This is a genomic window from Cupriavidus sp. FW306-1B-F12B (assembly GCF_058781795.1).
Genome location: NZ_JBYSXC010000002.1, coordinates 57,526 through 112,666 on the forward strand (window position 1 = coordinate 57,526; position 55,141 = coordinate 112,666).

56 protein-coding genes and 1 tRNA gene (1 of these 57 cut by a window edge) are annotated in these 55,141 nt (G+C 63.6%); 33 read left to right on the top strand and 24 right to left on the bottom strand.

What is annotated here, in order from left to right; all coding sequences use genetic code 11:
* A protein-coding gene (gene pilB / locus AC3WLE_RS03520) for a type IV-A pilus assembly ATPase PilB (RefSeq protein ID WP_492353051.1) crosses the window boundary here: on the bottom strand, positions 1-268 show its 5' end (the start). Its footprint begins 1,457 nt before the window's first position; only the first 268 of its 1,725 coding nucleotides appear in the window; its start codon is at positions 266-268; its stop codon lies off the left edge, out of view.
* Between the two features lie 220 nt (positions 269-488).
* Between pilB and AC3WLE_RS03525 the strand changes: the two genes are divergently transcribed.
* Positions 489-647: a hypothetical protein gene (locus AC3WLE_RS03525; protein WP_492320368.1), complete on the top strand. Its 159-nt coding sequence runs from the start codon at positions 489-491 to the stop codon at positions 645-647.
* A gap of 75 nt (positions 648-722) precedes the next feature.
* Here AC3WLE_RS03525 and AC3WLE_RS03530 read toward each other — a convergent pair.
* Together AC3WLE_RS03530 and ispB are read right to left on the bottom strand one after the other, a co-directional pair.
* Positions 723-799 (bottom strand) — tRNA-Pro (locus tag AC3WLE_RS03530).
* Positions 800-929: 130 nt separating this feature from the next.
* Positions 930-1,859, bottom strand: coding sequence for an octaprenyl diphosphate synthase (gene ispB, locus AC3WLE_RS03535; RefSeq protein WP_049800579.1), 930 nt, complete (start codon positions 1,857-1,859; stop codon positions 930-932).
* A gap of 530 nt (positions 1,860-2,389) precedes the next feature.
* On the opposite strand from ispB, the gene rplU reads away from it, so the two are divergent.
* From rplU to proB, 4 genes are all read left to right on the top strand, one after another.
* On the top strand, positions 2,390-2,701 hold the full coding sequence (gene rplU / locus AC3WLE_RS03540; protein WP_006576525.1) for a 50S ribosomal protein L21: 312 nt from the start codon (positions 2,390-2,392) through the stop codon (positions 2,699-2,701).
* A 39-nt stretch (positions 2,702-2,740) separates the two neighbouring features.
* Entirely contained in the window at positions 2,741-3,001 is a 261-nt protein-coding gene (gene rpmA / locus AC3WLE_RS03545) for a 50S ribosomal protein L27 (protein ID WP_010814747.1), read from the top strand.
* Positions 3,002-3,134: 133 nt separating this feature from the next.
* Entirely contained in the window at positions 3,135-4,232 is a 1,098-nt protein-coding gene (gene obgE / locus AC3WLE_RS03550; RefSeq protein WP_492320367.1) for a GTPase ObgE, read from the top strand.
* A gap of 97 nt (positions 4,233-4,329) precedes the next feature.
* Positions 4,330-5,448, top strand: a complete 1,119-nt coding sequence (gene proB, locus AC3WLE_RS03555) for a glutamate 5-kinase (RefSeq protein WP_492320366.1) — start codon at positions 4,330-4,332, stop codon at positions 5,446-5,448.
* Between the two features lie 81 nt (positions 5,449-5,529).
* Here the strand turns inward: proB and AC3WLE_RS03560 are convergent, their stop codons facing one another.
* On the bottom strand, positions 5,530-6,111 hold the full coding sequence (locus AC3WLE_RS03560; protein ID WP_492356125.1) for a CNP1-like family protein: 582 nt from the start codon (positions 6,109-6,111) through the stop codon (positions 5,530-5,532).
* Positions 6,104-6,787 carry an RNA pyrophosphohydrolase gene (locus tag AC3WLE_RS03565; RefSeq protein WP_010814743.1) on the bottom strand — a complete coding sequence of 228 codons (684 nt, stop codon included), beginning with the start codon at positions 6,785-6,787 and terminating at the stop codon, positions 6,104-6,106. The genes AC3WLE_RS03560 and AC3WLE_RS03565 overlap by 8 nt, the downstream gene beginning before the upstream one ends.
* Positions 6,788-6,979: 192 nt before the next feature.
* Between AC3WLE_RS03565 and AC3WLE_RS03570 the strand changes: the two genes are divergently transcribed.
* The 5 genes from AC3WLE_RS03570 to AC3WLE_RS03590 all read left to right on the top strand — a co-directional run bounded on the left by AC3WLE_RS03570 (position 6,980) and on the right by AC3WLE_RS03590 (position 11,912).
* Complete coding sequence (locus tag AC3WLE_RS03570) at positions 6,980-8,701, top strand: proline--tRNA ligase (RefSeq protein ID WP_035817091.1); 1,722 nt, start codon at positions 6,980-6,982, stop codon at positions 8,699-8,701.
* Positions 8,702-8,706: 5 nt separating this feature from the next.
* A complete protein-coding gene (locus AC3WLE_RS03575; protein ID WP_492356124.1) occupies positions 8,707-9,450 on the top strand; it encodes a lytic transglycosylase domain-containing protein in 744 nt (247 codons plus the stop codon).
* Positions 9,447-10,340 (top strand): 2OG-Fe(II) oxygenase, encoded by an 894-nt coding sequence (locus tag AC3WLE_RS03580; RefSeq protein WP_492356123.1) that lies wholly within the window; start codon positions 9,447-9,449, stop codon positions 10,338-10,340. Before AC3WLE_RS03575 ends, AC3WLE_RS03580 begins: the two co-directional genes overlap by 4 nt.
* Entirely contained in the window at positions 10,337-11,167 is an 831-nt protein-coding gene (locus AC3WLE_RS03585; protein WP_492356122.1) for an AraC family transcriptional regulator, read from the top strand. The genes AC3WLE_RS03580 and AC3WLE_RS03585 overlap by 4 nt, the downstream gene beginning before the upstream one ends.
* 82 nt (positions 11,168-11,249) lie before the next feature.
* Positions 11,250-11,912: a LysE family translocator gene (locus AC3WLE_RS03590; protein ID WP_492356121.1), complete on the top strand. Its 663-nt coding sequence runs from the start codon at positions 11,250-11,252 to the stop codon at positions 11,910-11,912.
* Positions 11,913-12,010: 98 nt separating this feature from the next.
* On the opposite strand, the gene AC3WLE_RS03595 is transcribed toward AC3WLE_RS03590, so the two are convergent.
* The gene (locus AC3WLE_RS03595) at positions 12,011-12,433 is read right to left on the bottom strand and encodes a GbsR/MarR family transcriptional regulator (RefSeq protein WP_492356120.1); all 423 of its coding nucleotides are present in this window, start codon (positions 12,431-12,433) and stop codon (positions 12,011-12,013) included.
* A gap of 118 nt (positions 12,434-12,551) precedes the next feature.
* Here AC3WLE_RS03595 and AC3WLE_RS03600 point away from each other — a divergent pair, with 118 nt between their 5' ends.
* Both AC3WLE_RS03600 and AC3WLE_RS03605 read left to right on the top strand, forming a co-directional pair.
* Positions 12,552-13,058: a hypothetical protein gene (locus AC3WLE_RS03600; protein WP_492356119.1), complete on the top strand. Its 507-nt coding sequence runs from the start codon at positions 12,552-12,554 to the stop codon at positions 13,056-13,058.
* A 25-nt stretch (positions 13,059-13,083) separates the two neighbouring features.
* Entirely contained in the window at positions 13,084-13,707 is a 624-nt protein-coding gene (locus AC3WLE_RS03605; RefSeq protein ID WP_492356118.1) for a LysE family translocator, read from the top strand.
* 88 nt (positions 13,708-13,795) lie between these two features.
* Here AC3WLE_RS03605 and AC3WLE_RS03610 read toward each other — a convergent pair whose 3' ends face one another.
* Both AC3WLE_RS03610 and ffh read right to left on the bottom strand, forming a co-directional pair.
* Complete coding sequence (locus AC3WLE_RS03610; protein WP_492320357.1) at positions 13,796-14,338, bottom strand: hypoxanthine-guanine phosphoribosyltransferase; 543 nt, start codon at positions 14,336-14,338, stop codon at positions 13,796-13,798.
* A 55-nt stretch (positions 14,339-14,393) separates the two neighbouring features.
* Complete coding sequence (gene ffh / locus AC3WLE_RS03615) at positions 14,394-15,788, bottom strand: signal recognition particle protein (RefSeq protein WP_010814737.1); 1,395 nt, start codon at positions 15,786-15,788, stop codon at positions 14,394-14,396.
* A 141-nt stretch (positions 15,789-15,929) separates the two neighbouring features.
* Here ffh and AC3WLE_RS03620 point away from each other — a divergent pair, with 141 nt between their 5' ends.
* The 8 genes from AC3WLE_RS03620 (at position 15,930) to AC3WLE_RS03655 (ending at position 27,745) form a co-directional block, all read left to right on the top strand.
* Positions 15,930-16,868 (top strand): cytochrome C assembly family protein, encoded by a 939-nt coding sequence (locus AC3WLE_RS03620; RefSeq protein WP_492320356.1) that lies wholly within the window; start codon positions 15,930-15,932, stop codon positions 16,866-16,868.
* 6 nt (positions 16,869-16,874) lie between these two features.
* The gene (locus tag AC3WLE_RS03625; protein ID WP_010814735.1) at positions 16,875-17,177 is read left to right on the top strand and encodes a PP0621 family protein; all 303 of its coding nucleotides are present in this window, start codon (positions 16,875-16,877) and stop codon (positions 17,175-17,177) included.
* A complete protein-coding gene (locus AC3WLE_RS03630; protein ID WP_492320355.1) occupies positions 17,174-19,279 on the top strand; it encodes a sensor histidine kinase in 2,106 nt (701 codons plus the stop codon). Before AC3WLE_RS03625 ends, AC3WLE_RS03630 begins: the two co-directional genes overlap by 4 nt.
* Before the next feature lie 25 nt (positions 19,280-19,304).
* Complete coding sequence (locus AC3WLE_RS03635; RefSeq protein ID WP_492320354.1) at positions 19,305-20,915, top strand: sigma-54-dependent transcriptional regulator; 1,611 nt, start codon at positions 19,305-19,307, stop codon at positions 20,913-20,915.
* Complete coding sequence (gene ampD / locus AC3WLE_RS03640; protein WP_492320353.1) at positions 20,912-21,529, top strand: 1,6-anhydro-N-acetylmuramyl-L-alanine amidase AmpD; 618 nt, start codon at positions 20,912-20,914, stop codon at positions 21,527-21,529. Before AC3WLE_RS03635 ends, ampD begins: the two co-directional genes overlap by 4 nt.
* Positions 21,530-22,023: 494 nt before the next feature.
* A complete protein-coding gene (locus AC3WLE_RS03645; protein ID WP_492356117.1) occupies positions 22,024-24,957 on the top strand; it encodes a ribonucleoside-diphosphate reductase subunit alpha in 2,934 nt (977 codons plus the stop codon).
* A 160-nt stretch (positions 24,958-25,117) separates the two neighbouring features.
* A complete protein-coding gene (locus AC3WLE_RS03650) occupies positions 25,118-26,305 on the top strand; it encodes a ribonucleotide-diphosphate reductase subunit beta (protein ID WP_492356116.1) in 1,188 nt (395 codons plus the stop codon).
* 210 nt (positions 26,306-26,515) lie between these two features.
* Positions 26,516-27,745, top strand: a complete 1,230-nt coding sequence (locus AC3WLE_RS03655; RefSeq protein ID WP_492356115.1) for a hypothetical protein — start codon at positions 26,516-26,518, stop codon at positions 27,743-27,745.
* Between the two features lie 834 nt (positions 27,746-28,579).
* Here the strand turns inward: AC3WLE_RS03655 and AC3WLE_RS03660 are convergent.
* The 7 genes from AC3WLE_RS03660 to AC3WLE_RS03690 form a co-directional block, all read right to left on the bottom strand.
* Positions 28,580-28,795 (bottom strand): SymE family type I addiction module toxin, encoded by a 216-nt coding sequence (locus tag AC3WLE_RS03660; RefSeq protein WP_492356114.1) that lies wholly within the window; start codon positions 28,793-28,795, stop codon positions 28,580-28,582.
* Positions 28,796-29,095: 300 nt separating this feature from the next.
* The gene (locus AC3WLE_RS03665) at positions 29,096-29,938 is read right to left on the bottom strand and encodes a PGN_0703 family putative restriction endonuclease (protein WP_492356113.1); all 843 of its coding nucleotides are present in this window, start codon (positions 29,936-29,938) and stop codon (positions 29,096-29,098) included.
* A 185-nt stretch (positions 29,939-30,123) separates the two neighbouring features.
* Positions 30,124-31,842: an ATP-binding cassette domain-containing protein gene (locus AC3WLE_RS03670; protein WP_492356112.1), complete on the bottom strand. Its 1,719-nt coding sequence runs from the start codon at positions 31,840-31,842 to the stop codon at positions 30,124-30,126.
* Between the two features lie 84 nt (positions 31,843-31,926).
* Complete coding sequence (locus AC3WLE_RS03675; protein WP_492356111.1) at positions 31,927-32,619, bottom strand: hypothetical protein; 693 nt, start codon at positions 32,617-32,619, stop codon at positions 31,927-31,929.
* Positions 32,586-33,647: an asparagine synthase-related protein gene (locus AC3WLE_RS03680; protein WP_492363561.1), complete on the bottom strand. Its 1,062-nt coding sequence runs from the start codon at positions 33,645-33,647 to the stop codon at positions 32,586-32,588. The genes AC3WLE_RS03675 and AC3WLE_RS03680 overlap by 34 nt, the downstream gene beginning before the upstream one ends.
* A 16-nt stretch (positions 33,648-33,663) precedes the next feature.
* On the bottom strand, positions 33,664-34,314 hold the full coding sequence (locus tag AC3WLE_RS03685) for a lasso peptide biosynthesis B2 protein (protein WP_492356110.1): 651 nt from the start codon (positions 34,312-34,314) through the stop codon (positions 33,664-33,666).
* 146 nt (positions 34,315-34,460) lie between these two features.
* Positions 34,461-34,667, bottom strand: a complete 207-nt coding sequence (locus AC3WLE_RS03690; protein WP_492356109.1) for a hypothetical protein — start codon at positions 34,665-34,667, stop codon at positions 34,461-34,463.
* Between the two features lie 244 nt (positions 34,668-34,911).
* On the opposite strand from AC3WLE_RS03690, the gene AC3WLE_RS03695 reads away from it, so the two are divergent.
* A complete protein-coding gene (locus tag AC3WLE_RS03695) occupies positions 34,912-35,157 on the top strand; it encodes a DNA-binding protein (RefSeq protein ID WP_492356108.1) in 246 nt (81 codons plus the stop codon).
* Positions 35,158-35,228: 71 nt separating this feature from the next.
* Here AC3WLE_RS03695 and AC3WLE_RS03700 read toward each other — a convergent pair whose 3' ends face one another.
* The 5 genes from AC3WLE_RS03700 to AC3WLE_RS03720 form a co-directional block, all read right to left on the bottom strand.
* Positions 35,229-35,570, bottom strand: a complete 342-nt coding sequence (locus AC3WLE_RS03700) for a hypothetical protein (RefSeq protein ID WP_492356107.1) — start codon at positions 35,568-35,570, stop codon at positions 35,229-35,231.
* A gap of 53 nt (positions 35,571-35,623) precedes the next feature.
* Positions 35,624-35,935 (bottom strand): hypothetical protein, encoded by a 312-nt coding sequence (locus AC3WLE_RS03705; RefSeq protein WP_492356106.1) that lies wholly within the window; start codon positions 35,933-35,935, stop codon positions 35,624-35,626.
* 488 nt (positions 35,936-36,423) lie between these two features.
* Entirely contained in the window at positions 36,424-36,927 is a 504-nt protein-coding gene (locus AC3WLE_RS03710) for a hypothetical protein (RefSeq protein WP_492356105.1), read from the bottom strand.
* Entirely contained in the window at positions 36,924-37,619 is a 696-nt protein-coding gene (locus AC3WLE_RS03715; RefSeq protein ID WP_492356104.1) for a thioesterase domain-containing protein, read from the bottom strand. Before AC3WLE_RS03715 ends, AC3WLE_RS03710 begins: the two co-directional genes overlap by 4 nt.
* Positions 37,620-37,621: 2 nt before the next feature.
* Positions 37,622-38,176, bottom strand: a complete 555-nt coding sequence (locus AC3WLE_RS03720) for a PAAR domain-containing protein (RefSeq protein ID WP_492356103.1) — start codon at positions 38,174-38,176, stop codon at positions 37,622-37,624.
* 311 nt (positions 38,177-38,487) lie between these two features.
* On the opposite strand from AC3WLE_RS03720, the gene AC3WLE_RS03725 reads away from it, so the two are divergent.
* On the top strand, positions 38,488-38,928 hold the full coding sequence (locus AC3WLE_RS03725) for a hypothetical protein (protein ID WP_492356102.1): 441 nt from the start codon (positions 38,488-38,490) through the stop codon (positions 38,926-38,928).
* Between the two features lie 51 nt (positions 38,929-38,979).
* Entirely contained in the window at positions 38,980-39,486 is a 507-nt protein-coding gene (locus AC3WLE_RS03730) for a hypothetical protein (protein WP_492356101.1), read from the top strand.
* A 514-nt stretch (positions 39,487-40,000) separates the two neighbouring features.
* Here the strand turns inward: AC3WLE_RS03730 and AC3WLE_RS03735 are convergent.
* On the bottom strand, positions 40,001-41,554 hold the full coding sequence (locus AC3WLE_RS03735; protein ID WP_492320339.1) for an acyl-CoA synthetase: 1,554 nt from the start codon (positions 41,552-41,554) through the stop codon (positions 40,001-40,003).
* A gap of 348 nt (positions 41,555-41,902) precedes the next feature.
* Here AC3WLE_RS03735 and AC3WLE_RS03740 point away from each other — a divergent pair, with 348 nt between their 5' ends.
* Complete coding sequence (locus AC3WLE_RS03740) at positions 41,903-44,113, top strand: penicillin-binding protein 1A (RefSeq protein ID WP_492356100.1); 2,211 nt, start codon at positions 41,903-41,905, stop codon at positions 44,111-44,113.
* A 107-nt stretch (positions 44,114-44,220) separates the two neighbouring features.
* Here AC3WLE_RS03740 and AC3WLE_RS03745 read toward each other — a convergent pair whose 3' ends face one another.
* From AC3WLE_RS03745 to dapA, 3 genes are all read right to left on the bottom strand, one after another.
* Complete coding sequence (locus tag AC3WLE_RS03745) at positions 44,221-44,427, bottom strand: helix-turn-helix domain-containing protein (RefSeq protein ID WP_492320337.1); 207 nt, start codon at positions 44,425-44,427, stop codon at positions 44,221-44,223.
* Positions 44,428-44,507: 80 nt separating this feature from the next.
* The gene (locus AC3WLE_RS03750) at positions 44,508-45,692 is read right to left on the bottom strand and encodes an IQM protein middle domain-containing protein (protein WP_492356099.1); all 1,185 of its coding nucleotides are present in this window, start codon (positions 45,690-45,692) and stop codon (positions 44,508-44,510) included.
* A 472-nt stretch (positions 45,693-46,164) separates the two neighbouring features.
* Complete coding sequence (gene dapA, locus AC3WLE_RS03755; protein ID WP_492356098.1) at positions 46,165-47,061, bottom strand: 4-hydroxy-tetrahydrodipicolinate synthase; 897 nt, start codon at positions 47,059-47,061, stop codon at positions 46,165-46,167.
* Between the two features lie 482 nt (positions 47,062-47,543).
* Here dapA and AC3WLE_RS03760 point away from each other — a divergent pair, with 482 nt between their 5' ends.
* The 9 genes from AC3WLE_RS03760 to AC3WLE_RS03800 all read left to right on the top strand — a co-directional run bounded on the left by AC3WLE_RS03760 (position 47,544) and on the right by AC3WLE_RS03800 (position 54,996).
* Entirely contained in the window at positions 47,544-47,927 is a 384-nt protein-coding gene (locus tag AC3WLE_RS03760; RefSeq protein ID WP_492363562.1) for a lysozyme inhibitor LprI family protein, read from the top strand.
* Between the two features lie 4 nt (positions 47,928-47,931).
* Positions 47,932-48,717: an N-acetylmuramoyl-L-alanine amidase family protein gene (locus AC3WLE_RS03765; protein ID WP_492356096.1), complete on the top strand. Its 786-nt coding sequence runs from the start codon at positions 47,932-47,934 to the stop codon at positions 48,715-48,717.
* 232 nt (positions 48,718-48,949) lie between these two features.
* Entirely contained in the window at positions 48,950-49,888 is a 939-nt protein-coding gene (locus tag AC3WLE_RS03770; protein ID WP_492356095.1) for a LysR family transcriptional regulator, read from the top strand.
* Positions 49,889-49,950: 62 nt separating this feature from the next.
* Positions 49,951-50,916, top strand: a complete 966-nt coding sequence (locus AC3WLE_RS03775) for a Bug family tripartite tricarboxylate transporter substrate binding protein (protein WP_492351230.1) — start codon at positions 49,951-49,953, stop codon at positions 50,914-50,916.
* Between the two features lie 76 nt (positions 50,917-50,992).
* On the top strand, positions 50,993-52,228 hold the full coding sequence (locus tag AC3WLE_RS03780; RefSeq protein WP_492320331.1) for a CaiB/BaiF CoA transferase family protein: 1,236 nt from the start codon (positions 50,993-50,995) through the stop codon (positions 52,226-52,228).
* On the top strand, positions 52,225-53,040 hold the full coding sequence (locus AC3WLE_RS03785) for an enoyl-CoA hydratase/isomerase family protein (protein ID WP_492356094.1): 816 nt from the start codon (positions 52,225-52,227) through the stop codon (positions 53,038-53,040). Before AC3WLE_RS03780 ends, AC3WLE_RS03785 begins: the two co-directional genes overlap by 4 nt.
* Positions 53,041-53,354: 314 nt before the next feature.
* Positions 53,355-53,828 (top strand): cupin domain-containing protein, encoded by a 474-nt coding sequence (locus tag AC3WLE_RS03790; RefSeq protein ID WP_492351228.1) that lies wholly within the window; start codon positions 53,355-53,357, stop codon positions 53,826-53,828.
* Between the two features lie 359 nt (positions 53,829-54,187).
* A complete protein-coding gene (locus tag AC3WLE_RS03795; RefSeq protein WP_492320328.1) occupies positions 54,188-54,472 on the top strand; it encodes a hypothetical protein in 285 nt (94 codons plus the stop codon).
* A 2-nt stretch (positions 54,473-54,474) separates the two neighbouring features.
* Positions 54,475-54,996 carry a helix-turn-helix transcriptional regulator gene (locus AC3WLE_RS03800; protein ID WP_492320327.1) on the top strand — a complete coding sequence of 174 codons (522 nt, stop codon included), beginning with the start codon at positions 54,475-54,477 and terminating at the stop codon, positions 54,994-54,996.
* Positions 54,997-55,141 lie beyond the last annotated feature (145 nt).

Sequence of the window (55,141 nt, forward strand, 5' to 3'; positions counted from 1 at the left end):
GGCCCAGCGGCAGCAGCCGGTGCGCGTGGAATTCACGGTTGCCGGCCAGCAACGGCGGCACCTTGGTCAGGTTGTACTGGGCCAGGTCCAGCAGCGGCAGCTGGTACTTGTCCGCGGCAAACAGCGCCAGGTCGTGCGCGCTCATGGTGCCGCTGCCGACGATCTCGTCGATCAGCTGCGACTGCTTTTCACGCGCGGCCTGCTCCAGCTGAGCAAGCAGGGCGGGCGCGATACGCCGGCTCTGGGCCAGGGCAAGACCGAGTGTCATGGCAGGTGCGCTGTGCGGTGCGGTTAGGCGGTGGCGGATGCCACGCAGGCGGGGCGGACGGACCCACGTCCCCGGATCGGGGCAGTTTGCCGCCGGGGTCACTTTTTGTAAAGCCGACGCGGGCGCGGTGTTGGCGTTTGCGCGACACGGGCGCAACCCTACTTGCGCGGGGAAGAAGCGGCGTTTCAGGCAGCTTCCTTGCGAGCGGGGTGGTGTCCTTTTGAGAGGAATCCCTGCCCTCGCCTTTTCAATTGCCACCTTCCGGCGGCTGGTGCGCGACGGCAAGCTCGCGCCCCATGCGGAAGTGGGTCGTAGCCAGCTGTTTTCCGCGGCCGACCTGAAGGCATTCAAGCGTCAGCGCAAGGCGATCAAGGGATGAGTTGCCGGAGGATCGGGGAGGGGGGCAGAAAGACAAAAGGCCGAACCAACTGACGTTGATTCGGCCTTTTAAATCTGGTCGGGGTGAGAGGATTCGAACCTCCGGCCTCTACGTCCCGAACGTAGCGCTCTACCAGGCTAAGCTACACCCCGATTTGGTTTGCTGGCAAACGTCTGACCGTCTGCAGCAAAGAATGTAAGTTTAGCAGCGTTTTTTGGGGAATGGAAGGGGGCGAGGAAAATCGCCGTTCAGCCCGCTTCCGCTGCCTTCCCCGCGGTTGCGTCAGGACTGCCGTTGCAATGAGAACGCGCAGAGCTGGATCAGGGTTTCCTTCAGTTCCGACGGCGGGAACTGCCGTGCCGCTTGTTCGGCGGCTTCAGCCTCGCGCCGTGCGGCTTCGAAGGTGACGTCCAGCGCGCCGCTGGCGTGGATTGCGGCAAACACGGCATCGAAATGCTCGGTGCCGCCTTGCACGATGGCGTCGCGCGCGAGCTGGCGCTGTTCGGGCGTGCCGTGTTCCAGCAGGTGCAGCAGGGGCAGGGTGGGCTTGCCTTCGCGCAGGTCGTCGCCGGCGTTCTTGCCCATCTGCTCGGCGCTGGCGGTGTAGTCCAGCATGTCGTCGATCAGCTGGAAGGCGGTGCCAATGCGGCGGCCATACTCTGCCGCCGCTTCTTCCATCTGGGCGTCGGCGCCGGCCAGCACGGCGCCGAGTTGCGCTGCGGCCTCGAACAGCTTGGCGGTCTTGTAGCGGATCACCTGCAGGTAGCGTTCGACGGTGACGTCGGGGTCGTGCATGTTCAGCAGTTGCAGGACCTCGCCCTCGGCGATCACGTTGGTCGCGTTGGACAGGATCTCCATGATGCGCATGCTGCCGGCATCGACCATCATCTGGAACGCGCGCGAATAGAGGAAGTCGCCCACCAGCACGCTGGCGGCGTTTCCGAACACGGCATTGGCGGTATCGCGCCCGCGCCGCAGCTCGGACTCGTCGACCACGTCGTCGTGCAGCAGGGTGGCGGTGTGGATGAACTCCACCACGGCGGCCAGCTCATGGTGGCGGTTGCCGTCGTAGCCCATCGCGCGCGCTGTCAGCAGCAGGATCACCGGGCGCAGGCGCTTGCCGCCGGCACCGATGATGTATTCGCCGATCTGCTCGATCAGGGGGACTTCAGAAGACAGCCGCTGGCGGATAACAGCATCGACCGCGCGCATGTCTGCAGCGACCGGGGCAAGCAAGGCAGTGGCGGAAGACTGGGACAAGATGATCACCGTTACGCAAAACCGGACGATTATATGCGATGCGCGTAGCGTTCTACGTATGGCGCGTTTCTAAAGATTCGCGCTCAGGGTATGCGCTCAGGGTGTTCGCAAGGCGCGCAACTATAATGCAGCCATGAACAAGCCCGTGCCTCGCCGCCACCTGCGCCGCACCGCCCTTTGGGTGGCGTTTGCTGCACTGGCGGGATTCCTGCTCGCCGACCTGACCTGAGCCAGGGCGCGGCCCCATTGTGGCGATGCCGCCGCACACAGGCTATGTGCCTGTTTTCTTTGCCCTTTTCCCGGATCTCGTTTACAATTCCCGGTTTCCTCCGGTAGCTGCGCTCGCTTTGCGGGTTCTGACCGGCGGGAGATAACCGGGCCGCACTGAGCCCATCCAGGCGCCAGGCCGTGCGATTGACCGGCCGCGCAGGGTGCGCCAGTGCCGGCATACGGCGTTTTATTCACATCCGAGAGGTTCGACAATGTACGCGGTCGTAAAAACCGGCGGCAAGCAATACAAGGTTGCTGCTGGCGAAAAACTGAAAGTAGAACAGATACCGGCAGACATTGGCGCAGAAATCACGCTCGACCAGGTGCTCGCAGTGGGCGCCGGCGACCAAATCAAGTTTGGTACGCCGCTGGTTAGCGGGGCTTCCGTCAAGGCTACCGTTATCTCCCAAGGTCGTCACGACAAAGTGAAGATCTTCAAGATGCGCCGTCGCAAGCACTACCAGAAGCGTCAGGGCCATCGTCAGAATTACACCGAACTGCGCATCGAAGCGATCGTTGCCTGATCGATCGAGCGTAACCAGGTAAAGCGACAGGAGTAAGACATGGCACAGAAAAAAGGCGGCGGTTCCACGCGGAACGGCCGTGATTCCGAATCGAAGCGTCTGGGCGTGAAGGTGTTTGGTGGCCAGGCCATCAACGCCGGCGGCATCATCATCCGCCAACGCGGTACCCGCGTGCATGCCGGCGACAACGTCGGCGTGGGCAAGGACCACACGCTGTTTGCCCTGGTGGACGGCCACGTGCAGTTCGCCGTCAAGGGCCCTGCCAAGAAGCAGCAAGTCAGCGTCGTTCCGGCGGCCTGATAACAGCCTTTGCAGGATGAAGGCCCCGCAACGCTTGCGGGGCCTTTTCTTTTCTGGCGACAATGTCAGTTCGCCAGCCCGGTTGGAGGCTTCCAGCCGCTGATCCGCCGATCCATCACGGAAACCCATCATCATGAAGTTCATAGACGAAGCCCGAATCGAAGCCATCGCCGGCAACGGCGGCAATGGCAGCGCCTCGTTCCGGCGCGAGAAGTTTGTGCCCTTCGGCGGCCCGGATGGTGGCGATGGCGGCCGCGGCGGCAGCGTGTTCGCCGTGGCGGACCGCAACATCAATACGCTGATCGACTTCCGCTACGCCAGGAAGCACGTGGCCCGCAACGGCGAGAACGGCCGCGGCTCCGACTGCTACGGCGCGGCGGGTGAGGACATCACGCTGCGCATGCCGGTGGGCACGCTGATCACCGACATGGACACTGGCGAAGTCATCGCCGACCTGACCGAGCACGGCCAGCGCGTGTGCCTGGCCGAAGGCGGCATGGGCGGCTGGGGCAACCTGCATTTCAAGTCCAGTACCAACCGCGCGCCGCGCCAGCAGGTGGACGGCAAGCCGGGCGAGCGCCGCATGCTCAAGCTCGAGCTCAAGGTGCTGGCCGACGTCGGCCTGCTGGGCATGCCCAACGCCGGCAAGTCGACCTTTATCTCGCATATCTCCAACGCGCGCCCGAAGGTGGCGGACTATCCGTTCACCACCCTGCACCCGAACCTGGGCGTGGTGCGCGTGGACCATGAGCAATCGTTCGTGGTTGCCGACATTCCCGGCCTGATCGAAGGCGCGGCCGAAGGCGCGGGCCTGGGTCACCAGTTCCTGCGCCACCTGCAGCGCACCGGCCTGCTGCTGCATATCGTCGACCTGGCACCGTTCGACGAGGCAGTCGACCCGGTGTCCGAGGCCAAGGCCATCGTCAACGAGCTGAAGAAGTACGACGAAACCCTGTACGACAAGCCGCGCTGGCTGGTGCTGAACAAGCTCGACGTGGTTCCCGAGGACGAGCGCGCGGCCCGCGTGAAGGATTTCATCAAGCGCTACAAGTGGAAGGGGCCGGTGTTCCAGATTTCGGCGCTGACCGGCGAAGGCTGCCGCGAGCTGATCTACGCGATCAAGGACCACCTGCAGGCGATCAAGGCCGAAGAAGCCGCGGCGCTGGCCGAGCCGGACATCCGGCTGGACGAGCGCCTGCACAACGTCGACCAGGGGCCGGGCGAGGCATAAGCCGGGGCCGCCGCTGGCGCCCCACCACAGAAGAATACCCACGGACAATTCGGGCGCGGCGCCCGCCGCCGGCTGCCCGGGAGACAGGATTCCCGTCATGCAATCGGTCATCGCGCAGGCAAAGCGCATCGTCGTCAAAGTCGGCTCCAGCCTGGTCACCAACGACGGCAAGGGGCTGGACCACGACGCCATCGCCCGCTGGGCGGCCCAGATCGCCAAGCTGCGCGTGGCCGGCAAGGAAGTGGTGCTGGTCAGCTCCGGCGCCATCGCCGAAGGCATGCAGCGCCTGGGCTGGGTGCGCCGCCCGAAGGAAATCCATGAGCTCCAGGCCGCCGCCGCCGTCGGCCAGATGGGCCTGGCGCAGGTCTATGAGAGCCAGTTCGACCGCTACGGCATCCGCACCGCGCAGGTGCTGCTGACCCACGCCGACCTGGCCGACCGCGAACGCTACCTCAACGCCCGCTCGACCCTGCTCACGCTGCTGTCCCTGGGCGTGGTGCCGATCATCAACGAGAACGACACCGTGGTCACCGACGAAATCAAGTTCGGCGACAACGACACGCTGGGCGCGCTGGTGACCAACCTGATCGAAGGCGACGCGCTGGTGATCCTGACCGACCAGCGCGGCCTGTACACCGCCGACCCGCGCAAGGATCCGGCCGCGCAGTTCGTGGACGAGGCCCTGGCCGGCACCCCCGAGCTGGAAGCCATGGCCGGCGGCGCCGGCACGTCGATCGGGCGCGGCGGCATGCTGACCAAGATCCTGGCGGCCAAGCGCGCGGCCAAGTCCGGCGCCCACACCACCATCGCCTCCGGGCGCGAGGCCAATGTGCTGGAGCGCCTGGCCGCGGGCGAGGCCATCGGCACCCAGCTGCTGGCGCCGACCGGGCGGCTCACGGCGCGCAAGCAATGGATGGCCGACCACCTGCAGCTGCGCGGCCGGGTCGTGATCGACAACGGCGCGGTCGAGAAGCTCACCAGCGGCGGCAAGTCGCTGCTGCCGATCGGCGTGACGGAAGTGCAGGGCGAGTTCGCCCGCGGCGAGGTGATCGCGTGCGTCGACGCGCAGGGCAAGGAGGTGGCGCGCGGCATCACCAACTATTCCAGCGCCGAGGCGCGGCTGATCGCGCGCAAGCCCTCGTCCGAGATCGAGTCCGTGCTGGGGCACCTGAACGAGCCCGAACTGATCCATCGCGACAACCTGGTGCTGGTCTGACGGGCGTACAGGCCGGGCGCAAATAAAAACGGCGGGGCTGCCAGGCAGTCCCGCCGTTTTTTTATGTCGACGCTGCGCGCTTCAGCGCTTGCGCGGCGCGCGCGATTGCAGGTCGCGCACCATGGCGTCGGCGGTGCCGGCCACAGTACGGCCCTCGCAGAAGAAATCGATCGCCAGCGTGGCGGCATAGGCATTGCGCACGCCAGTCTCCATGCGGTGCCAGGTCTCGCCGTAGTCGCTGCTGTTGGGCACCCAATCCGTCGCGCCCCTGGGCAGCGTGGCGTAGAGCTTGCGCTCGAACGCATCGCAGCGCAGGCCTTCGAAGGTCACGTTGCGCGCGCCGCTCTGGCTGGTGGTGACGACCGTGTAGCGCACCACGTTGTCCTTGCCGACCGAGACCGACTTGCCGTCCACCGCGAACGACAGCGAGCCGGTGCCCGCCACCGAGAACGGGATCAGGTTGGCGTCCTGCGGTGGTGCCGGCAGCATCGCCTTGGCCTCTTCAAAGGTCTTGGGCGCGAACGGGTTGAGCCAGGTGCTTTCTTCCTCCGCCATCTCCTTGCCGGTGGTCTTGCAGCCGGCCAGCGCAAGGCTGGCCGCGGCAATCAGCAATCCGGCAGCGGTCAGGCCGCGGCGGCGGCCCAGGCCGGTGAAACTAGTCATCAGTGCTCCGTGAGGTGGAAACCGGCGTTGCCGGTGAATCGTGCTCGGTCGCGTGCGCGGCCTCGGCATTGCAGTCGGCGTCGGCCTGCTGTGCCTGCTGGGCACGGCTGAGCGCTTGGCTGCGCGGCCCGCCATGCCGGCCATGCATGCCGTGGGGGCCGTGCGTGCCGTGTGTGCCATAGGGACTCAGCGGCACACGCGCGTGCCGGTTCAGGAAGCGTGACAACTCCGTCAGCGCCAGCTGGTAGACATCGCGCTTGAACTCGATCACCGCCTCCAGCGGCACCCAGTAATGACTCCAACGCCAGGCGTCGAATTCAGGGTGCTCGGTGGCACGCAGATGGATGTCACAGTCCCTGCCGGCCATGCGCAGCAGGAACCAGATTTGTTTCTGGCCCTTGTAGTGGCCGCGGATCTCGCGGCGGATGAACTTGTCCGGCACCTCGTAACGCAGCCAGTCGCGCGTGCGACCGACGATCCTGACGTGCTCCGGAAGCAGGCCGATTTCCTCATGCAGTTCGCGGTACATGGCCTGTTCAGGCGTTTCGCCGTACTTGATGCCACCTTGCGGGAACTGCCAGGAGTGTTCGCCGATTCGCTTGCCCCAGAAAACCTCGTTTCGTGCGTTGAGGAGGATGATGCCGACGTTCGGGCGAAAGCCTTCACGATCGAGCATGACTGCACCTCGAATCCTTTAGAATTACGCTGATTATAAAGGAAGCGCGCAGCCGGGCCCGGACCGGGGGATGCTGGTTTTCCCCGAGCGGAAGGGCAGTTTCAGGCGCGTGCCCACAATTCAGCGCCGCCGGCCCCCGGATTTTGCCGGGACGGATTTTCCCGAACCCGGCGGCCCAGAGAGAAATTACGGATGAAAGCCTCGCAATTCTTCATTTCCACCCTCAAGGAAGCGCCCGCCGACGCGGAAATCGTTTCGCACAAGCTGATGATGCGCGCCGGCATGATCAAGAAGCTGGGCGCCGGGATCTACAACTACATGCCGATCGGGCTGCGCGTGATCCGCAAGGTGGAGAACATCGTGCGCGAGGAAATGAACCGCGCCGGCGCGGTGGAGCTGTCCATGCCGGTGATCCAGCCGGCCGAGCTGTGGCAGGAAACCGGCCGCTGGGACAAGATGGGCCCCGAGCTGCTGCGCCTGAAGGATCGCCATGAGCGCGATTTCGCGGTCCAGCCGACCTCGGAAGAGGTGGTGACCGACATCGCCCGCTCGGAAATCCGCAGCTACAAGCAGCTGCCGGTCAATTTCTACCAGATCCAGACCAAGTTCCGCGACGAGCGCCGGCCGCGCTTCGGCATCATGCGCGGGCGCGAGTTCACCATGAAGGATGCCTATTCCTTCGACCGCGACACGGACGGCCTGCGCAAGTCGTACGAGAACATGTACGATGCCTACGTGCGCATCTTCCGCCGCTTTGGCCTGGAATTCCGCGCCGTGGCGGCCGACAACGGCGCCATCGGCGGCTCGGGCTCGCATGAGTTCCATGTGATCGCCGACACCGGCGAAGACGCCATCGTCTACTGCCCGACCTCGGACTACGCCGCCAACATGGAGGCCGCCGAGGCGCTGCCCCTGCTGGCCGAGCGCGCCGCGCCCAAGGAAGACCTGGTCAAGACCTTCACCCCGGAAAAGGTCAAGTGCGAGCAGGTGGCGGAATTCCTGAACATCCCGCTGGAGCGCAACGTCAAGTCGATCGTGCTGGCCAAGGACACCGAAGCGGGCGCCGAGATCTGGCTGCTGCTGATCCGCGCCGACCACGAACTGAACGAGGTCAAGGCGTCCAAGGTGCCGGGCCTGGCCGACTTCCGCTTTGCCACCGAGAACGAGATCGTCGACGCGTTCGGCTCGCCGCCGGGCTACCTGGGCCCGATCGACATGAAGAAGCCGGTCAAGGTGGTGGCCGACCGCACCGTCGCCAACATGAGCGATTTCGTCTGCGGCGCCAACTATCGCGACTACCACTACACCGGCGTCAACTGGGGCCGCGACCTGCCCGAGCCGATCGTGGCCGACCTGCGCAACGTGGTCGCCGGCGACGCCTCGCCGGACGGCCAGGGCACGCTGGAAATCTGCCGCGGCATCGAGGTGGGCCATGTGTTCATGCTGGGCACGCGTTACTCGGAATCGATGAACGCCACCTTCCTGGACGAGAACGGCAAGACCCAGCCGATGCAGATGGGCTGCTATGGCATCGGCGTCACCCGTATCCTGGGCGCGGCGATCGAGCAGAACTTCGATGAACGCGGCATCATCTGGCCGGCCGCGATCGCGCCGTTCGCGGTGGTGATCTGCCCGGTGGGCTACGACCGCTCCGAAGCCGTCAAGGCCGAGGCCGACCGCATCCATGCCGAGCTGCTGGCCGCCGGCGTGGACGTCATCCTGGACGACCGCGGCGAGCGCCCGGGCGTGATGTTTGCCGACTGGGAGCTGATCGGCGTGCCGCACCGCGTGGTGGTGGGCGACCGCGGCCTGAAGGAAGGCAAGGTCGAGTACCAGGGCCGGCGCGACGCGCAGGCCACCGCCGTCAGCGTGGCCGACGTGGTCGGCCACGTGCGCAGCCAGCTGGCGAACTGAGCCCCATGCGCGCCGCCCGCGGCATGACCGGTGCCGCCCGCCGCTGCGCGGGCGGGCTGCTGCTGGCCGTCGCGGCCATGGCAGCCCACGCCGGCGCGCAGAAGGAAGAAGACCTCGCCGATTCCGTGCGCGGCGCGCTGGCCGCCGCCATTGCCGATGACCGGCCCACGCGGCCGGTATTTGCGTCCGGCGGCGAGCGCCTGGCCTACCTGAAATGGCTGGGCGAGATGTCCGCCCGCCTGGCCTCGCGCATCCCCGAGCCGCAGGTGCGCGTGGAACTGATCGAGGTGGCCTACTACGAGGCCAAGCGCGCCGGGCTGGAGCCCGCGCTGGTGCTGGGCCTGGTCCAGGTCGAGAGCAACTTCCGCAAGTACGCGATCAGCTCGGCCGGCGCGCGCGGGCTGATGCAGGTGATGCCGTTCTGGGTGCGCGCCATCGGCGACAGCGACCCGCGCAAGCTGTTTCACCTGCAGAGCAATCTGCGTTACGGCTGCACCATCCTGCGCTACTACCTGGACCGCGAGCAGGGCGACCTGTACCTGGCGCTGGGCCGCTACAACGGCAGCCGCGGCCGCCCCGAATACCCGAACGCGGTGCTGGCGGCGTGGAAGCGCTGGCAGTATTCCGAAGCCACGGTTACCGTTGCCGGCGACCCCGAGATCGCGCCGTCGCGCCCGCGCGCGCCGGTGTCCGAGCCGCCTGCCCGCAACCCGTTCTCGTCGCAACGCGTCGCCACCAATCCGTCATGATCCGCGAAGCCTCCGTTGCCGGCGGCAAGACCGGCTACACCGAATCCTCGCCCGAACTTGAACAATGGCTGGCCCGGCATATCGCCCAGGGCTTTGCCGCCGATGCGCTGGTGTTGTCGATGCTGCGCTCGGGCTATGACGACGCCTTTGCCCGCCAGGCCGTGGCCGCGGCCTTTGCACAAGACGCCGGTGGTGCCGCCCCGGCCCGGCCTGCGCCGGCGCGCCCTGCGGCTGCCGCCGGCACGCCCGCGGTCTACGCGGCCGATGGCGGCGACCGCCAGGTCCCGATCCTGTTCCGGCTGGCGTCGCCGCAGGTCCAGCTGTTCCAGCAACTGCTGACCGACGACGAGTGCGATGCCCTGGTGGCGCTGTCGCGCGGCCGCCTGGCGCGCTCGCCTGTGGTCAACCCCGATACCGGCGACGAGAACCTGATCGACGCCCGCACCAGCATGGGCGCGATGTTCCAGGTGGCCGAGCACGCCCTGATCGCGCGCATCGAGGCACGCATCGCCGCCGTCACCGGCGTGCCCGCCGAGCACGGCGAAGGGCTGCAGATCCTCAACTACAAGCCCGGCGGCGAATACCAGCCGCACTTCGACTACTTCAACCCGCAGCGCCCGGGCGAGGCGCGCCAGCTGTCCGTCGGCGGACAGCGCATCGCCACCCTGGTGATCTACCTGAACACGCCCGAGGCGGGCGGCGCCACCGCGTTCCCGCGCGTGGGGCTGGAGGTGGCGCCGGTCAAGGGCAACGCGGTGTACTTCAGCTACCTGCTGCCCGACGGCACGCTGGATGAACGCACGCTGCACGCCGGCCTGCCGGTGGCATCCGGCGAAAAGTGGATCGCCACCAAATGGCTGCGCGAACGCCCGTACCGCAGCGAGGGGTGAGCCACCCCATGGCCGCGCCTGCGGCCACCCGCTGGTGGGCCGATCCCGCGCTGGCGTTCGCCGAAAGCCGGCGCGCCAGCCACAGCAGCGCCGGCTACCTGCCGCATACCCATCCCACCTTGTCGGTCGGCGCCGTCGACAGCGGCACCAGCCGCTTTGCCTGCGGCGACGAAGCGGCGCTGATCGGGCCCGGCGCGGTGGTGGTGATCCCGGCGGGCCAGGTGCATGCCTGCAATCCGGTGCCGGACGGGCGCTGGAGCTACCAGATGCTGCATTTCGATCCGGCGTGGGTCGCCTCCGTGCTGGATGAGGACGGCGCGGCACGGACCGCGCTGCCGGCGTGCGTGACGGAGTCGCCTCCGGTCTACGGGCTGGTCTGCGGGCTGAACCGCGCGCTGTTCTCGGCTGCGGACAGCGTCGAGAAGGAGGCCGCGCTGGTTGCCTTCATCGGCGACCTGCATGCCGCCATCGATACCGGCGCGGCCACGCAGACAATGCCGGCGCCCGCCGCCGTCTCCGCACGGGTGTCGCAACTGTGCGAGCTGCTGCGCGCACGCCACGCCGAACGGCTGCCGCTGGCCGAACTGGCGCACGCCTGCGGCCTGAGCCGCTACCACCTGATCCGTGCCTTCCGCGCCGAGACCGGCATGACGCCGCACGCCTACCAGCTCGACCTTCGCATCCAGCACGGGCGCCGCCTGCTGCGGCAGGGCGCGGCGCTGGCCGAGGTGGCGCTGATGCTGGGCTTTGCCGACCAGAGCCACTTCCAGCGCGCCTTCAAGCAGCGCGTGGCCATGACGCCGCGCGGCTACCAGCGCGCTGCCTGACCTGGCCTGCCGCCACAGCAACTTTCTTCAAGACCGCTCGCATCCCCGCGCACGACACTGCTGGCTCTTCACGGAGGGTCGCATGGACATGTCTTTCGATCTCGGCACGCGCGCGCTGCCCTGGCAGCAGTTCGCCATGGTGGCTGGCGCGCATGCGCTGGCGCTGCTCAGCCCGGGGCCGGACTTTTTCCAGGTGGTGCGCAGCGCGCTGGTGCACGGGCCACGGCGTGCCAGCGGCGTATGCCTGGGCATCGCGCTCGGCAATGGTGTCTTTATCGGCCTGGCGCTGGCCGGGTTTGCCGCGATGCGCGACTATCCGCTGCTGTTCGCGGCGTTGCAGTGGGCGGGCTGCGCCTACCTTGCATGGCTGGGCTGGCGGCTGCTGCGCGCCAGTGGCGACGTGGCCATTCCCGCGGCGGACGGCACCGCGCGCGCCGCGCCCGCGCCGTGGCTCGCCCAGCTGGCCAGCGGGTTCCTTTCCGCCGTCCTGAATCCCAAGAACGGGCTGTTCTATGCCAGCCTGTTCTCGGTGCTGGCCGCCAGCCGCACCCCGCCCGCGGTGCAGCTCGCCTACGGCGCATGGATGTTTGCCGTGGTGCTGGGCTGGGACCTGCTGGTGGCGCATGGCATCGGGCATCCGGCGGTGGCGGCGCGCTTCGGACGCTCGGTGCGGTGGGTGGAGCGGCTGACCGGCGCCGTGCTGTGGCTGCTGGCGCTGGCCGTGGCCTGGCACGCTGCCCGCTGAGCGTCACGGCGGCTCCGGCGCGGCGCCGTGACGCAATACGCGCCGCAGGGCCTCATCGTCCAGCCGCTGCATGCCGTGCATCCAGCCGCCGAGCAGCGTCAGCAACTCCAGCAGCGCATCGATGCGCGCCAGCAGGTGGGGGCGTCCTCAGCCGCGCCGGCTTCCTGCCGCAGCGCGCGCAGGGCGCGCAGTGCCGGGTCGATCTCGCGGCGCTTGCGCTCGGCGGCCAGGGTGCGGAAGCTGACCCAGACATCGGCGGGAACGCGCAGGTATTCGCGCCGGTCGCGCGGGACATCAGCCTGGGAAGGGCGGGTCAGGTTCCAGGAGTCCAGTTCCCTTAACCCCACGCTGATATTGGAGCGCGAGCGGCTCAGCGCCTGCGCGATCTCGTCGGCATTCAGCGGCCGCGCGGCGATATAGAGCAGGCTCAGGATCTGGCTGGCGGTGCGGGACAGGCCGCACTGGCTGCCCAGGTCGCCAAGGTGCGCAATCAGAAGTTGGGCTAGCGGTGACAGGTGCATGGTGTGGGGTGGGGGTCGCTTCGCCGCCGCATCGGCGGCCATGTGTTTGGCAGGACAATGCGCGGCGGGTTTGCGCCCGCCGCGCCGGCCCGGGTTGCTACTGCGCCGGCATCCAGGCTTGCGCATCCGCCTCCTTGGGCACCTGCGGTCCGCCCGACTGACGCCGCTGGCGCCGCAGCAGCTGGAAGGCAACTGGCATTTCGACGCGCTGCCGCTGCCCGATGCGCTGGCGCGCGGGGTGCTGCCGGTGCGCGTGCACGGCACCGACTACGTGGTGCTGGCCGATGCGATCGGTGCCGCGCTGACATCAGACATGGCCCTGACCACGGTGGATATCCAGGCCGCCGAAACGCGCGGCCAGCATCGAGCTGGAGGCGCGCGACATGGCGTCGGCCTTCCGCTACCTGGAAGCATTGCAGGCCGCGCCCGGCCTGGCCGCGACGCTGACGCAGAGCGCGATCAAGGCAAACGATCCGCAGCAGCCGCTGGCGGTGAAAGCTGCGCGTTTCACTGGTGCGCAAGTCCATCAGCCCGAAGCAAGCTGACCGGCGGCCGGCGGATCCCTGTATCGGCGTATTTTCATCAAAGTGTACCGGTACTGTACCGTTGGCTGACCGTAGACTGATTCCCCGAATGCCCTGGAGTCAGTCATGGAAGTATCCCAACTCGCCGCCGGAACCGGTGTCTTCGCCGCCTTTGCCGGCTTTGCGCTGGTGTCGTCGATCACCCCTGGTCCCAACAACACGATGCTGCTCGCCTCGGGCGTGAACTTCGGCTTTGTGCGCACGGTGCCGCACCTGCTCGGTGTCAGCATTGGCTTTGCGCTGATGGTGGGGCTGGTCGGGCTGGGGCTGGGATCAATGTTTCACGCCTTCCCGTGGACCTGGCAGGTGCTGCGCGTGGTGGCGACGGTCTACCTGATATGGCTGGCGTGGAAGCTGGCCACCGCCGACGGCGTGCAGGACCAGCAGGTGGCGCGGCCGATGGGCTTCTGGGCCGCGGCGGCATTCCAGTGGGTCAATCCCAAGGCGTGGGTGATGGCGGTGGGCGCGTGCAGTACCTACGTGCTGCACGGCAACCTGTGGCTCAACGTGCTGCTGCTGGCGGGGATCTTCGGGGTGGTGAACCTGCCCAGCGTGGCGATGTGGGCACTGTGCGGCTCGGCGCTGCGGCGCTGGCTGGCGCGTCCGCGGGTGCTGCGCGCGTTCAATATCGGCATGGCCTTGCTGCTGCTGGCCTCGTTGTGGCCGATCCTGGCGCCGCACCAGGCCTGACCAATGGGGTTGCTCCCCTCCCCATGAACCGATTGTGTGCTCCCTCTCCCGCTTGCGGGAGAGGGAGCAAACCGAGAGGCGACCTAAATCACACCAGCGCGCGGATCGAGTCCAAGTTACGCCAGTAGCCCTTGGCATCCATGCCGCACCCAAACACATAGCGGTCCGGCACGGCAAAGCCGCAGAAGTCCGGATGCATGGGCTTGATCTTGGTCAGCGTCTTCTCGCACAGCACCGCGGCATGGAATTCCTTGGCGCCCATGTCCATGATGCGCTCGCGGATCGCGGCCATGGTCTCGCCTTCATCCAGGATGTCGTCCAGCACCAGCACCACGCGGTCCTTGACCGACTCGCGCGGGGCCACGCGCCACTGCATCTCGCCGCCCACGGTCTTGTTGTTGTAGCGCGAGAGATGGATGTAGTCGAACTCCAGCGGGAAGGCCAGCTTGGGCAGCAGCATGCCGGTGAAGACCACCGCGCCGCCCATCACCGACAGCACCAGCGGGAAGGCATCGCCCATCTTGGCGGTGATTTCCGTGGCCATGCGGTCCAGCGACTCCTGGACTTCCGCGGCGGAGACGATTTCTTCGGAGTTGGCCCACAGCTCGCGGGCCTGTACGGCGCTCATCATGATGTCTTTCCTGTTCTTTTGCGGGGGAGGCAAGTCGGGGTGCGACGGACGGATTCTAGCGGTTGAAGAGGCCCTTCATGCCGCCCTTCATCGCGCCCATCTGGCGCATCATCTTCATCATGCCGCCGCCCTTGAGCTTTTTCATCATGGACTGCATCTGGTCGAACTGGTTGAGCAGGCGGTTCACTTCCTGCACCGGCACGCCGGCGCCCGCGGCAATGCGGCGCTTGCGGCTGGCCTTGATCAACTCGGGCTTGGCGCGCTCGGTCGGCGTCATGCTGTTGATGATGCCTTCCATGCGGGCCACCTGCTTCTCGGCCTGGTCCATGTTGGCGCCCTGCGCCTGCTGGGCGAACTGCGCCGGCAGCTTGTCGACCAGGCTGCCCAGGCCGCCCATCTTCTTCATCTGGCCGATCTGGGCCTTGAAGTCTTCCAGGTCGAAGTCACCGGTCTTCTTGATCTTCTTGGCCAGCTTCTCGGCCGCTTCCATGTCCACGCCGCGCTGGGCTTCCTCGACCAGCGCGAGGATGTCGCCCATGCCCAGGATGCGCTGGGCCATGCGGTCGGGGTAGAAGGGCTCCAGGCCGTCCAGCTTCTCGCCGACGCCGACGAACTTGATCGGGCGGCCGGTGATATGGCGCACCGACAGCGCCGCGCCGCCGCGCGCGTCGCCGTCCAGCTTGGTCAGCACCACGCCGGTCAGCGGCAGGGTGTCGTTGAAGGCCTTGGCGGTGTTGACCGCGTCCTGGCCCAGCATGGCATCGACCACGAACAGGGTTTCGGCGGGCTTCAGCTCGGCGTGCAGGGCGGCGATTTCCTGCATCATCAGCTCGTCGATACCGAGCCGCCCGGCCGTGTCGACGATCAGCACGTCGTGGTAGTGCTTGCGCGCCCAGTCCACCGCCGCGCGGGCGATGTCCGCCGGCTTCTGGTCCGGCTGCGACGGGAAGAAGTCAGCGCCGACTTGCTCGGAAACCGTCTTCAGCTGGGCGATAGCGGCGGGGCGGTAGACGTCGCACGAGACCGTCAGCACCTTCTTCTTTTTGTTTTCCTTGAGCCACTTGGCCAGCTTGCCCACGGTGGTGGTCTTGCCGGCGCCCTGCAGGCCGGCCATCAGGATGATGGCGGGCGGCTGCACGGCCAGGTTCAGCTCGGCTTCCTTGTTGTTGCCGCTGGCCGCGTCGGCGCCGCCGATCACGGCGGTCAGCTCGCGCTGGACCACGCCGACCAGGGCCTGGCCCGGGGTGAGGCTGCTGACAACCTCCTCGCCCATGGCCTTTTCCTTCACGCGGGCAACGAATTCGCGCACGACCGGCAGCGCCACGTCGGCTTCGAGCATGGCAAGGCGCACTTCGCGCAGCATCTCGGCGGTGTTGGCCTCGGTCAGGCGCGCCTCGCCGCGCATGGTCTTGACCACACGCGCCAGGCGTTGAGTGAGATTGTCCAGCATGGCAGGAATCGGGGGAGAAGTCGGAGCAGGGCTCGGGGCTGAAATCGGAGGCAGTCTTGCACACGGGGCGGACCTGGAACACCGGTTACACCGGTTCAAGCGGGCCGCCACCGTCCGTGGGCACTAAGGTAAACTGCGTAAATGGTCATTGTACTGTATGCCCTGACGGCACTTCTCTATTGCGGCCTGGCCTTTCACGGCTGGGCCACGCGCCACCCACGCGTTGCCACCGCTGCCGGCCCGGCAGGGGGGGCGAGCTCGGCCGTGCTGGTGGCCGGCGGCGGCCCCATCCCCCCGGCGGGCGGCGCGCACGGCGAAGGGCGCCCGGCCTGGTGGCACGTGCTGATGCTGGCGGCGCTGGCCAGCCACGGCATGCTGCTGCATGAAACCATCTTCCCGGCCGAGCGCATGATGTTCGGCTTTGCCTTTGCGCTGTCGGCCATGCTGTGGCTGGGCGTGGGCATCTACTGGATAGAAAGCTTCTTCTTCTCGCTGGCGGGCCTGGGCCTGATCGTGATCCCGGTGGCGCTGGTGGCCAGCCTGATGCCGCTGGCCTTCCCCGGCTCGCAGATCCTGGGCTACGCGGCGCGGCCGCTGTTCAAGCTGCATTTCATCATCGCCAACGTGGCCTACGGGCTGTTCACGCTGGCGGCGTTCCATGCCTTCCTGATGCTGCTGGCCGAACGGCGCCTGCATGGCTTCCGGCACGCTCCGGCGCGGCCGCCGGAGCAGCAACCCAGCGAATGGCTGGGCCGCTGGCTTGACCTGCTGCCGCCGCTGCTGACGCTGGAGAAGCTGCTGTTCCGGCTGATCGGCGCCGGCTTTGTGCTGCTGACGCTGACCATCGGCTCGGGCCTGCTGTTCTCTGAAGACCTGTTCGGCCGCGCCTTCCGGCTGGACCACAAGACGGTGTTCGCGCTGATCTCGTGGGCCATGTTCGGCGGCATCCTGGCCGGGCGCATCTTCCGCGGCTGGCGCGGCAAGGTGGCGCTGCGCTGGGTCATCGCCTCGTTCGGCATCCTGCTGCTGGCCTATGTCGGCAGCCGTTTCGTGATTGAAGTCGTCCTGCATCGCCTCTGATTCCCCATGGCACGTATCCTGATCCTGCTGGCCGTGGTGCTGGGCGTCATCTGGTGGCTGCGCGCCCGCGCCGAGGCCCGGCTGGCTGAACACCGCGCACGCCAGGCCCGCGAGGCCAGCGAGCGCACTGCCGCCGCCGGCCCGGCCGACGCCACCGCCGAACCGATGGTCCAGTGCGCCCAGTGCGGCGTGCACCTGCCGCAGGGCGAGGCCATTGCCTGGCGCGGCCTGCATTACTGCCGCCGCAGCCACCTGCCGGACGAAAGCCGGGCCGAGGGCAGCGACAGCAGCAGCGGCCCCCGCCCATGACGGAGCCGGCGTCGTCGGGCTGGCAGCGGCTGAACGCCTGGCGCGGCCTGGCCCAGCTGTGGCGCCAGCCCGAACCGCCTGACTTCCACTGGCGCCTGCTGCGCTATTTCTGCTGGACCCGCGTGGCCGTGGGCCTGCTGCTGGTCGGCTTTGCGCTGATGCGGCGCGGCGAGCCGGCATCCGTCTCCGCCATCACGAATGCGATCCCGCCCGTGCCGTTCGACCTCGGGGGCCTGGGCGGCATCGAGCACGCGGCGGCCATGACCATCGCCGTGCCCTATCTTGGCATTGCCGTGGCGATGCTGGCCGGCACGCTGTGGCGCCGGCACTTCCACCTGCGCGTGCGGGTGCAGGTGCTGGCCGACCTGGCCCTGCTGGCGCTGGTCTTCAGCGTGCTGGGGCGGGGCGGGCAGGCCGAGGGCCTGGCCATGATCTTCCTGCTGCCGGCGCTGGAAGCCGGCGCACTGACTAGCCTGCTGTTCGCGTTGTTTGCCGCGTCGATCTCCGCGCTGGTGGTGATGAGCGGGCCCTTCATGCACACCATCCTGCTGCGCCAGGCCGATGCCGGGCTGCTGGGCTCGGGCCTGTTCGGCCTGGTGTTCATGATCGCGGCGCTGCTGATGTATATGCTGGCCAACCGCCAGCTCGCGCAGGAGCGCCTGGCGCTGGCGCGCGAGCAGGAGCTGCGCCTGCAGCAGCTGGTCAACCGGCTGATGGTCAACGACATGCAGGACGGCGTGATGCTGGTGCGCGCCAACGGCGCGGTGGTGGCCGCCAACCCCGCGGCGGTGGTGCTGCTGGGCGTGCAGCCGCATGAGCGCATCTACTCGCGCCGGCTGGGTGGCGCGGCAGGTCAGGGCGGAGAAGCTGTGCTGTTCGACCTGCGCCGCATCCCGCGCCTGCAGCCGCTGATGGAGATGCTGCGCGACTGGCTGCACAGCAAGGACGACGTGCCGCGCATCCTGCAGCTGCTGCCGATGGCGTCCGGCACCGCGCTGGCCGACGGCACTATGCAGCACACCCGGCTGCGGCTGCGCTTTGTGCTGCCGGGGCTGGCAGGATTGCGCTCGACCATGGCGCATGGCCGCACCGTGCCGGCCACGCTGGATACTGCCGCCTGGAGCGAACTGTCGCCCGAAGCCGCCGGCCGCCTGCGCCTGGCCATCGCCCAGAACGAGGCCATGGCCTGGTCGCAGGAGGATGAGGCCCTGTTGCGAAACGAGATGCGCGACACCGTGCTGGTCCATATCGAAAGCTGGGAACGCATCGCCGAGCAGGTGCAGCAGGAAAAGCTGGCCGCCATGGGCCGGCTGGTGGCCAGCATCGCTCACCAGATCCGCAACCCGCTGGCAGCGATCAGCCAGGCCAGCGAACTGCTGGGCGACTCTGGCCGGCGCGATCCCGGCGCGCAGGACCATGGCGGCGCCGACGTCGATATCGACGCCCGCCTGCTGCGCATCATCAACGACAACGTGCGCCGGCTGGACCAGGTGGTGTCAGACGTGCTGCAGATGTCGCGCCGCCCGCGCACCGGCCGCAGCACCGTGCACCTGGCGCAGGCGCTGCCCGAGATCGTCGAGCGCTGGCGCGCCGAAATGCGCTCGCGCCGCCCGCGCGCCGGCGAGACCCGCCCGGCGGGCCGGGCCGACATCAACGCCAATGCCATCCGGCTGACCGTGGACGTGGCCCAGCCGGTGGTGTTCGACGCCTCGCAGCTGCAGCAGGTGCTGGGCAACCTGCTGGACAACGCCTGGCGCTACTGCAGCCGGCTGCCGGGCTCGATCCGGCTGCTGGCGCATGCGCTGGACCAGCACCATGCCGAGCTGATCGTCTGGAACGACGGCGCGGAAGTGGCGCGCGAGCACCAGCGCAGCCTGTTCGAACCGTTCTTCACCAGCAACGCCCAGGGCACCGGGCTGGGCCTGTTCATGGCGCGCGAGCTGTGCGGCGCCAATGACGCCCAGGTGCGCTACGGCGCCATCGCCTTGCCGGCGCTGCTAGAGCGCACCGGCATGCTTGCCGCCGCCGCGCGCGATACACTGCCGGCCAAGGCGTTCGTGCTGACGCTGCGCATCGAGAGTGCCGATGCGGCCGCCGCCTGACCTGTCCCAACCCAGCCACCACCCCATGCCACCCCGAATGTCCCGAGCGCCCGATCCCATCCTGGTCATCGACGACGAGGCCGACCTGCGCGAGCTGCTGGACATCTCGATCCGCCGCATGGGCCATGACGTGGTGCTGGCCGGGTCGCTCGCCGAGGCGCGCGAGAAGCTGGCGCAGGGCCGCTACAGCCTGGTGTTGACCGACATGCGCCTGGGCGACGGCCTGGGCATCGAGATCGTGCGCCAGCTGTCGGCCGCGCCGGAGCGCATCCCGGTGGCGGTCATCACCGCCTACGGCAGCGCCGACAACGCTGTGGAAGCACTCAAGGCCGGCGCCTTCGACTACATCGCCAAGCCGGTCTCGCTGGAGCAGCTGCGCAGCCTGGTGCTGAACGCGCTGGGCCGCCAGCAGCGCGACAGCACCGATGCCGAAGCCGCCGCGGCCGAGCAGGCCGCAGACCGCGCCGCCGCCCTGCTTCCTGGCCATTCCGCCGCCATGCAGGAGGTGCGCCGCTCGCTGTCGCGGCTGGCGCGCAGCATGGCGCCGGTGGTGATCAGCGGCGAATCCGGCAGCGGCAAGGAGCGCGCCGCGCGCGCCATCCACGCCACCAGCGGGCGCGCCGCGCATCCGTTTATCGCCGTCAACTGCGGCGCCATCCCCGAGAACCTGATGGAGTCCGAGTTCTTCGGCCATGTCAAAGGCGCCTTCACCGGTGCCGACGGGGAGCGTGGCGGCTTCTTCCAGTCCGCCAACGGCGGCACGCTGCTGCTCGACGAGGTGGCCGACCTGCCGCTGCCGATGCAGGTCAAGCTGCTGCGCGCGCTGCAGGAGCGCCGCGTGCGCAAGATCGGCGCCAGCCGCGAAGACGCCGTCGACGTGCGCGTGATGTGCGCCAGCCACAAGGACCTGGCGGCGATGGTGGCGGCCGGCCAGTTCCGGCAGGACTTGTACTACCGCCTGAACGTGCTGGCGCTGCGCATGCCCACGCTGCGCGAGCGCGGCGAAGACATCCCGGTGCTGGCGCACGCCATCCTGGACCACCTGGCGGTGCGCTACGGCGACCCGCGCCCCAGGCGGCTGTCGCCGGCGGCGCTGCAACGGCTGGTGGCCTATCCCTTCCCCGGCAATGTGCGCGAGCTGGAGAACCTGCTGGAGCGCGCCTACGCCTTTGCCGAGAGCGAAGAGATCGAGCTGGCCGACCTGGGCCCGCTGGACGCCGGCGCCGAGCGCGCCGGGCTGATGCATGCCCCGGCGCCGGCGATGGCGCCCACCAACTATTCCGCCCCCTGGGGCGCCGCAGGCATGTGGGCGCCAGTGCCGCCGGCCGCCGCGCCCGCGCCGGCCCCGGCAGAGCCGCCCCCGGCCAGCGCGCCCGAGCCCGAGCCCGCCGGCGATCCCGCCGAACGCGCCTGCCGCGGCATCGTCTTCCCGATCGACCTGCAAGCCAGGCTGGAAGCCGTGGAGCGCGAGCTGATCCTGCAGGCGCTGGCGCAGACCAACTTCAACCGCACCGCGGCCGCGCCGCTGCTGGGCCTGAACCTGCGCCAGCTGCGCTACCGCATCCAGCAACTGGGCATCCGCGAAGCCATGGACGCCGCCGACCGTAGCACCGTGGAAGGCGAGGGCACGCCATGACCAAGCCCGCGCACCGCTACCTGCCCGATGCCGACGGCTGGGTCCCCGCCGCGCGCCGCGTGCCGTCGCCCAACTTCGACGCGCGCCCGGCCGGCATGCCGGTGGACCTGGTGGTGCTGCACAACATCAGCCTGCCGCCTGGCCAGTTCGGCAGCGGCGACATCGAGGCCTTCTTCCAGAACCGGCTCGATCCCAACAAGCACCCGTTCTTTGCCACCATCCACCAGGTGCAGGTGTCCGCGCACTTCCTGGTCACCCGCGAGGGGGAGCTGGTGCAGTTTGTCCCATGCACGCAGCGGGCCTGGCACGCCGGGCAGTCAGACTTCTTCGGCCGTGCCCGCTGCAATGATTTTTCCATCGGCATCGAGATCGAGGGCTGCGACGACCTGCCGTTCACCCTGGCCCAGTACGACACCGTGGCCGCGCTGGTGCCCGCGCTGCTGGCCGCCTACCCGGTGCGCGCGATTGCCGGCCACAGCGACATCGCCCCGGGGCGCAAGACCGATCCCGGCCCGCATTTCGACTGGGCGCGCTTTGCCAGGCAGGCGGGCGTGGCGCCGGGCATGTTGCCCTACCAGTGCCCGGGCGCGGCTGGCCAGGTGACGAATCCTTAACCTCATTCCCCATCCCCGTGCGCCCCGTTCCGGCGCACATGCCCCACCTCCGGGTGGGGCTATCGCAACGTCGCAACAATCAAAAAAATTTTTGTGAAATGTGCAGTTGCGAACGGTCTGACGAAAACCCTTGCGAGTACTAGGCTTGCGGGCATGTGGCGTTGCCGCATCGGCGCCACCGCCCCCGAAAAAGCGCTTGTCAAGACTGGTCATTCGGATTCGTTTCACTATACTTAGCCCAGTTTCACGCATCACACACTATATCTAGTAGTCAAACCGGGGAGCCGGCCCAAGGGTGAGTCAGGGATCACGAAGTTCGTGCATCGTCTCGAAACCGCCCGCTAAGGCCAGCGAATCACAAGAGTCCCTGGCGAAATGTCCACGCAAAGGCAGTCTGTCCGCCCCCGACTTCACGCCGGGAGGGACGTTCTTTTCGCCGCATTTCGCCAGGGACTCTTTTGTCTCTTATTTCCAGGGTAAAAACAGGAGTTCTCATGCAAACGGCCCAGAACGAAATCACCACGGGTGGCGCCGCCGCCGGTATCGCACCGACCGCGCAGCAGACCCCCGCCAACGCCGCCAATACGAACTACCCGGATCACAAGATCATTCGTCGCAATGGCGCCGTGGTGGCTTTCGAGCCGTCCAAGATCGCCGTTGCCATGACCAAGGCCTTCCTCGCCGTGAACGGCGGGCAGGGCGCCGCGTCCGCGCGTGTGCGCGAGATCGTCGAGCAACTGACTGACAACGTGGTGCGTGCGCTGGTGCGCAGCCGCCCCAACGGCGGCGCCATCCATATCGAAGACGTGCAGGACCACGTGGAACTGGCGCTGATGCGCTCGGGCGAGCATGAAGTGGCCCGCGCCTACGTGCTGTACCGCGAGAAGCGCAAGGCAGAACGCGCCAGCGCCAGCGCCGAGGCCGTGGCCCGCGTGCAGGAAGGCGGCATCAGCGTCAACGTGACCGACGGCGGCGTGACCAAGCCGCTGGACATCGTCGCCCTGCACGAGCTGCTCGACACCGCCTGCGCCGGCCTGGGCAAGGCCGTCAGCGCCGAGCCGATCCTCAAGGAAACGCTCAAGAACCTGTACGAAGGCGTGCCGATGACGCAGGTGTACGACTCCGCCATCCTGGCCGCGCGTACCCTGATCGAAAAGGACCCGGACTACAGCCAGGTCACCGCCCGCATCCTGCTGCACACCATCCGCAAGGAAATCCTGGGCGCCGAAGTGACGCAGGCCGAAATGACCACGCGTTACGCCGAGTACTTCCCGAAATTCATCGCGCGCGGCATCAAGGCCGAGCTGCTGGACGAGAAGCTGGCCACCTTCGACCTGGCCCGCCTGGGCGCCGCGCTGGACGCCGGCCGCGACTTCCAGTTCAACTACCTGGGCCTGCAGACGCTGTATGACCGCTACTTCCTGCACATCGACGAGACCCGCATCGAGATGCCGCAGGCATTCTTCATGCGCGTCGCCATGGGCCTGGCCCTCAACGAAACCGACCGCGAAGCGCGCGCCATCGAGTTCTACCAGCTGCTGTCGTCGTTCGACTTCATGTCGTCCACGCCGACCCTGTTCAACTCGGGCACCCAGCGCTCGCAGCTGTCGTCGTGCTACCTGACCACCGTCTCGGACGACCTGGAAGGCATCTACGAAGCGCTCAAGGAAAACGCGCTGCTGTCCAAGTTCGCCGGCGGCCTGGGCAATGACTGGACCAACGTGCGCGCGCTCGGCTCGCACATCAAGGGCACCAACGGCAAGTCGCAAGGCGTGGTCCCGTTCCTGAAGGTGGTGAACGACACCGCCGTCGCCGTGAACCAGGGCGGCAAGCGCAAGGGCGCCGTCTGCGCCTACCTGGAAACGTGGCACCTGGACATCGAAGAATTCCTGGAACTGCGCAAGAACACCGGCGACGATCGCCGCCGCACCCACGACATGAACACGGCCAACTGGATTCCGGACCTGTTCATGAAGCGCGTGATGGAAAACGGCGAATGGACGCTGTTCTCGCCGTCCACCTGCCCGGACCTGCACGACAAGGTCGGCAAGGCGTTCGAGCAGGCCTACCTCGGCTACGAAGCCAAGGCTGCAAGCGGCGAACTGAAGCTGTTCAAGAAGATCCCGGCCATGCAGCTCTGGCGCAAGATGCTGGGCATGCTGTTCGAAACCGGCCACCCGTGGATCACCTTCAAGGATCCGTGCAACATCCGCAGCCCGCAGCAGCACGTCGGCGTCGTCCACAGCTCCAACCTGTGCACGGAAATCACGCTGAACACCAATGACAGCGAAATCGCCGTCTGCAACCTAGGCTCGGTCAACCTGGTCGCCCACCTGACCAAGCAGGCCGAAGGTTCGTACGTGCTCGACCACGCCAAGCTGCAGAAGACCATCCGCACCGCCATGCGGATGCTCGACAACGTCATCGACATCAACTACTACGCCGTCGAGAAGGCCAAGAATTCCAACCTGCGCCACCGTCCGGTCGGCATGGGCATCATGGGCTTCCAGGACTGCCTGCACGTGCTGCGCACGCCGTACGCCAGCGACGCCGCGGTGAAGTTCGCCGACTCCTCGATGGAAGCCGTGTGCTACTACGCCTACCAGGCCTCCACCGAGCTGGCCGAAGAGCGTGGCCGCTACGAGACCTACACCGGCTCGCTGTGGGACCGCGGCATCCTGCCGCAGGACTCGCTCAAGCTGCTGGCCGAAGAGCGCGGCGGCTACCTGGACGTGGACCTGTCGAGCACCATGGACTGGGACAGCCTGCGCGCCCGCATCAAGCAGCACGGCATGCGCAACTCGAACTGCATCGCGATCGCACCGACCGCCACGATCTCGAACATCATCGGCGTGTCCGCGTGCATCGAGCCGACCTTCCAGAACCTGTACGTCAAGTCCAACCTGTCGGGCGAGTTCACCGTGGTCAATGACTACCTGGTGCGCGACCTGAAGGAACGCGGCCTGTGGGACGAAGTGATGGTCGCCGACCTGAAGTACTTCGACGGCTCGCTGTCGCGCATCGACCGCATTCCGCAAGACCTGCGCGACATCTACGCCACCGCGTTCGAAGTCGAGCCGACCTGGCTGGTCGAAGCCGCCAGCCGCCGCCAGAAGTGGATCGACCAGGCCCAGTCCCTGAACATCTACATGGCCGGCGCCTCGGGCAAGAAGCTGGACGACACCTACAAGCTGGCCTGGCTGCGCGGCCTGAAGACCACGTACTACCTGCGCACCATGGCTGCCACGCACGTGGAGAAGTCCACTGTGTCGCGTGGTTCGCTGAATGCGGTGTCGTCGGGCAGCGATGGTGGTTCGGCACTGGATGCCGCCGCCGCCTCGGCCCCGGCCATGCCGGAAGCGGAAGGCGCGGTCTGCACGATGCGCCCGGGCGACCCCGGCTTTGAAGAGTGCGAAGCCTGCCAGTAATCACGCAGTAGCGACATAGCGTAGTAACCAACCACCCCCGGGGTTTGCTCCCCTCTCCCGCAAGCGGGAGAGGGGCCGGGGGAGAGGGCCGGCGCCACCACAACGTGAGCCGTCATCTTTGACCACCGCGCCCCCCAATCGAATCACGGAGAACCACATCATGCTGAGCTGGGACGACGACGTTCAAGCCACCCCGCAGGCCGCACCGCAGCCTGCCCTGCAACTCGCTGCATCGGCTGCCACCGCTGACCAGCAAGGCGTCCTGCCGCCGAGCGCCACGCAAGCCGGCATCCTGGGCAACAACCCCAACGCCGCCGCCGCGCAGAGCAATCGCCGCGTCAACGCCGCCGACAAGCGCGTCATCAACGGCTCGACCGACGTCAATCAGCTCGTCCCGTTCAAGTACAAGTGGGCGTGGGAAAAGTACCTGGCCGGCTGCGCCAACCACTGGATGCCGCAGGAAATCAACATGTCGCGCGACATCGCGACGTGGAAAGACCCCAACGGCCTGACCGAAGACGAGCGACGCATCATCAAGCGCAACCTCGGCTTCTTCGTCACCGCCGACTCGCTGGCCGCCAACAACATCGTGCTGGGCACCTACCGCCAGATCACCGCGCCGGAATGCCGCCAGTACCTGCTGCGCCAGGCCTTTGAAGAGGCCATCCACACGCACGCCTACCAGTACATCGTTGAATCGCTGGGCCTGAACGAAGCCGAGATCTTCAACGCATACCACGAAGTGCAGTCGATCCGCGACAAGGACGAATTCCTGATCCCGTTCATCGACACGCTGACCGATCCGTCGTTCAAGACCGGCACGCCGGAAAACGACCAGAAGCTGCTGAAGTCGCTGATCGTGTTCGCCTGCATCATGGAAGGGCTGTTTTTCTATGTGGGCTTCACGCAGATCTTGGCGATGGGGCGGCAGAACAAGATGACTGGGGCGGCGGAGCAGTATCAGTACATCCTGCGGGATGAGTCGCTGCACTGCAATTTTGGGATTGACTTGATTAATCAGATCAAGCTGGAGAATCCGCATCTTTGGACGGCTGAATTCAAGGCCGAGATCACGGAGCTGTTCAAGAAGGCTGTTGACCTGGAATACCGCTACGCTGAGGACACGATGCCGCGTGGGGTGCTGGGGCTGAATGCGCCGATGTTTAAGTCGTATCTGCGCTTTATTTGCAATCGTCGTTGCCAGCAGATTGGGTTGGATCAGCTGTTCCCGAATGAGGAGAATCCGTTCCCGTGGATGAGCGAGATGATTGATCTGAAGAAGGAACGGAACTTCTTTGAGACTCGGGTTATTGAGTATCAGACGGGTGGGGCGTTGAGCTGGGATTGAAGTGAGCGACAGCCTTTAGCATTCAGTGTTGAGTGACTTGACGGGATACTAGGAAAGTACAGGCGACGCCACTTGCGTCGCCTGTTTCGTTTCTTAAGCGGCGACTCCGCTCTGAAAGTGGACGACAGGACCGATTCTCGATAGCTTGAGTCACCGGTTACAAGTGCCTTCGGTTTAACCCGAGGGGCAATTCGACAAGTGGGAAAGGGTATGAGTGAAGCCGACAAACAAGAATTGAAGCTTGAAGTAGTGGCGACCTCTGCATCGAATACTTTGGAGAAGCAAAGTACCGAGGCAACACAGGCGCCACATGAAGACGCTAACGAGAAACGTGCCACTCGGCGCCCACCGCCGGTGGTTTATCCCTGGTGGGCGCTCGCGGCAGCTAGGCTGATTCGGTACGTAATCGGCTATATCTTGCCTGTTTACTTCATCATCGCAGCGATCGTTGTAATTGCCCTACCAAGTGGCACGGTGATCAGGCTTTGGCCGTTCGCGGAGAGTTCTTCGTTGCGAGTGGCTACAGCACCGAGCAAGGCGGTCTCCCAAGCCCCACAGGTTGCAGCAGTTGCTGCGCCGCCGAGTACCCGAGTCGACAGTAGTGCGGCACCGTCAAGTGGGGATGTGAAGATCACTGACGTGGCAAAGATGGCGTTGGATGCGACCAAAGAGCGTGTCGACATGATGAAGGAGAGTTATGACAAGATCTTTTCCTTCATTGCTGCGCTGGGCGCTCTGTTGGCATTCTTTGGATTCAAGGGTCTTGAGACTTTCATGGCCACACGCGCCAGGGCGGAAGAGGCGACAGCTCAAGCCGAGGCTGCAGCGGCCGATGCGGAAGCTGCAAAGCGTGAGGCAAGGGAGGCGATCGAGTCCTTTAACGATTTCCGCAAAAATCAATACCTCATCGACAATTCCGCGGAGATCAACGCAGCTCACGGCATTGTGTTGCGCGAGATTGCCGATCTGTATCGTAAGGTCAAGCAGATGGATGACTTGATGGGAATGGAAGCTGACAAAGCCCGGGCAGAGTATTTCGCCTACCTGGAAAACAGCTTGTACTACCTTGACCTCGCGACGGTGAAGCCAGAAGGGGTGGCGCCACGTATCTTGACGCGGGTATATGGTACAAAGGGTAACGTCTATCGCCGCCTTGGGAACTACCACGCTGCACTTCAAGCAGCGGAGCAGGTGATGAAGATTAACCCTAGTGACCACTCGGCCTACTACAACGCGGCATGCTACAAGACGCTTCTAGCAGCGGATGAGCACGCCAAGGCGTCACCCAACCATGCTGCGATCTCCCATTATGAGAAGGACATGGCCAAGTATTTGAAAAGAGCGATCGAGTTGAACCCAGAGTATCGAGGCAGCGCCAAGGAAGAGTGTGATTTTGGTCACTTTTCCAAGAGTTCCCACTTCTTGGCTTTGACCATCTAGCTAGCCAGCCAGCAATAAAAAAACCCGCCATCCGGCGGGTTTTTTTGCGCACGAGGTGTGCAATCAGTGGGCGGCCATCGGCCGGACGTCCATGGGTCGTACATCCTTCATATGCTCTCTCCTTGTGCGCTTAGAAATTCGTATCGAACAACCGTTTCGATCAAGTTCGCCAGGCTGGGTTCCGCGCAAACCGCACGATTCTACTGATGAGGTCGTGATCCGTCAAACTTGCAAGTACCGTTGAGCGGGTACTTGCAGTCAATGTAATAGCGCAAGTGTTGCAATGCAAGAGCAGCCCCAAGGATTTGCCCAAAAAGACTGGAAAGTAGCGTGGTGCCCCGAACACTTTGTTCTTGGGAAAGATGGTACGGGATAAATTTCTTGGGGAGGGGCATTCCCGCCACAGCCGTCATGCATAACGCCTCATGAGGTACCCCCACAGGGTGTGGGGGTTAGTTTACACCCTGTGGGGGTACCTCATGAGGAGGTTGTCGCAAAAAGCCATCAAATTCCCATCGAAAAGTGCTCTTATGTATCAATATGGGGCTGCAATGATGAGATCATCACAAGCCCTCGACACGATCTGCTCCGCTGCCAAATTTCATCATTTGTGATCTATAGGCCATATTTATGGCGCGAATCATTCTGCAGAAATGACTATCAACTTGCGTCGCATCTTGATCCGCAGTGCCCATGCGGTAGCAAATCCGGCCCTTTCAGCGATTCTCTTGTCAATTGGGTAGTCCTCCCCTAGGGGAGCTAGATACTCGACTGGCCCCTTGGCAGCTAGGTCGCCGACGATCGTCCGCCCGCGCAAGCCGGCTGGTCTTGCCGCTACGCTACCCAGATTACAACCCGCTTGCGTAGGACTTTGATCTTCAACGATTGCCCGATGCGGAATCCTGCCTCTTCCAACCATACACCACGCAGTCGAATCCAAGGAATCTCCCGCAGCCCCGTAAAGCCATTGCTGCTGCCTGGAACGACGGGAAAGTAGGTACGGCTAATCTTGACAGTGCGAATGGGCGCTGGCGAGTTTCGTTTCGTCATGACAATCCTTGCGAAGATTGTTAAGTTCGCCCCTGTTCAGAGGGCGGCCAGGTACGTGAACACCGCTCGCAAACGGCCCGCATGTTTTCCCTTTCGGGTCTTGTATCGATGCGCGCTACCCGGCCTTAGCGGAAGCTATGGACGGAAAGACACCGCAGTCTGTCGGGTGCGGTGAGGCCGTTGCGAGTGGTGTGTTCAGCACCAACGGCAAGGCTAAGGATTGCAGATACTGCCGCCAATGAGACGACTCTGCATTGTGTTGCCGCAACCCACGCCCCGGTGCCAGCCGTTTCCAGTCATCTAGTCCATCGCCTGCCAGAAGTACCGCTCCCCCAAATAGTCGAGATAGGTCCGATACTCGGGTCGACTAGCTGAGCAAAGCTCCCCAAAGATCGCTTGGTAACTGATGGCTTTGAACTTCAGTTCATCGCCAACCAGCTCTTGGAACCTCCGGATCTCGTCCCGATGACGCTCTCCTTGTGGTCCAGCCCAATCGAAGTACGCATACCGCAGCACCCAACGGTCTCCATACTGCCGAGCAAGCGCAAGGGCATGCTTAAGTAGCTGCGGCGCGCCAATGTGCCGGAACGACTCCCGGCCCTCTTGCAGGGCTTCCGCGAGCGCCTGTGCCCGCGGCAACTCGACCTCTTGCCAGCGCCGACGCTCTTGCGCAAGGTATGGCGGCCTGAACGCCTCACCCACCTGCGTTGCCTTGCCGCGCAGCCATTCCGTGAACTTGCTCTCCACACCGGCCATGACGCCGTTCGCCAGCGGCAGGCACACATCCAGGTTGGCGTGACTGTCGACTCCGGTGGACAGCTTTGATTCGAATAACGCTGCGGTGGGGCAGGAGGGTAGCGCCAGCGCTTTCATCAATGGCGTGGCATCCGCACAATCAGTCCAGAAATCGAAAATGTTCGCGGCCAGCGCAGAAGACGAATGCAAGGCTCGCATCTTTGCCGGCCTGTCTCCACGCTCCAGCAACTCGCCGCCGTCGCCATTTGCAAACGCCGCCAACGTTGCTGGCGAAAGTGGTCGCATCAGATTCAGGTCCAGATGGGGGACATAACCGCGTGCGTCAAAGGCGATGCCCCGGTTCGCTGCCCATTCCTGCTGTTCCCTGCAAATGGCTGTTACAGACATGAATCGCCTCCGTCGAGCGCGTTCCCAAGCTGACCGGCGGTTCCGCAAGGGATCGTGGTTACAGATGACGATTGTTTGTCAGCTGGGCAGGGCAGGAAATCGGCCAAATGGTGGAGCGGGAAATATGTCCTGGCCGACGTCGAGCAGACCAAATTCGGCGAGAGGCTGATGATCCCCCTGCCTGGTCACCCCTCGGCGTCCGCAACGCTCAGAGACTGCTTTTGGACGCTGCCGTTCGCGACGCGATATACGCGATCTGATGCCTGGACCAGCGCATGACGATGCGTAATCACGATTAGCGTTGGTACCCGTTGCCGGACGCGTGCGAAGATTCGCGCCTCGCGTTCCGGGTCGAGCGAGGAAGTGGGCTCATCCAGAATGATGACCGCTGGGCGGCGCGCGAGCGCACGGCCCAGCGCGACACGCTGGCGTTCCCCCCCTGATAGGGCTCTGCCTTGAATGCCAAGCGGGCGATCCAGGATATCGCCCTTTCCTTCCGCGGCGATCTCATGCAGTTCGAGCAAAGTAATGAGTTCGTGCAGCGCGTGGTCTGGCGGCGGGTTGTCACAGCCATAGGTCAGATTCGCCCTGAGCGAGCCGGTGAGGATCATCGGCGCTTGAGGTGCGACAGCGACTTCGCGTGCGATATCGCTGACGGACAGCTTGCTGACGTCCGCGCCAAAGAGGCAAACAGTGCCGGCCGCAGGGCGGGCGAGTCCGAGCATCAAGTGGACAAGGCTCGATTTGCCCGCGCCCGATGGCCCGGTGAGCGCGACGAGCTCGCCCTGCCTGATGGTGATGTTCACGTCCTGCAAAAGCTGCTTCCCGCCTTGCGAGATAACTGCGTGCTCGATGCGATAGATTTCGTCCGCAGTTCGGTCGATGTGCAGGCTAGATTCGCTGCGCTCGATTGGCAACTCCAGAAGCCCGAAACTTTCGCGCAGCGCGAGATGGTTGCGCCGCAAATCGGACAGCGCTCCCGCAAGGTTAGTGAAAGGTATCGCCAGTGTCACGATGTAGCCAACAATCATGACGAAATCACCTGCGCGGAATGTCGAATGGATGACGCCATATGCGGTCGTCACCGTGAAGAGCGTAAGCAGAAGGCCGGTGCAGATGGCTTGCGCCGCAAGCAGGAGCGCGAGCCGGGTGTTTCCGTGGGTCACTTTGCCGATATAGACATCAAGCGTGCGGTGCAACGCGGCATCCTCTCTCGCGTACGCGTTGTTGAGTTTGATGTCGAGCATGAATCCGAGTTTTTCAACAAGATGGCTCGACAGCATGTCGGCACCGCTGAAAATCTCTTCGTGAGCGCTCTTGCTTTTGTCCGCGAGGAACCATGTCGCGGCAAATAGAAGCAACATGGATACGGCAAATCCTAGAGCGAACGCGCCGTCGGTCAATTGCCACAGAACGACGCTGGACAGTATCAGCTGGAGAACAGTCGGGACTATTGCCCAAAACACCGCAAACGTGATTGCACTGAAAGCTGCGCGGCTTCGCGCGATGACTGAGACCAGCTTGCCTGGATCTTCTGCAGTCAGGCGCGGGTAGTCAACCCTGATGAGTCTGGCAAAGATGGCGTTATGGAATGCGGCATCACACCTTGCGAGCACGGCCGCGGAAAGCATGGCTTTCAGCCAATCGAATGCGCGAGCGGTGGTCCAGGCAAGTCCATAAGCGGCTGCAAGAAGTACCGGCGAACCTGTAGCGCTATGCGGGGCTTCTACAGATAGAGCATTGGTTGCCTCACCCAAGAGGTAGGGGACTAGCGTTGACAATGCCGCGCACAGCGCTACAAATAACGTTGCGCCACAGAAGTGGATTGGCAAGGCCGGATATTTTCTGACCGTGATTCGATAGGCGAAGATCCAGTCCTTATACAAGTCCAAAAGAAACCTCATCGTCATCACCTCCAGGTATCAAAAGTCATGTGGGGCTCTGGACCAGCTTGGCATCGCCATGGCTTTGCGTCGCGCATGACCCTGTTACACATTTCGACGAAGTCCGTGCACAAACATCTCCACGGCATAGATCCGGGTAATCTCCATCAAGCCAGCGGGATATCCCAGTGCCGCGCGCTTTATGAGCTTGCTCAAGCTGACAATGTCGAGGAGCCCGGCAGACGCCGCCCACCCCTCCAGGCATGTCTCAAGGACGTGGGCGTTGTTCACTTTGATGCCTTGCAGCGCAGAGTGCATGATGTCGCCCTTGTCCGTCCGCCAGAGAGTTCCCAAGCCTGACGCACGATACACAGCCTTCCGCACACTGAGCCGATTGTGGTCGGCGGAGAAGGCTTCCTCGAGATTTATTTGCATTGCATGCTCAACAATCGGTTGAGCAAGAAAGGGCATGACAGGCCGGCCTCCTTTCGGGTAGGGCTGCACGAGCGCGTCATCAAGGACGGCCCCCAGCGCTGCGATCTGATATCGCCTGGCCGGCCTTAGTCTTAGTGTCGCGCCACGCAGTACATCGTCGTATAAGGTCGCGGGTCGCTCCCTTGGCGCTTGTTGTATAACTGTTTGAGCTTGTTGGGCGTGTGAACCACCGAGATGATCGAAGGCACCGCTCAACGCGAATTTCAGTACGCTGTACAACGGCAGGCGGTAATGAATGGCAAGGTCGCTTAGCGCGGAGACGGCGCGCATCAGGTGCAGGCTCGCGGCGGCATCAACGACCACACAGAACGGTGGTGGGGCGAGATACAGCGAATCGCCCCGTGACCATTCAACAATATGCCGCGTTCGACGGGGATGCCCGCTTTCTCCATGTCTTGGTCGCGCGCAAGGAAGCAAAGCTTTGTAGCGGGTTGCGCGACAGCTGGGATGGCATCTACGGAAGTGAATGGCAACTTTGCCAACAGTGGATACGCCCTATGGTTTATGCCGCAGTGCCTAGCGACATGCCGGGCGATCGCGACTTCATTGGATGACGTTCGAGTTGGATCGAAATGTGTGATTGCCAGTGTTCGCGTATTCAATTTCGCTCGCTGCAAAGCTACCGCAAGTGCGGTGGAATCCAGTCCACCAGAGAGCTCGAGAGTGATGGCATCCCAGCCTCGCAACATCGAGCTTTGCACCATGGTGAGCAGATCTACGAAATCTGCCTGATCGCGAGATTTTCGTGAGGGCCACGGTGACCAAGCGCGGAATAGTTCCGGAGCTGCACCGCGCTTCCAACGCAATGCGTGGCCTGGCGGTAGATGTGACACTCCTCTCCAGCCTGTTCCCGTTGATTCACCATACCCATGCGCGAGAAACTGATGCAGAAAAGGAAGATCTGGCTCACGGCTGGCGCTGCCCAACTGCGCGAAGTCCTCAATCCGGTTGCCGACGTGCAAGGTGCCGTCAGCAGCGAGGCGATAGAACACTGGATGCTGACCACAAGGATCGGCCAGGACCACAAACCTGTTCTGGAGTTTGTCGTAGACAATAATGAAGTATGGCCCCCAGAATTGCCTGCTAACGCTCTGGGGGACAGTCTGCGCTAGCTCAGCTACCCTTGCCGGAGATGCGGGGACCCCGCTTTGCAGACAGAAGACCTGACCCGCAACCAGCCAGGATGCTTCCATGGTTTCCCCAAAAGCGACAAGTGCGCCCTGCTCAGATGAAATCTCCGCGACGTGCTCGCCGTTGTTCGACCATGTGCGCGCACCCGAGCGTATCTCCGTGGCACGTGAAGGCATGGGCTGCAATTTCGCGAAGATCATATGCCTCCCCGGCTAGTCAGTTGATCTCGAGGATGACAGCAAGCTGCTTGCGTAAATCGGGGTCGTCGCCGACGGTATGCCCTTCATGTTCAATCCAGGCATGCGCATAGAAGGGGCGATTCTGCACCCCAACGATCAGGCGAAGATCGTACCCAAAGCGATAACCCACCAGAGCCAATGCGCCTGACCACTCAAGGCACTTCGTCTTTCGGTAGTAAAGCATGCAGGCCGCATTCAAGGCCTTAACCAGCTCACCAAGTTCGCATTTGGGTGTGAGTTCTCGGCGGACTTGTGCACGCTCAATAAGCTGCTTCAATCCGGCGAGACGTCTTACTGCCGAACGTTGATGCACCAGATGCAAAGCACGCAATGCTTGCAGGACAAGGGTCGTGCAGTGTGGAGTAGAAACATCTTGCTTCATTAAACGCCAACAGTTCTGGGAAACGCCGGTGTAATGAATGCGTCGGTTGCTGGTAATGGATTCAATCGCGAAATCAGATAGCTGCGTGCAAAATATGCCGAAATCATCGATTTTTTCTGCGACGGTCCTGGCATGAAGTAACAGTTTCATTGAGTGTTCTGCCGACAATACCGTGTATGTGTCCCCGGCTATATTCAAGAGGATCAGTTGATCTTCGAACCAAGCGAATCGGATGTTCTCTTGCATTTCACTATTGAACGAAGGATGGGTGGAGCTGCCCCCCTTGCGAGGCAGGCACAACGGATTCACTTAGGCCGGCGCGGGCATTTCGCTCGCGACGTTACTGCCACAGGATTCTTGTGCTTACCCCCGGGGGGCATAGGAGCATCTAGTTAAAATTGGTATACCCACGAAATGCTTTCGAGAATAGCGCCGCCCGCTTTACCTTGCGTGCTATCGGTGGCGTTGATATCCTCGAAGTCATCGCATTCAAGAATTTCATTGATTTCGTGATTCGGTTTCATGTTGATCTCCTTACGGTTCAACTCAATCAAAGTAACATCAGGTAACTTCTTTCCCCTCTTTTTGGATTGGCTCATGCGGCTTTGCCAAGGTGATGGCGACCGTCTGCTTATAGGTATAGGTGCGCGATTAGAAGAGGGTGTTCAGAGAATTCAGAAGATCACAGAAGAAATTTCTGATCCTTCGCGATTTGGCTAGCCCTCGGGGAGAGGTAGGCTGCGGCGCAGCGAAAGATTTTTGGTTCTGGATGTCAGGTGATGCCGTGCGACACAAGCGGCTCTCGAGGATGGTGAGCTCACCGATATCGCCGATGCCGTCGGCATGTCCCGCCAGAACATGCGCAAGTTGATGATCGGCTATCCCGGGTCTTTCCCGGCGCCGGTGCATGAAGGCAGCACCACACTCTGGCATTTGCTGGATGTGCTTGTATGGCTGGATCAGCGCGATTACAGCATTAACCCGATCCTTCTGGATGTCGCCGCCACGGCCATGCAAGTCAATCTTGCTCGGTGCGCCAGTCAGGTGGCGCCTGCCATGGCGCGCGAGTTGCGGGTATTGGTGGGGTAGGGGTGATGCACCGGACGCCACCCCTGTGTGCGGTAGCCGTAGCGGTCGAGGGAATCGACCAAAACGGCGAATCACTCGGTGCTTCCGAACAAGCCAATTCCTAGCGGCGGATCAAACGAATCGGCTTCATCGGTCCAACCGTCGAGGTTGCCGCATTTCATCCGGTAGGAAACCAGAGCTTTCGTCTCGACGTTGACCAATCGGCATCGTGTGCCCGGCTGAACGGTTCCCTTGAAAGGCCCGTGCCGCTGCAATACGTCAAGCGCGGTTTCGTGCAGCGGAACGGGGGCTACTGCCGTTCGCTCCGCGACGTCGATGACATAGCCGCTGAACCATGCATAGGCGAGGCATAACGCAGCAGCCCACGTACTCCAGACGAATACCTTGCTAATTGCCGGAGACGCAATCTTCATAACTTTTCCCGTAGAGTCTACGTTGCCGCCCACGCTTCAGATGCGGCGTTCGCTCATCCCGGAAGTGCCCGAATCAGCTTGCTGTCCAGGACGTAGCAGGCGGCGAACGCCAGAATGGTCATTCCCGCAATCATCAGCAATGGCCGTCGCTGTCCGGGGCTGACGTAGAGCAGGCATCCAAATGCGCCGAGCCATACCAGCGCGAGGATGAGGTCAAACAGGAGCACGGCGGCGGATACAACGCCTGCATATCCGACGAACATATCGTCCCTTGTTGGCGCTGCGACGATGTGAAAGAGGCTTAGCCCCACAAATGAAGCAGGCAACAATACCGAAGGTATCAGGAACAACCATCGTAGGGCCATTGCTCGGTCTCTCGTTGCCACAGGGAGCTCTCCTTGGCTACCTGTCCGGCATCGGGCTGCCCCGACCCTCGGCAGTGTTCGTTGAACGATCGCAACACTCATGCGGGCATGCCGGCAGAAAATCGATGGAAGCGGATCGTGTGGGCAAACCTGAGATCGGCTTGTTGTAGCTGGTTCCTGGGTCCTCGATGTGGATGCGGGCTATGCCAAAGCCCCGATCCGCCAGGAATCGACGGACCGTGTCAGCTCTGTCATGAGCCAGGTGCTTGTCTCCCTTCTCCGACTCGTCCACATGTCCGGCAATGAAGAAGCCCTCATAGTTCGGAAAGCTTGTTTTCAAGTCGGCAATCCAGCTTCCAAGTCGCAGCGCCTGCGCGGTGTCCAATGCGACTGACTCAGCGCGAAAAGTCAGATCCAACGAGCGAACAGGGCTGCATGCAATCGCACTAGGCAATGATGCACACGAGACCCAGAACACCGCCGCCGCTTTACTCAGAGCAGACGATGTAACCCGCGATATTGTCAGCATTTTCAATAGCCTTCGATCGCGTGCCTGGGCGGAAGGCGCACTCATTGATCACCACGCTATGGCGGGTGCCTTGTGCGCATCGATGGCTGGCTGCTACTGCGTGCAACACATCAGCATTGGCGATGTTGTGTCGACTAGGAAGTTGGCGCGTCACCCATCGATCCGTCGCAAGAAAGGACGCGGAAAAGAAGAGGACACCAGCCGTGTAGGCGAGGATTGCCCGCAACCGTTCGCCTGGCCGGCGCACCAGTATGTAGAGCAAAGGCAGCAAGCCACCGAAGGCGATCGCTGCCGCGCAAAGGATCGTGACAATTGCAAATGCCGCTAAAGGGCCGGTCGTAACTTGAGCAAGCGTAATCGGCATGCACGCCGAGATTGCTGCAAAGGCGACGCCCAGCAGGCTCATTGCAATGGCGCACAGATCTACAAGTCTGATGGCTTTGCTTGCCTTTGGCTTCATCACTTAAGCCCTTCTGATACAAGACGGTCCGCCAGACTCATCCAGCGCCGTGGGCTGTCGGCGACGACATGGGCATAGTAGAAATGCCCTTCGCCGTTTCCCGCAAGCATCTGCTTACTGAGAAGCGGAGCGGCAGCCATCAACTCTAGCCACGGCATACCCGCATATATCGGATCGCCGTATTGCACCAGGTCAATCACAATGGTCTTCCGGATATTGCGATGACATTGCAGATCCGCCAGAAAGTCCTGAGAGATGGGCGATCCAACCAGCACCAGATGGTCGATGACGTGGCCTTGTCTGGCGTACGACCATGCAGTCTGTGCGGCCAACAAGGATCCATAGCTGTATCCGATCAGGTTGAACTGCGGGGCTTCCGACGCCATGCCGCTGGTAATCGTCCATTCGCCGTCGTCACGGTAGCGGATGGCCATACCAGATCGAATGGCATCGAGCAGCATGCCGCTCAAAGCGTAGCCTTGCGGCAGTGTGTGCGTTGAGGAATTTGTCAGACCGGCAAAGCACTGAGAGATGCCGGCTCGGCGGAAGGCTGCCAATTGAGGCCGGACATACTCGCCATCCAGCCCGGCACCTCCCCAATACAACGTTCCCCGCGGCCGTAGCAAATATACCTTGACAGGTTCTGTGTCAGAAACGGGCGTCAGGCGTACATCGAGAGTCTTGAGTGGTTGCATGACTATACCTCCTCCCCGAATACCTCGAGCCGCACTGTCGTAGCGCGGTCCGAGAATACCCGCGTGGTAAAGCCTTCGCTGTCGGTGCGCCCTTCATGCATTCCGCTCTCGCCCGTGATGCGATACCGCTGATTCGGCAAAGGCTGGCCGCTAATCTCATCCAGCAATTGGATGCGTTGATCGTGGCTGGCAGTCTTCAGTGAGTGCAACGCTTGCTCCGTTGCCGCAACGCCACCGAGCGGGGCGGCAATATGCTCTCCTACTTCCGCTGCAGCGATCGTCATCGTGAACTGCCGCGAGGCATAGAAGACTGGTGCCGGTTGGCAGCCGCAGGCACAGATATCTCCGCTGAGCGCGACTTCTTTGCCCATGTCCGTACAAGGCACGCGTGGCCCGACGCAGACAATTGTGCCTGCGCGCTTGCATACGGGGCAGTACACGGCATCGCCTTCCCGGGCGACGGGAACGTTGTGCCAGAAGTACGAGTTGCTGCCGCCGGAAATGGTGGCACCGTTGTTGGCCTTATCGCCTCTGATGAGATAGGTCCGGGTCACCATGGCCAGACCTCCGCACGCACGTGTACGTCAGAGATTGCTGACGTGGCGCAAAGGTTTAGGTAGGTTGGTCTTGGGAGAATCGCGCTTCTGATTGAGGCCATATCCAACTCCGATGAGCATGGCAAGTCGCCACTGGAGTCATGAAACAAGGTGCCCGGTAGGGAATCAATCGGGCAAATCCGAAAATGGCGCTGGAAAGTTCCGCTTGCTGCAAACAGGGCAAAGGACACGAAGATGGCTATGCCCGATCAGTTCTGCGACACCAATCCCGACACCATTGCGGGCCATATCGTCAACATCGGAGATCGATCATGCTGCGAAGACTCGCCGTTGGCCTGCTGATCACGTGCAGCAGCTCCACATTCCCTTGCTCGCTGGTCGGCCTCGAGCACGAACTCAGCTTTGGCAACGCCGACAGCGTCTTGCCGGCAGCCGAAGTACGCAAGCTGGCCGAGTGGAACGCAAGAATGAAGGTGGGCTTTCCCAGTGGAGGGCAATATGCCGTCTTTGTCAGGCGAGCATACGGCGGGCGGCCATCGATGAATCTAGCCATGATGCGCCTGGAGAGCGCCAAGGCAGCTTTGGGGGCCATTGGATTGGTGCCGGAGCGGATCGAGCATTCGGAACTCGATACCGCGATGCTTGAGCTTCGGTCCAGTGGTAAGAACGTGGGCCCGGTAAGCGAGGTCTATGTAGTATTTGAACCGGCCTGCCCTCATCCGTGTTGCCCTGGGCCACAGCCAATCCGGTAGAAACCAATCCCGGGACTGGAGGGACCTTCTTCTACAAAGGTGGCTGAACAAATGAAATCATTTGCCTGCAAGATAGCCGGCCTTGCACTGTCTTCGGTGCTGCTAATAGGTGCCGGAGTCCTGGCCGTGCTCCTATATCCATTTTCGCTGTCAAGCGACAATACGACGATCGATGTCATCTACATGCAGTACGCCTGCGGGGACTGCTACGTACAGTACCGGGTGCTAAAGGCTGGTGGAGAGGGTGGCCAGATGCAAGCCAGAACGTTCGATAACGAGAACGATACCCCGACGCGGTTCATTGGCTGGGATGTCGTTGTCCTATACAAGGGCTCTGACCAGCCGCTTATCAAGTACGTGGACCCAAGCACCGCCTCACGCAATGACTGCATGAGCCCCGTCGTCCGGTTGCGGGGGCAGTTCAAGCGCAAGCTGATCTACATGTTCCTCTACTCCGGCGACAGATACGATGGCATCTACTTTGATGCGAACACGGCATCGATCGTCCCGAACGGCATCCACGGCTGCAGGCCGAGTCGCGGGGCGTCGATCCGATAGTCTATCGATCCGTAGGGCGCTCCCCGGTCCTTGCCATGAGACAGGTCGCATAGGCCATGACCATTGATCACGAAACCAAATCGGCTGGCGACGTCGCAATGGTGCGGCGGGCCGTCGCAACCGTCTACGGCATAGACGCGATCGAAGTGCATGAAGTCGTGCACGGGGTGAATCGAACATTCTCGCTGACGGATTCCGCCGATCGGACCTACTACCTTCGTCTGTACAGAACCCATGGACGAGGCGAAGTCGAGATCGACGCCGAGCTGCGTTTGCTAGCGCGAATCGAGCGGGATGATCTGCTGGAAGTATCGAGTGCACATTCAACGCTGGTACGAGTTTCTGCATTCCGACGAGGCGTTCAACCGATGGATCGCGCGAAGCATCAACGATCCGCAGTCCATGGAGAACGTCCCGGCCAGATTTGTCGGCGAGCGTATCGTTGGTGCTACTTGATACAGCGTTGTACAAAGTGCCTTCCCGGCACACGTTCGGGAGGTGGGCACCCATTCCGCTAGTTGACGTTGCGCCCCTTCCCATCCCAGTACGGCGCCCGCAACTCCCTCTTGAGAATCTTGCCCGCAGCGGACAACGGCATCGCGGTACGGAACTCCACCGACTTCGGGCATTTATAGCCCGCGATGAACTGCCGGCAGTGCTCCCTGATCTCGTCTTCGCTCACCGCTGCACCTGGCTTGGCAACAACGATCGCATGCACGGACTCGCCCCATACCGGATGGGGGATGCCAATGGCTGCGCACATTGCCACGTCGGGATGGCGGCCAATGGCATTCTCGACTTCTGCCGAGTACACGTTCTCGCCGCCGCTGACGATCATGTCCTTCAGGCGGTCGACAATGAAGATATGGCCCTCTTCATCCATGTATGCGCCATCCCCGGTGTGGAGCCAGCCGTCGCGCAGGGCGCGGGCAGTTTCCTCGGGCTTGTTCCAGTAGCCACGGGTGACGCTCGGCCCGCGAACGATCAGTTCGCCCACCGAGCCGCGGGGCAGTTCTGCGCCATCGGCATCGACAATCTTTACGGCGAGTCCGTATGCCGGCCTGCCGACCGAAAGATGCAAGCCGAGTGTGCGGGCGGCCTCGCCATGGTTCTCGGGCGGATTCGTGCAGACAATCATGGTCTCTGTCAGCCCGTATGAGTGCGCAAAGTCCACACCCGGCAGCTTTGCCAATGTCTGCTCAAGTACCGATGCAATGATCGGCGATGCGCCATAGCCGATCCGGCGCAGGGTGGAAAGGTTGCGCTTGCCGAAATCCGGGTGCTGGATCAGCATCTGGATCATTGTCGGCACGAGGCCGAGATCCGTGATGCCCTCGCGTTCGATGGTCTCGAGCGCCTCGCCTGCTTCGAACGACGGCACGATGACGTGAGTCTCGCCGGCGATGAATTGCATCAGCAGCCGGTTCATCGCTGCGATATGAAAGAAGGGGCCGGAGTGCAGCACGCGGCCGTTCCGGATTGGCGGCGTATCGGCCATGCGCTGGATGCAGCCAGTCCACAGGCTCATGTGGGTCATCATGACGCCCTTCGGGAAGCCGGTGGTGCCGCCTGTGTACATCACAATGGCGAGGTCTTCGTAGCCGCGATGGGCATCGTTGGCCGGCGCCGCTTCTCGAATCAGCGTGTCGAACGACAGCATGCCGGCGGGCGCCTCGCCATCGCCGGCATGGATCAGAATCGGTGAGCGCCGGGCGGTCGTGCGGATGCCATCCGCCATGTGCAGGAAGTTGTCGTCGACGATCAGGATGCCGGTGTCGCAGTCATCGAGGGAATAGACCACTTCCGGCACGCTCCACCGCGAGTTGACCGGATTCAGCACACCGCCGCCCCACCAGACGGCCATCGCATATTCGAGATAGCGGTCGGAGTTGAGCGCAAGCATTCCGACCCGGTCGCCGCGCCCCATGCCCAGGGTCTGGAGCGCACCCGCCAGTCTGGCAACGCGGTCACCGAACTCGCGGAATGTGCGCTGGCGCCCGCGGAAGATCGTGGCCACTTTCTCCGGCGATTGCTGAAGGGATCGGTGCAGGGTATCGGTCAGGTTCACGGGAGATGCTCCGTCATGTCATGCTGCAAAGAGAAGCGATTGAACCATCGGGCACGGACTTGCGGCACAGGGTTATCCCGGTAACGAAGGCTGCCCCACCCGATCCGGGTTGGGCGAGCGTGGCATGCGTTCGTGCCGCGGGACGCAAGCAACTCTGTCCTGATCGTCGACACGCCGACGTAGGCATACGCAGGCTCTCCCAGCTCGATGCTGCGATATGTCCAGAACCTTAGCCACCCGAAACAAATGTAATCGTCTGTTAATGCCACGTGCCACCGCTCTGCTTTGGTATCAAAAGCGCGCTTCCCCTTTGGTACGATCCCGCTCTTTCCGCCAGCGCCCGCCATCGTGAATCGCCGCCATGTATCGTTGTTTCGTGAATATTGCGCACGGTGGCTCGCACGCATCCCACCGCTCTGCGCCGCCGGCAGCACCATAGCCAGACGCGGTTTCAACGGCGCGATGCGCCGCCTTCGTCACCCGACGCGACGCGGCATCGTGCTGACGCTCGCCGCATTGCCGGCGCTGTTCCTGCTATATGTGCTTGCGCTCGTGCCATTCACGCCGGGCATCGGAGACATTCGCAAAGCCCGTGTCGACCGGCCAGCGTTGATTGTGTCGGCCGACGGCAGGCTGATAGACGAATTCAAACCGGCCAATCGCGAGTGGGTGTCGCTCCGGCGGATATCGCCGTACATGGTGGAAGCGTTGATCGCAACTGAAGACCGGCGCTTCCGTGAGCATTTCGGCATCGACTGGATGCGTACTGCGTCGGCTGCGCTGCATACGCTTTCCGGTGACCGGCAGGGCGGCTCGACGATCACGCAGCAGCTCGCGCGCAACCTGTATCCCGAGGAGATCGGCCGCGCACCGACCCTCGCGCGCAAGCTCAGGGAAGCGATCACGGCGTTCAAGATCGAAGCCGTGTACAGCAAGGATCAGATCCTCGAGACGTACCTGAATACAGTGCCTTTCCTGTATAACGCCTACGGCGTGGAAATGGCCGCACGCACCTATTTTGGCAAATCGGCCCATCAGCTCGACATTCTCGAGAGCGCAACGCTAGTCGGCATGCTGAAGGCCAACAGCACTTACAACCCTGTGCTCAATCCCGATCGCGCGGTGCAGCGGCGCAATACCGTGCTCGGGCAGATGAATAAGTATGGGAAGCTCAATGCCGATGCCTATAACTGGTTGAAGCGACAACCGCTCAACGTCAATTTCGCATTGCAGACCGCGCAACCGGGCGCTGCGCCGCATTTTTCGGCGCAGCTGCGCAAGTGGCTGATCGCGTGGGCCGATCGCAACGGCTACAACATCTATGCCGACGGGCTGGTCGTGCGCACGACTCTGGATTCCCGTCTGCAGGCGATGGCAACGCAGGCGGTGGACTGGCAGGCGAACCAGTTGCAATGGATCGCGAACGAAGCCTGGAACGAACGCACGGGCTGCTGGCCGGGCAACGAACTGTTCCAGGCATTCATCCGGCAAACGCCCGACTATCGCGCTGCACGCGATGCTGGCCGATCGGACCTGGCAGCACTCAGGAAGCTCGCCACGAACCCTGCCTTTGTCCGCGCGCTTTGCCGGAGCAAGACTCAGGTCCAGGCCGGCTTTGTCGCGATCGATCCACGCAACGGCGATATCAAGGCATGGGTCGGCAGTCGCAATTTCAGCGATGCACCGTTCGATCATGTGCAGCAGGCACGGCGTCAGCCGGGTTCGACATTCAAGCCGTTCGTCTATGGCGCGGCGTTCGCGGACGGGGCGCGGCCGAGCGATACGATCGTAGACCGGAACGTCGTCATTCCACTGGCCGGGGATGCGGTCTGGCGGCCTACCGATGCGGAACCGCCCACCGGCCGGCCGATGACGCTGCGCGACGCGCTGGCGTATTCGCGCAACCGCGTAACCGCGCAGCTCATGCAAAAGGAAGGCCCCGAGAAGGTCGCACGGCTCGCGCGCGCGATGGGCGTGCGCGAGAGTCCGCTCGAAGCGGTGCCGTCGCTAGCGCTCGGCACTAGCCCGGTCACGCTCAAGGAAATGGTCTCCGCGTATAGCACGATCGTGAACCGCGGAGCCTATATCGAACCGCGCATGGTCACTCGCATCGAGGATCACGACGGCAAGGTGCTCGCCGAGTTCGCGAAGGCAGCGCCAGAGCAGGCACTGCCCGCCGGTGCAGCGCAAACGCTCGTCGACGTGATGCGCGACGTCGTCAGCCGGGGCACCGGCGCGGGTATCCGGACGCGCTTCGGGATTCGCGCCGACGTGGCCGGCAAAACGGGCACGACGCAGGACAACACGGATGGCTGGTTCATCCTGATGCATCCGCAACTGGTCGCGGGCGCGTGGGTGGGTTTCGACGATGGGCGTGTGACGCTCGGCAACGATTGGGGGCAGGGCGCGCGCAGTGCCCTGCCGGTGGTGGGCGCGTTCTACGACATGGCGTTGCGCGCGCGGGCGATCGATCCCGATGCGCGGCTCGGCCCCGAGAGCCGGCCGTCTCGCACGGTCCGTGCGCAACGGCATCGGCAGTTCCTCTTCTGGAGGTTCTGATGTCGGGCGTTCGCAACGCTCAGAGAATGCTCTTGAACGCTTGCCGTTCGCGATGCGATATACGCGATCGGACGCCTGGACCAGCGCATGGCGATGCGTAATCACGATTAGCGTTGGTACCCGTTGCCGGACGCGTGCGAAGATTCGCGCCTCGCGTTCTGGGCCACGTAGCGCAGCACGGCTGCCTCGAAGACTTCTGCCTTGCCGGCAGAGCGGGTGTAGTAGGTTTTCTTGGAAATGCCGGCGGCGGCAATGGCCTCCACGCTGGTGGCGCCAAAGCCATGCTCGATGAAGAGCCGGGCGGCGTGAACCATGCACTACACCTCTGGCTGTGGCCGATCGCAAGCGGCTGTCCAGGGGCTTAGCCAGCTCTCAGCCATTTGTAGGCTCAACCTTACAATGGCCCGCCGTTGTCCCATCCGCGGCTCGGCTCGGCGACGGGCTCTGATTGAGGAGCGGTCGCTGGCTTCCTGCCACTCTTCCATCCGCGACTTGGCTCGGCTGCAGGCTCAAGTCGAGGCGGCGGGGCGTGGCGGTTCGCTCGCGGCCTGCCAGGCGGCGGGGTCGGAGCGGTCGCTTGCCCCGGCGCGCAAAGGGCGGCGACAGAATCGCGCTCGTCCCCTGTAGCCGTATGGACGATCGCTGTTGCTTCGTCCATGTTCAGGTCATCATCCGCTAGTACGCGCAGACATTCGATTAGATTTTCTCTGGTAGGGCGATAGTGCCCACTGGCGTTGGAGATTTCGCGAAGGATGCCATTTTCGACCACAATCTCGCCAGCGCAGATCACATTATTGCCAGCATTGAGCGACGAGTGATTGAATTGCGAGCTGACGTTGCCGACCAGGCGCCCGTTTTCGGTGCTGTTCTGCACGAACAGGTTTCCGTAGAGATCCATGGTATAGATCGTGATGCCCCTGGGCGTCGAATACCAGGCACCGTTGCGGCTAAGCCGCCCATTTGACACGGTAAGCATCGTTCCAAGGCGCTCATGCTTGCGCATATAGTGGACATACATGCTTTGGCTTGAGATGGGAGCCAGCTTCTCGTAGGCAGTGAAGTCCTCTGGCCTGAACTGATCGAACTGTCGACCTTGGACCAACGGAGATGGCTGCCTTGTGTGAGCATCATGGGCGAAGCTTCCGCCCACCGGCGAAATCGTCTGGTCCAATCCATACGTTCCCGCACGGCGAAACTGGTCCCTGGCTTGATTGAACAGCACTCGCTCGACGGAGTAGCCAGCTTGAAGGGGAACTCCTGTGCGGGGGCCGGAGAGTTGCTTCTTGCGTTCGAACTGCTCGTAGCTCATAAGTAAGAGCACCTGCTTGCGAAGGTCCCGCACAGCAACGCTTCGCAACGCGCTGTTCGTCGATTCTTTCCCCGCCTTAATCTTTATCCACTCGTCACACGCACCCAAGAGGGTGCCAAGATGCTGCATACGCCCATCTGCTGTCGGCGGTGGATTGGTCACCCATGCTTCCAGCAGTATGTCGATTTTCAGTAGCTTCCTCCTGCCTCGGAAGCCGGAAAGTTTGGTCTTACTCTTAAATGCCTCCAGACTGATCAGGGTGGGTTTCATGTGGTGCCTCTTGTAGACTGGAATGATGAGCAGTGCTAGCGCCGGCTTTCGCGCAGCGCTATTGGCTCAGCGAAGGTAGTCCATCATGAGTCCGCGCCAGGCCCTGTGCAATACCTGGAAACTGGTAGTAGTGAATGCACCCATTACCAGTGAGAGGACGGCAAGGCCGGGGAACAGGAGTCCGATGGCAACAAAAAAAGTTCTTCGAAGAATTCCGGGGAAAGCTGCGCGGATTTTGAGGAAGAAGGCAAAACTTGTGCGGCGCTATGCCGCTCAGGAAGCTGACGCGTAACCCGTCGGGCCGTCGCGAGAAACACCGCTACAAACAGGCAGACTCCAATGACGTAGGAGAGAGGCGCCCACGACCGTTCGCCCGGCCGGCGCAGATCTATTTCAAGATCTGGCCAGAAATAGATCCGTCGCCCTTTGCCGGATGCGGTGGTGACCGTACGCCTACCGCTAGCCTGCGCAATTACAACGCATTCGCGTGTACCAGGTCCAAGGCCTCACACGTCATTGCCAATTGCTCGGCGAGCACGGTTGAAGCCGACGTCATTGGCAAACGCAGTTCATCAGCCAGCCACCCATGCCTGGCCAGTAACGTCTTGATCGGACCTGGGTTAGGTTCTGAAAACATGAGCCGAATCAGAGGCATTAGGGCATGGAAAAGGCGGCGTGCGACGCTCAAGCGCTGCTCAGCCACAGCGCGCCACAACGCCGAGAAGAGATCAGGCCGAATGTGAGCGGACGCAACGATGGCGCCCTGACCGCCCATGCACAGGGTGGCAAGCAGTTGGTGGTCCTCTCCCGCGAGGACAGCCAGGCGGCCATCGGCGATTAACGCCTGTGTGGTTTCAGCGTTACCGCCGCAGTCCTTGATACCCCGAATATTGCCGTGATCCGCCAATGAGAGCAGCGTTTCGGCGCTGAGCGTCACACCGGTTCGGTAAGGGATGTCATACAGCACCAGCGGTGCCGTAGATCTATCGGCCAGCTCGCGAAAGTACTTCTTCAATCCTTCCTGCGACGGTCTTATGTAGTACGGTGCAGGCGCCAAGATTCCCGCCAGCGGACGTTCGTCAATCCTGTCCAGGCGGCTCAGCACATGCCGGAGATTGTTGCCAGCCAGACCCATCATGACCGGCAACTCCCCGGCCTCGGCCAGCACGGTATCCAGAACGGCCAACTGTTCCGCCTCATCGAGCGCGGCGGCTTCGCCGGTGCTGCCGCACACCACCAACCCCGCCAAGCCGCTGCTGCGGTAATGGGCCACTAGCCGCCGCAGCGCGACGTGATCAACCTCATGGTTGCGAAAAGGGGTGACCAGGGGTAGCCAGATACCACGATAGAGAGACTTCATTTCTTGCATTACATGCTCCGGATCGACCGATTCGGAAACCGCACAGGCAAGCGACAGAGCAAGAGGTGCTCAAGACAGTAAGGGAGGGATTGGCAGACCGTCTTCTACACTGATGCTGTTCCGTCGCTCAACTGACGGAACAGCACGCTCCGGTCAGATGAGCGACTGTTTTTTGGATTTGGCGCGCGCGCCCCACTGCGGCTGGTTCGCAGTGAGATCAAGACTGAGGAAGGCAGGGCGGCGGCTCATGGTTTCGTCAATCTATCCGCTTTGCCGCAATCTCGTCAAGCCTGGCTTGGACGGACTCCTTCCAAGGGGAGCGACATACCAGCTTGGCACAATGTGAAAGCCCATCGGAAGGGTATCGTTCAAAGGCAGCACCAGATGCGGCGGCAAGTTGCCGCAGATACACTATGCGCACCCGTTCAGCCAGCCAGGCGGTATCGCTCGGGTGCATGCAGGAAATCCAACCTTTTCTCCATACGAAACCGATGAAAGCCATCCTTTCTGCTCTGACTCTTGCTCTGCTGGCCCCGGTCGCTGCCCAGGCCGCCAACGAATGCGACAAGTACCGCACCAGTTACGACAAGACCTACTGCTTTGCCAAGCTGTTTCTGGAATCCGACAAAGAACTGAACGGGAGCTACAACGAACTGCGCGGCATGGTTGGAGACAGCGTGAAACAGAAGCTGAAGGACACCCAACTGGAATGGATCAAGTACCGCGACGCGTCATGCGAGCAGGGCGGCGCGATTAACGTGGATTGCAACTACCGCGTGAACCGCGACCGTGCTGAATACCTGCGCGACCGGGTGCGCGAATGCAAGGCGGGCACCTGCCGCAATGACATGATCGCCAAGAAGGCCTGGAACTGATCCGATGGCGCCGGTGATCTCCGCCAGGCGCCGCGCGGTGCTGGCATGGCTGGCAGCTTGCCTGCCCGCCCTCGCTCTCGCCATCGCGTCGCCGCCAGCCATCGGCACGCGTCCGGCCCGCATCGTCATCGATCCCGGCCACACACCGGCGCAGGGCGGCGCACTGGGCGTGCGTGGTATCCGCGAGGTCCGCTACAACGACGGCCTCGCTTCGCTGCTGGTACAGGCGTTCACACAGGCCGGGTTCGACGTGGCGCTGACCCGCGGGCCGGGCGACAACGTGTCGCTGGAAGAGCGCGCCCGCTTCGCCAACGAGCGGCAGGCCGACCTGTTCCTGTCGATCCACCACGACTCGGCGCAGTTGCAGTACCTCGAAAAGGTCGCAGTCGGCGACCACGATGCATATCGGACCACCCGGCCCATTTCCGGCTTTTCGATCTTCGTGTCGCAACGCAATGCGCACTACGCGCAAAGCCTCGCCGTTGCGCAGATGCTGGGGGCGGAAATGCACAAGCTGGGCCGGCCACCGACGCTGCATCATGCGGAGCCAATCGAAGGCGAGTCACGGGAGTTGCTGGTGCCAGATCTCGGCATCTACCGCTTCGACGATCTGGTTGTCCTCCGAAAAGCCGAGATGCCCGCCGTGCTGTTGGAAGCGGGTGTCATTGTTGATCCCGCAGACGAGGGTTACGTTAGTGATCCGGGAAATCAGGCCCGCATTGTCCATGCCATCGTCACCGCGGTGCGGGGGTATCTAGCGACGGCTCGGATCGGCTACGTACAACAGTGACAAGGCAGCGGCTGCGGTTTTGGGGGATTTGGGCAACGACTCCGTCTTCGGCCTTCCGAAATGCGGCATCACGCCGCGGCCCTCATGGCTGTAAGGCGCCTGGCGGGGCATCGATTCGATAGCCGTTTTTGCTCGCGAGGTTACGTGGGAAATCCATAATTGTCTGCGTCGTTGGATAAGTGGAGAATCGCCATTGCCCCCCGCCACGCCGCCCACCTAAGCGCCGACCATCGTGACGTCCACCGCTCCTTCGCGCACTACCCGCCTGCACTTCGACCTCACCACCGTCCAGCTCTTCATCGCCGTATCCGACTTCGGCAGCATCACCCGCGGCGCCGAACGCCTCCATCTGGCCCCCGCAGCCGCCTCCCGCCGCATCCTCGAACTGGAAGCCCAGCTAGGCGTCTCCCTCTTCGAACGCCTGCCCCACGGCATGGCCCTGACCGAAGCCGGCCGCGCATTGCTGGCCCACGCCCGCGGCATCACCCACACCGTCCAGCGCATGCAGGACGACGCCACCTCCTTTGTCGGCGGCGACCTGGGCGTGGTGCGGGTAGCCGCGCCCAAATCCGCCGTCATCCAGTTCCTCCCCTTCGACATCCAACGCTGCGCCACCGCCTGCCCCGGCGTGCGCATCGACCTGCAGGAAATGAACAGCGCGGAAGTCCAGCAGTCGCTGCGCCGCGGCACCGTGGACATCGGCATTTACGACGGCAGCCTGGGCGTGATCGACCTGCCGACCGCGCCCTATCGCAATGATGAACTGGTGCTGGTGGTGGCGTGCGGCCATGCGCTGGCGCGGCGCCGCAAGGTCACGCCGGACGACGTGCTGGACTGCGACCTGATCGTGCTCAGCGAGAGTTCGGCGATCTCGATCGTGCTGGAGCGGCTGGCGGAAGAGGCCGGCCGCGTGCTGCGCATGCGCATGCGCGTGGGCGGTTTCGACAGCATGGCCGCGCTGGTGGCGCAGAACCTGGGCGGCGGGGTGATGCCGGAGGCGATCGCGCGCGAGGTGGCGGCCGGCAGCCGCTTTGTGCGGCTGCCCATTGCCGCGCCCTGGGCGCAGCGGCAGTTTGTGCTGTGCCATCGGCCCCATGGGGCACTTTCCTCGGCGGCGCTCAGCGTGCTGGCGGTGCTTGCGCAAAACGCGAAACCAGAATCCCCCAAATAGCGATAGCCCGCGGCGGGTGCATTGCGGATGATGGCTCCATAACTACAGGACGGAGACACGCAATGCAGCGCAGACAATTCATTGTGGCGGCAGCGGCCGGGCTGGCGATACCCAGCCTGGTGCGCGCCGCCGACATCGCCGGCCCGGTGCGCATTGTGGTGGGCTTCGCCCCCGGGGGCGGCACCGATGTGCTGGCACGCGTGATCGGGCAGAAGCTGGGGGTCATGTGGAACACCAGCGTGCTGGTGGAGAACAAGCCCGGCGCTACCGGCGCCATCGCCGCCGCCTATGTGGCCAAGCAGCCGCCTGACGGCACCACCTTGCTGATGGCGCATGTGAACAGCCACGCGATCGCCCCGGCGCTGCTGGACGTCAAGTACGATCCGCGCACCGACTTCACGCCGATTTCGATGGTGGGCGTCACGCCCAATATGCTGACCTGCCGTCCGGAACAGAAGGTGCGCAGCGTTTCGGACATCGTGGCGCTGTGCCGGCAGAAGCCGGGGAAGATCTCCTTTGGTTCGTCCGGTATTGGTTCGGCGCAGCACCTGGCGCTGGAGATGTTCCGGTTGCAGGCCAGGCTCGATGTGGTGCACGTGCCTTACAAGGGCTCGGGCCCGCTGGTCGCGGACCTGATCGGCGGCCAGATCGACTATGCGTTCGACACCATGACCGCCGCCACGCCGTTTATCCAGCAGGGCAAGGTGATCGCGATTGCGCAGACCCGCCTGAAGCGCGCGGCCAGCCACCCCAATGTGCCGACGCTGGCGGAGTCCGGCTTCCCCGGCCTGGACGCGGCGTCGTGGTACGGCCTGGTGGGCCCGAAGAACATGCCGCCGGCGCTGGTGCAGCGCATGAACGCCGACGTCAACCGCGTGCTGGCCATGCCCGATGTTGCCGAGCGGCTCAAGAGCTTTGGCGCCGAGGACTCAGGCGGATCGAACCAGCAGTTCGCCGCCTTCATCGCCTCTGAGTCCACCAAGTGGGCCAAGGTCGTGAAGGACGCCGGCGTAAAGGCCGAGACCTGAGCGCCGCAAGCCAATGGCCGAGAGCCGACGCACGCGCGCACGCTGCCCCATCCATCTATCCAGGAAGAAGCATCCCATGACAGATTTCCGCGACTCGGGCGCACAGGCGCCTGCCTCCACCTTGCCGCTGGCCGGCGTGCGCGTGCTCGACGTCAGCCAGGTCATGGCCGGGCCCTACGCCTGCATGCTGCTGGCTGATCTGGGCGCCGACGTGATCAAGATCGAACCGCCCGATGGCGGCGACCAGACGCGCGGCGCGATGGGTTTCAAGATGAAGGGCTCGGACAGCATGGGCTTCCTCAACATGAACCGCAACAAGCGCAGCGTCACGCTGGATCTGAAGACCGATTCCGGCCGGCAGGTGCTGTATCGCCTGGCGGAAACGGCCGACATCCTGGTGGAGAACTACCGCCCCGGCGTGATGAAGCGCCTGGGGATCGACTACGAGACCCTCGCCAGGATCAATCCGAAGCTGGTCTACTGCAGCATCTCGGGCTTTGGCCAGAGCGGGCCGTGGGCCGCGCGGCCGGGCTTTGACCTGATGGCGCAGGCGATGTCGGGCGTGATGAGCGTCACCGGCTACCCGGGCGGCGCGCCGGTGAAGGCGGGCGTGCCGGTGGCCGATATCGGCTGCGCGCTGTTCGCGACCTACGGCATGCTGTCTGCCTACATCGGCGCCAGGGAGACGGGCAAGGGGCAGTATGTCGATGCGTCGCTGTTCGACTCCGCGCTGGCGTTCTCGGTATGGGACACCTGCGAATACTGGGGCACGGGCCGCGAGCCCGAGCCGCTGGGCACGGCCAACCGCATGAGCGCGCCTTACCAGGCGATGAAGTCCGCCGACGGCTACTTCGTCATGGGGGCCACCAACCAGAAGCTGTGGCAACTGCTGTGCAACACGCTCGACCGGCCCGACCTGCTGGCGGACGAGCGCTTTGCCACCGTGGCGCTGCGCCTGGCCAACCGGCAGGCACTGATCGCGATGCTGGAGGAGAGCTTCGTCAAGGAGAGCAGCGACTACTGGATCGAGCGCCTGCTCGGCGTCGGCATCCCGGCCGGGCCGATCCTGACCTACCCGCAGGCCTTCGACAGCGAGCACGGCCGCCACCGCCAGATGCGCATCGAAATCGATCATCCGATCGAGGGCAAGGTGCCCAATATCGGCTTCGCGGTGAAGATGGGCGGCACGCCCCAGCAGGTACGGCGCCCGCCGCCGCTGCTCGGCCAGCACACGGAAGAAATCCTGGCGGAGCTGGGTATCCCGAAGGACGAACAACAGTCGCTGGCTGTAGCCGGCGCATTCGGATCATGAAGCCCGCGCTGCCGCCGGAAGGCGGTCCCGGCAACGACGGGCAGGTCACACTCACGATGCAGGGGCAGGTCGCAACGCTGACGTTCGACCGTCCCGCCGCGCGCAATGCGATGACGTGGGCCATGTACGAGCAACTTGCCACGCATTGCCGCGCGCTTGCAGCGCAAGGCAATGGGGGGGCGCGCGTGGTGGTGCTGCGCGGCGCGGGCGGAGAGGCCTTTGTCGCAGGTACTGACATTGCGCAGTTCCAGCAGTTCTCCAGCGGCGAGGACGGGGTGGCCTACGAAGCGCGCATCGACGAAGGCGTCCGCCTTGTCGAGCAACTGCCGATGCCAACGGTAGCGGTTATCGAAGGCTGGGCGGTGGGTGGCGGCCTGGCCATCGCTACGGCGTGCGACTTCCGTGTCGCGACGCCCAAGGCCCGCTTTGGCGTGCCGATTGCGCGCACGCTGGGCAATACGCTGTCGGCGCAGAACCTTGCCAAGCTGCGTGCGGCCTGGGGGCTGCAGCCGGTGCGCCGCATGCTGCTGCTGGCGCAGATCCTCGACGCCGAGGCCGCGCTCGCGTGCGGGTTTCTTGAGGGTGTGTACGCTGCCGACGCGCTGGAGGCCGAGGTCGTCTCGCTATGCGACCGGCTTGGCGCGCTGGCGCCTGTCACGCAGACGGTGGTCAAGGAGGCGTTGCGGCGCCAGACCGTGCAGTCGGTGGCCGACACGGATGACCTGGTGCGGTTGTGCTACGGCAGCGGTGACTTCCGGGAAGGGGTGGATGCGTTCGTGAACCGGCGCCCGCCGGTATGGAAAGGGAGTTGAACGTCGGGGCCTGGTACGCCAGCCGCCGGTGTTTCACAATTGAAACCATCCGGCTGATTTACCGTGCAACCGACACATCGCGCGAGCGTCACGCGCCCGCTCGTCAGCCTCCCGCCACGGGTGGCCCGCGATATGCATCACATTATTGCTATGGGCGATAAAGACGCTCGAGCCTGCATGCCTGAACCTGTGCCATGCAGTGGGTGTCACCAGCGCGGCTGGCGGTGGAATCGGTGCAAGATGGCATCTGTAAGGTCTGTGCCATCGCCGCGCCGCTTCTACCGTCTGGTTGCCCTCTCAGGAAGGAGCGCGCCATGAAGAACAAGCTTCCCCCGATTGCCACACTGGCCTTCGGCGTCTGCCTGACGATGTCTGTGGCATCGGCTGCCCCGCCGGGCGACATGGTCATGGTCACCGCCGACGAGGTCAAATGGGCGGACCTGCCACTGATACCGGGTGCCAAACTTGCCGTCCTCGAGGGGAAAATGGACAAGAAAGCGCCGTTCACGGCCCGGATCAAGCTGCCCGCGGATGCCAAGGTGCCGGCGCACTGGCACCCAGGCGTGGAGCGGGTGACCGTGCTTTCCGGGACGTTCAACTATGGCATGGGCGACAAGCTCGAACCGGAAAAGACCTCGCCGCTCGGCGCCGGCAGCCTGATTGTCATGCCACCCAAGATGCGCCACTTTGGCTGGACCAAGGAAGAAACCATTATCCAGATCAATGCGTCGGGGCCCTGGGCTTTCAACTTCGTCAACCCGGCTGATGATCCCAGGAAGAAGAAGTAATGCCATGTTGCATGGGCTATGGATGTCTCTGCCATGACATGTGCGCGATTCAACGGCTGGCGGTGAGCCTTGCACACCGCCAGCTACTCGCGCAAGTTTGTCGAAGGCGCGAAATCCGAAGGCCTGGTTGAGGCGGCGCTCGAACGCGCCGCGTTGCGCGGAGTCGTTGCCACTCCGCGTGAATAGTATGCCCTGACACCTGCATCACCCGGCTACGACTTCGTTTCCGCCGTTTCCAGAGTCCTCTCAATGCCCGCTCGGGCACGTCCAAAGACAATGCTCCGATCCACTCGGATTGTGCTTATTTTCTGGTTGTCACTTGACAACCAGTCATTGCGCATCTAGTCTCGGAGACACGAATGACCCGCGCCAGGCACCCAAAGAAGGAGATTGAGGCCGCACTCAGGCATGCAGAGCTGCATGGCTGGCGTGTCGAGCAGGCGAAGGGCAACGGTCATGCGTGGGGCCGTATCTACTGCCCCGACAACGACAAGGAATGCCGCTGCGGCGAGTTCTGTGTATCCAGCGTCTGGAGCACGCCGAAGAATCCGGGCAACCACGCCAACGCCATCCGGCGGATCGTGGACAACTGCTCGCATCAGCGGGAAGTGACAACGCTGCGCGTGCTGCAATTCAGGACATGACCATGGAATACGCCTTCACCCTCAAATTTCACCTGTCGCAGGCGGACGGCGATACCGATGCGCTGGTCGAACGCCTGGCCGAGGCGGGGTGTGATGATGCGCTGGTGGGCACTGGCCTGCCGGGCCGCGTGGCGCTGGCGTTTGTCCGCGAGGCGGAGTCGGCGCGGGCGGCCATGGTGAGTGCTCTTGCCGATGCCCGCCGCGCCATGCCATCGGCCACGCTGATCGAGGCGGCGCCGGACCTGGTCGGGCTGACGGATATTGCCGAGATGGTTGGCGTGTCTCGCCAGAACATGCGCAAGCTGATGCTTGGCTACCCGGATTCCTTCCCGGTGCCGGTGCATGAAGGCAGCAGTTCGCTGTGGCACTTGCTGGACGTGATCGTGTGGCTGGGGCAGCGCGGCTACGACATCAAGCCGGAGCTCCTTGAAATCGCGGCCACGGCGATGCAGGTGAACCTGGCCAAGTGCGCCAGCCAGGTGGCACCGGCGACGGCGCGGGAGTTCCGGTCGCTGGTGGCTTAGCGGTCGGCCGTCGACTCCGCTTTCCGGCCCATCCTTTTCGGGTGGTGGTACGAATCCCGGCCTTTGGCCGAGATGCCCGGACAACCGCCCTAGCCGGGCACCACAACCAGAAGTGGAGACAAGATGGCCGAATCAGACGTGAAAG

Bases quoted from the DNA above. Each gene is read 5' to 3' on its own strand.
- ispB (WP_049800579.1), bottom strand. From the start codon at position 1,859: ATGCGCGCGGTCGATGCTGTTATCCGCCAGCGGCTGTCTTCTGAAGTC.
- rplU (WP_006576525.1), top strand. From the start codon at position 2,390: ATGTACGCGGTCGTAAAAACCGGCGGCAAGCAATACAAGGTTGCTGCT.
- rpmA (WP_010814747.1), top strand. From the start codon at position 2,741: ATGGCACAGAAAAAAGGCGGCGGTTCCACGCGGAACGGCCGTGATTCC.
- obgE (WP_492320367.1), top strand. From the start codon at position 3,135: ATGAAGTTCATAGACGAAGCCCGAATCGAAGCCATCGCCGGCAACGGC.
- proB (WP_492320366.1), top strand. From the start codon at position 4,330: ATGCAATCGGTCATCGCGCAGGCAAAGCGCATCGTCGTCAAAGTCGGC.
- AC3WLE_RS03560 (WP_492356125.1), bottom strand. From the start codon at position 6,111: ATGACTAGTTTCACCGGCCTGGGCCGCCGCCGCGGCCTGACCGCTGCC.
- AC3WLE_RS03565 (WP_010814743.1), bottom strand. From the start codon at position 6,787: ATGCTCGATCGTGAAGGCTTTCGCCCGAACGTCGGCATCATCCTCCTC.
- AC3WLE_RS03570 (WP_035817091.1), top strand. From the start codon at position 6,980: ATGAAAGCCTCGCAATTCTTCATTTCCACCCTCAAGGAAGCGCCCGCC.
- AC3WLE_RS03575 (WP_492356124.1), top strand. From the start codon at position 8,707: ATGCGCGCCGCCCGCGGCATGACCGGTGCCGCCCGCCGCTGCGCGGGC.
- AC3WLE_RS03580 (WP_492356123.1), top strand. From the start codon at position 9,447: ATGATCCGCGAAGCCTCCGTTGCCGGCGGCAAGACCGGCTACACCGAA.
- AC3WLE_RS03590 (WP_492356121.1), top strand. From the start codon at position 11,250: ATGGACATGTCTTTCGATCTCGGCACGCGCGCGCTGCCCTGGCAGCAG.
- AC3WLE_RS03595 (WP_492356120.1), bottom strand. From the start codon at position 12,433: ATGCACCTGTCACCGCTAGCCCAACTTCTGATTGCGCACCTTGGCGAC.
- AC3WLE_RS03605 (WP_492356118.1), top strand. From the start codon at position 13,084: ATGGAAGTATCCCAACTCGCCGCCGGAACCGGTGTCTTCGCCGCCTTT.
- AC3WLE_RS03610 (WP_492320357.1), bottom strand. From the start codon at position 14,338: ATGATGAGCGCCGTACAGGCCCGCGAGCTGTGGGCCAACTCCGAAGAA.
- ffh (WP_010814737.1), bottom strand. From the start codon at position 15,788: ATGCTGGACAATCTCACTCAACGCCTGGCGCGTGTGGTCAAGACCATG.
- AC3WLE_RS03620 (WP_492320356.1), top strand. From the start codon at position 15,930: ATGGTCATTGTACTGTATGCCCTGACGGCACTTCTCTATTGCGGCCTG.
- AC3WLE_RS03625 (WP_010814735.1), top strand. From the start codon at position 16,875: ATGGCACGTATCCTGATCCTGCTGGCCGTGGTGCTGGGCGTCATCTGG.
- AC3WLE_RS03630 (WP_492320355.1), top strand. From the start codon at position 17,174: ATGACGGAGCCGGCGTCGTCGGGCTGGCAGCGGCTGAACGCCTGGCGC.
- AC3WLE_RS03635 (WP_492320354.1), top strand. From the start codon at position 19,305: ATGCCACCCCGAATGTCCCGAGCGCCCGATCCCATCCTGGTCATCGAC.
- ampD (WP_492320353.1), top strand. From the start codon at position 20,912: ATGACCAAGCCCGCGCACCGCTACCTGCCCGATGCCGACGGCTGGGTC.
- AC3WLE_RS03645 (WP_492356117.1), top strand. From the start codon at position 22,024: ATGCAAACGGCCCAGAACGAAATCACCACGGGTGGCGCCGCCGCCGGT.
- AC3WLE_RS03650 (WP_492356116.1), top strand. From the start codon at position 25,118: ATGCTGAGCTGGGACGACGACGTTCAAGCCACCCCGCAGGCCGCACCG.
- AC3WLE_RS03655 (WP_492356115.1), top strand. From the start codon at position 26,516: ATGAGTGAAGCCGACAAACAAGAATTGAAGCTTGAAGTAGTGGCGACC.
- AC3WLE_RS03660 (WP_492356114.1), bottom strand. From the start codon at position 28,795: ATGACGAAACGAAACTCGCCAGCGCCCATTCGCACTGTCAAGATTAGC.
- AC3WLE_RS03665 (WP_492356113.1), bottom strand. From the start codon at position 29,938: ATGTCTGTAACAGCCATTTGCAGGGAACAGCAGGAATGGGCAGCGAAC.
- AC3WLE_RS03670 (WP_492356112.1), bottom strand. From the start codon at position 31,842: ATGAGGTTTCTTTTGGACTTGTATAAGGACTGGATCTTCGCCTATCGA.
- AC3WLE_RS03680 (WP_492363561.1), bottom strand. From the start codon at position 33,647: ATGATCTTCGCGAAATTGCAGCCCATGCCTTCACGTGCCACGGAGATA.
- AC3WLE_RS03685 (WP_492356110.1), bottom strand. From the start codon at position 34,314: ATGCAAGAGAACATCCGATTCGCTTGGTTCGAAGATCAACTGATCCTC.
- AC3WLE_RS03690 (WP_492356109.1), bottom strand. From the start codon at position 34,667: ATGAGCCAATCCAAAAAGAGGGGAAAGAAGTTACCTGATGTTACTTTG.
- AC3WLE_RS03695 (WP_492356108.1), top strand. From the start codon at position 34,912: ATGTCCCGCCAGAACATGCGCAAGTTGATGATCGGCTATCCCGGGTCT.
- AC3WLE_RS03700 (WP_492356107.1), bottom strand. From the start codon at position 35,570: ATGAAGATTGCGTCTCCGGCAATTAGCAAGGTATTCGTCTGGAGTACG.
- AC3WLE_RS03705 (WP_492356106.1), bottom strand. From the start codon at position 35,935: ATGGCCCTACGATGGTTGTTCCTGATACCTTCGGTATTGTTGCCTGCT.
- AC3WLE_RS03715 (WP_492356104.1), bottom strand. From the start codon at position 37,619: ATGCAACCACTCAAGACTCTCGATGTACGCCTGACGCCCGTTTCTGAC.
- AC3WLE_RS03720 (WP_492356103.1), bottom strand. From the start codon at position 38,176: ATGGTGACCCGGACCTATCTCATCAGAGGCGATAAGGCCAACAACGGT.
- AC3WLE_RS03725 (WP_492356102.1), top strand. From the start codon at position 38,488: ATGCTGCGAAGACTCGCCGTTGGCCTGCTGATCACGTGCAGCAGCTCC.
- AC3WLE_RS03730 (WP_492356101.1), top strand. From the start codon at position 38,980: ATGAAATCATTTGCCTGCAAGATAGCCGGCCTTGCACTGTCTTCGGTG.
- AC3WLE_RS03745 (WP_492320337.1), bottom strand. From the start codon at position 44,427: ATGGTTCACGCCGCCCGGCTCTTCATCGAGCATGGCTTTGGCGCCACC.
- AC3WLE_RS03750 (WP_492356099.1), bottom strand. From the start codon at position 45,692: ATGAAACCCACCCTGATCAGTCTGGAGGCATTTAAGAGTAAGACCAAA.
- dapA (WP_492356098.1), bottom strand. From the start codon at position 47,061: ATGCAAGAAATGAAGTCTCTCTATCGTGGTATCTGGCTACCCCTGGTC.
- AC3WLE_RS03760 (WP_492363562.1), top strand. From the start codon at position 47,544: ATGAAAGCCATCCTTTCTGCTCTGACTCTTGCTCTGCTGGCCCCGGTC.
- AC3WLE_RS03765 (WP_492356096.1), top strand. From the start codon at position 47,932: ATGGCGCCGGTGATCTCCGCCAGGCGCCGCGCGGTGCTGGCATGGCTG.
- AC3WLE_RS03775 (WP_492351230.1), top strand. From the start codon at position 49,951: ATGCAGCGCAGACAATTCATTGTGGCGGCAGCGGCCGGGCTGGCGATA.
- AC3WLE_RS03780 (WP_492320331.1), top strand. From the start codon at position 50,993: ATGACAGATTTCCGCGACTCGGGCGCACAGGCGCCTGCCTCCACCTTG.
- AC3WLE_RS03785 (WP_492356094.1), top strand. From the start codon at position 52,225: ATGAAGCCCGCGCTGCCGCCGGAAGGCGGTCCCGGCAACGACGGGCAG.
- AC3WLE_RS03790 (WP_492351228.1), top strand. From the start codon at position 53,355: ATGAAGAACAAGCTTCCCCCGATTGCCACACTGGCCTTCGGCGTCTGC.
- AC3WLE_RS03795 (WP_492320328.1), top strand. From the start codon at position 54,188: ATGACCCGCGCCAGGCACCCAAAGAAGGAGATTGAGGCCGCACTCAGG.
- AC3WLE_RS03800 (WP_492320327.1), top strand. From the start codon at position 54,475: ATGGAATACGCCTTCACCCTCAAATTTCACCTGTCGCAGGCGGACGGC.